The sequence below is a fragment of the Bradyrhizobium sp. genome (genome assembly GCF_036009065.1).
Taxonomy (GTDB): Bacteria; Pseudomonadota; Alphaproteobacteria; order Rhizobiales; family Xanthobacteraceae; genus Bradyrhizobium.
This window is the reverse complement of the sequence record NZ_DASYMN010000278.1, coordinates 1-52,869: the sequence shown is the minus strand read 5'-3', so window position 1 is coordinate 52,869 and position 52,869 is coordinate 1. Positions and strand designations below refer to the sequence as shown.

The 52,869-nt window shown below is 63.2% G+C and carries 54 protein-coding genes, 1 tRNA gene and 2 pseudogenes; 44 read left to right on the top strand and 13 right to left on the bottom strand.

Annotated features, from left to right (window positions below; translation table 11 throughout):
• The 3 genes and pseudogenes from VGP39_RS17160 to VGP39_RS17150 form a co-directional block, all read left to right on the top strand.
• Positions 1 to 529, top strand: a 529-nt coding sequence (locus tag VGP39_RS17160) for a DNA-directed RNA polymerase subunit alpha (protein WP_327569294.1), incomplete at its 5' end; no start/stop codon positions are given.
• Between the two features lie 178 nt (positions 530 to 707).
• On the top strand, positions 708 to 1,124 hold the full coding sequence (gene rplQ, locus VGP39_RS17155; protein WP_327569293.1) for a 50S ribosomal protein L17: 417 nt from the start codon (positions 708 to 710) through the stop codon (positions 1,122 to 1,124).
• A 228-nt stretch (positions 1,125 to 1,352) separates the two neighbouring features.
• Positions 1,353 to 2,146: pseudogene (locus tag VGP39_RS17150) on the top strand (SDR family NAD(P)-dependent oxidoreductase).
• 132 nt (positions 2,147 to 2,278) lie between these two features.
• On the opposite strand, the gene VGP39_RS17145 reads toward VGP39_RS17150, so the two are convergent.
• Positions 2,279 to 3,292 (bottom strand): zinc-binding alcohol dehydrogenase family protein, encoded by a 1,014-nt coding sequence (locus VGP39_RS17145; RefSeq protein WP_327569292.1) that lies wholly within the window; start codon positions 3,290 to 3,292, stop codon positions 2,279 to 2,281.
• A 152-nt stretch (positions 3,293 to 3,444) separates the two neighbouring features.
• On the opposite strand from VGP39_RS17145, the gene VGP39_RS17140 reads away from it, so the two are divergent.
• The 15 genes and pseudogenes from VGP39_RS17140 (at position 3,445) to VGP39_RS17070 (ending at position 18,720) form a co-directional block, all read left to right on the top strand.
• Positions 3,445 to 4,839, top strand: a complete 1,395-nt coding sequence (locus VGP39_RS17140; RefSeq protein ID WP_414644702.1) for a DegQ family serine endoprotease — start codon at positions 3,445 to 3,447, stop codon at positions 4,837 to 4,839.
• Positions 4,836 to 6,167 carry a replication-associated recombination protein A gene (locus VGP39_RS17135; protein ID WP_327569291.1) on the top strand — a complete coding sequence of 444 codons (1,332 nt, stop codon included), beginning with the start codon at positions 4,836 to 4,838 and terminating at the stop codon, positions 6,165 to 6,167. The genes VGP39_RS17140 and VGP39_RS17135 overlap by 4 nt, the downstream gene beginning before the upstream one ends.
• Positions 6,164 to 7,396 (top strand): RluA family pseudouridine synthase, encoded by a 1,233-nt coding sequence (locus VGP39_RS17130; RefSeq protein WP_327569290.1) that lies wholly within the window; start codon positions 6,164 to 6,166, stop codon positions 7,394 to 7,396. The genes VGP39_RS17135 and VGP39_RS17130 overlap by 4 nt, the downstream gene beginning before the upstream one ends.
• 56 nt (positions 7,397 to 7,452) lie before the next feature.
• Entirely contained in the window at positions 7,453 to 7,755 is a 303-nt protein-coding gene (locus tag VGP39_RS17125; RefSeq protein ID WP_327569289.1) for a hypothetical protein, read from the top strand.
• 104 nt (positions 7,756 to 7,859) lie between these two features.
• On the top strand, positions 7,860 to 8,654 hold the full coding sequence (locus VGP39_RS17120; RefSeq protein ID WP_327569288.1) for an ATP12 family chaperone protein: 795 nt from the start codon (positions 7,860 to 7,862) through the stop codon (positions 8,652 to 8,654).
• An 834-nt stretch (positions 8,655 to 9,488) separates the two neighbouring features.
• Positions 9,489 to 11,249: a flagellar hook-length control protein FliK gene (locus tag VGP39_RS17115; protein WP_327569287.1), complete on the top strand. Its 1,761-nt coding sequence runs from the start codon at positions 9,489 to 9,491 to the stop codon at positions 11,247 to 11,249.
• A complete protein-coding gene (locus tag VGP39_RS17110) occupies positions 11,246 to 11,512 on the top strand; it encodes an EscU/YscU/HrcU family type III secretion system export apparatus switch protein (protein ID WP_327569286.1) in 267 nt (88 codons plus the stop codon). The genes VGP39_RS17115 and VGP39_RS17110 overlap by 4 nt, the downstream gene beginning before the upstream one ends.
• 79 nt (positions 11,513 to 11,591) lie before the next feature.
• A complete protein-coding gene (blaOXA, locus tag VGP39_RS17105) occupies positions 11,592 to 12,407 on the top strand; it encodes a class D beta-lactamase (RefSeq protein ID WP_327569285.1) in 816 nt (271 codons plus the stop codon).
• A gap of 94 nt (positions 12,408 to 12,501) precedes the next feature.
• Positions 12,502 to 13,158 carry a carboxymuconolactone decarboxylase family protein gene (locus tag VGP39_RS17100; protein ID WP_327569284.1) on the top strand — a complete coding sequence of 219 codons (657 nt, stop codon included), beginning with the start codon at positions 12,502 to 12,504 and terminating at the stop codon, positions 13,156 to 13,158.
• A gap of 24 nt (positions 13,159 to 13,182) precedes the next feature.
• A complete protein-coding gene (locus VGP39_RS17095; RefSeq protein ID WP_327569283.1) occupies positions 13,183 to 13,767 on the top strand; it encodes an NnrU family protein in 585 nt (194 codons plus the stop codon).
• A 2-nt stretch (positions 13,768 to 13,769) separates the two neighbouring features.
• The gene (panB, locus tag VGP39_RS17090) at positions 13,770 to 14,594 is read left to right on the top strand and encodes a 3-methyl-2-oxobutanoate hydroxymethyltransferase (RefSeq protein ID WP_327569282.1); all 825 of its coding nucleotides are present in this window, start codon (positions 13,770 to 13,772) and stop codon (positions 14,592 to 14,594) included.
• Positions 14,595 to 14,748: 154 nt separating this feature from the next.
• Positions 14,749 to 15,402, top strand: a complete 654-nt coding sequence (locus VGP39_RS17085) for a tetratricopeptide repeat protein (RefSeq protein WP_327569281.1) — start codon at positions 14,749 to 14,751, stop codon at positions 15,400 to 15,402.
• A 36-nt stretch (positions 15,403 to 15,438) separates the two neighbouring features.
• Positions 15,439 to 16,008 carry a hypothetical protein gene (locus tag VGP39_RS17080; RefSeq protein WP_327569280.1) on the top strand — a complete coding sequence of 190 codons (570 nt, stop codon included), beginning with the start codon at positions 15,439 to 15,441 and terminating at the stop codon, positions 16,006 to 16,008.
• Between the two features lie 54 nt (positions 16,009 to 16,062).
• Positions 16,063 to 17,448 carry a ribosome biogenesis GTPase Der gene (gene der / locus VGP39_RS17075; RefSeq protein ID WP_327569279.1) on the top strand — a complete coding sequence of 462 codons (1,386 nt, stop codon included), beginning with the start codon at positions 16,063 to 16,065 and terminating at the stop codon, positions 17,446 to 17,448.
• A gap of 20 nt (positions 17,449 to 17,468) precedes the next feature.
• Positions 17,469 to 18,720: pseudogene (locus VGP39_RS17070) on the top strand (TCR/Tet family MFS transporter).
• A gap of 376 nt (positions 18,721 to 19,096) precedes the next feature.
• Here the strand turns inward: VGP39_RS17070 and VGP39_RS17065 are convergent.
• The 6 genes from VGP39_RS17065 to radA form a co-directional block, all read right to left on the bottom strand.
• The gene (locus VGP39_RS17065; protein WP_327569278.1) at positions 19,097 to 20,320 is read right to left on the bottom strand and encodes an ABC transporter substrate-binding protein; all 1,224 of its coding nucleotides are present in this window, start codon (positions 20,318 to 20,320) and stop codon (positions 19,097 to 19,099) included.
• 96 nt (positions 20,321 to 20,416) lie between these two features.
• Complete coding sequence (locus tag VGP39_RS17060; RefSeq protein ID WP_327569277.1) at positions 20,417 to 21,577, bottom strand: hypothetical protein; 1,161 nt, start codon at positions 21,575 to 21,577, stop codon at positions 20,417 to 20,419.
• Between the two features lie 87 nt (positions 21,578 to 21,664).
• Positions 21,665 to 22,405 (bottom strand): SDR family NAD(P)-dependent oxidoreductase, encoded by a 741-nt coding sequence (locus tag VGP39_RS17055; protein WP_327569276.1) that lies wholly within the window; start codon positions 22,403 to 22,405, stop codon positions 21,665 to 21,667.
• Between the two features lie 125 nt (positions 22,406 to 22,530).
• A complete protein-coding gene (gene purF / locus VGP39_RS17050) occupies positions 22,531 to 24,057 on the bottom strand; it encodes an amidophosphoribosyltransferase (protein ID WP_327569275.1) in 1,527 nt (508 codons plus the stop codon).
• Between the two features lie 24 nt (positions 24,058 to 24,081).
• Complete coding sequence (locus tag VGP39_RS17045) at positions 24,082 to 24,714, bottom strand: CvpA family protein (RefSeq protein ID WP_327569274.1); 633 nt, start codon at positions 24,712 to 24,714, stop codon at positions 24,082 to 24,084.
• Between the two features lie 158 nt (positions 24,715 to 24,872).
• Positions 24,873 to 26,327, bottom strand: coding sequence for a DNA repair protein RadA (radA, locus tag VGP39_RS17040; protein ID WP_327569273.1), 1,455 nt, complete (start codon positions 26,325 to 26,327; stop codon positions 24,873 to 24,875).
• Positions 26,328 to 26,828: 501 nt separating this feature from the next.
• Between radA and VGP39_RS17035 the strand changes: the two genes are divergently transcribed.
• On the top strand, positions 26,829 to 27,332 hold the full coding sequence (locus VGP39_RS17035) for a hypothetical protein (RefSeq protein ID WP_327569272.1): 504 nt from the start codon (positions 26,829 to 26,831) through the stop codon (positions 27,330 to 27,332).
• A gap of 68 nt (positions 27,333 to 27,400) precedes the next feature.
• Here the strand turns inward: VGP39_RS17035 and VGP39_RS17030 are convergent, their stop codons facing one another.
• Positions 27,401 to 28,129: a sulfite exporter TauE/SafE family protein gene (locus VGP39_RS17030; protein WP_327569271.1), complete on the bottom strand. Its 729-nt coding sequence runs from the start codon at positions 28,127 to 28,129 to the stop codon at positions 27,401 to 27,403.
• Between the two features lie 412 nt (positions 28,130 to 28,541).
• Here VGP39_RS17030 and VGP39_RS17025 point away from each other — a divergent pair, with 412 nt between their 5' ends.
• From VGP39_RS17025 to VGP39_RS16985, 9 genes are all read left to right on the top strand, one after another.
• The gene (locus tag VGP39_RS17025) at positions 28,542 to 29,168 is read left to right on the top strand and encodes a glutathione S-transferase (RefSeq protein WP_327569270.1); all 627 of its coding nucleotides are present in this window, start codon (positions 28,542 to 28,544) and stop codon (positions 29,166 to 29,168) included.
• Between the two features lie 300 nt (positions 29,169 to 29,468).
• Positions 29,469 to 30,779 (top strand): serine hydroxymethyltransferase, encoded by a 1,311-nt coding sequence (gene glyA / locus VGP39_RS17020; protein ID WP_327569269.1) that lies wholly within the window; start codon positions 29,469 to 29,471, stop codon positions 30,777 to 30,779.
• Positions 30,780 to 30,910: 131 nt separating this feature from the next.
• Positions 30,911 to 31,390: a transcriptional regulator NrdR gene (nrdR, locus tag VGP39_RS17015; RefSeq protein WP_327569268.1), complete on the top strand. Its 480-nt coding sequence runs from the start codon at positions 30,911 to 30,913 to the stop codon at positions 31,388 to 31,390.
• On the top strand, positions 31,387 to 32,553 hold the full coding sequence (gene ribD, locus VGP39_RS17010) for a bifunctional diaminohydroxyphosphoribosylaminopyrimidine deaminase/5-amino-6-(5-phosphoribosylamino)uracil reductase RibD (RefSeq protein ID WP_327569267.1): 1,167 nt from the start codon (positions 31,387 to 31,389) through the stop codon (positions 32,551 to 32,553). The genes nrdR and ribD overlap by 4 nt, the downstream gene beginning before the upstream one ends.
• Positions 32,554 to 32,655: 102 nt before the next feature.
• Positions 32,656 to 33,264 carry a riboflavin synthase gene (locus VGP39_RS17005; protein WP_327569266.1) on the top strand — a complete coding sequence of 203 codons (609 nt, stop codon included), beginning with the start codon at positions 32,656 to 32,658 and terminating at the stop codon, positions 33,262 to 33,264.
• A 177-nt stretch (positions 33,265 to 33,441) separates the two neighbouring features.
• Positions 33,442 to 33,972 (top strand): 6,7-dimethyl-8-ribityllumazine synthase, encoded by a 531-nt coding sequence (ribH, locus tag VGP39_RS17000; RefSeq protein WP_327569296.1) that lies wholly within the window; start codon positions 33,442 to 33,444, stop codon positions 33,970 to 33,972.
• Positions 33,965 to 34,462 carry a transcription antitermination factor NusB gene (nusB, locus tag VGP39_RS16995; RefSeq protein WP_327569265.1) on the top strand — a complete coding sequence of 166 codons (498 nt, stop codon included), beginning with the start codon at positions 33,965 to 33,967 and terminating at the stop codon, positions 34,460 to 34,462. The genes ribH and nusB overlap by 8 nt, the downstream gene beginning before the upstream one ends.
• Before the next feature lie 238 nt (positions 34,463 to 34,700).
• A complete protein-coding gene (thiL, locus tag VGP39_RS16990) occupies positions 34,701 to 35,675 on the top strand; it encodes a thiamine-phosphate kinase (RefSeq protein WP_327569264.1) in 975 nt (324 codons plus the stop codon).
• Between the two features lie 215 nt (positions 35,676 to 35,890).
• Positions 35,891 to 38,011, top strand: a complete 2,121-nt coding sequence (locus VGP39_RS16985; protein ID WP_327569263.1) for a sodium-translocating pyrophosphatase — start codon at positions 35,891 to 35,893, stop codon at positions 38,009 to 38,011.
• A 219-nt stretch (positions 38,012 to 38,230) separates the two neighbouring features.
• On the opposite strand, the gene VGP39_RS16980 is transcribed toward VGP39_RS16985, so the two are convergent.
• The gene (locus VGP39_RS16980) at positions 38,231 to 39,232 is read right to left on the bottom strand and encodes a tripartite tricarboxylate transporter substrate binding protein (protein ID WP_327569262.1); all 1,002 of its coding nucleotides are present in this window, start codon (positions 39,230 to 39,232) and stop codon (positions 38,231 to 38,233) included.
• A 236-nt stretch (positions 39,233 to 39,468) separates the two neighbouring features.
• Positions 39,469 to 39,939: an outer membrane protein assembly factor BamE gene (locus VGP39_RS16975; RefSeq protein ID WP_327569261.1), complete on the bottom strand. Its 471-nt coding sequence runs from the start codon at positions 39,937 to 39,939 to the stop codon at positions 39,469 to 39,471.
• A gap of 122 nt (positions 39,940 to 40,061) precedes the next feature.
• Between VGP39_RS16975 and VGP39_RS16970 the strand changes: the two genes are divergently transcribed.
• The 6 genes from VGP39_RS16970 (at position 40,062) to VGP39_RS16945 (ending at position 44,692) form a co-directional block, all read left to right on the top strand.
• Positions 40,062 to 40,631 (top strand): ubiquinol-cytochrome C chaperone family protein, encoded by a 570-nt coding sequence (locus tag VGP39_RS16970; RefSeq protein ID WP_327569260.1) that lies wholly within the window; start codon positions 40,062 to 40,064, stop codon positions 40,629 to 40,631.
• The gene (locus tag VGP39_RS16965) at positions 40,631 to 41,200 is read left to right on the top strand and encodes a YceD family protein (RefSeq protein ID WP_327569295.1); all 570 of its coding nucleotides are present in this window, start codon (positions 40,631 to 40,633) and stop codon (positions 41,198 to 41,200) included. Before VGP39_RS16970 ends, VGP39_RS16965 begins: the two co-directional genes overlap by 1 nt.
• Positions 41,201 to 41,478: 278 nt before the next feature.
• Entirely contained in the window at positions 41,479 to 42,540 is a 1,062-nt protein-coding gene (gene plsX / locus VGP39_RS16960; RefSeq protein ID WP_327569259.1) for a phosphate acyltransferase PlsX, read from the top strand.
• Positions 42,537 to 43,514, top strand: coding sequence for a beta-ketoacyl-ACP synthase III (locus tag VGP39_RS16955; protein ID WP_327569258.1), 978 nt, complete (start codon positions 42,537 to 42,539; stop codon positions 43,512 to 43,514). The genes plsX and VGP39_RS16955 overlap by 4 nt, the downstream gene beginning before the upstream one ends.
• 242 nt (positions 43,515 to 43,756) lie before the next feature.
• Positions 43,757 to 44,092 (top strand): integration host factor subunit alpha, encoded by a 336-nt coding sequence (locus tag VGP39_RS16950; protein ID WP_327569257.1) that lies wholly within the window; start codon positions 43,757 to 43,759, stop codon positions 44,090 to 44,092.
• A 39-nt stretch (positions 44,093 to 44,131) separates the two neighbouring features.
• A complete protein-coding gene (locus tag VGP39_RS16945) occupies positions 44,132 to 44,692 on the top strand; it encodes a MerR family transcriptional regulator (protein ID WP_327569256.1) in 561 nt (186 codons plus the stop codon).
• 141 nt (positions 44,693 to 44,833) lie between these two features.
• Here the strand turns inward: VGP39_RS16945 and VGP39_RS16940 are convergent, their stop codons facing one another.
• The gene (locus tag VGP39_RS16940) at positions 44,834 to 45,106 is read right to left on the bottom strand and encodes a hypothetical protein (RefSeq protein WP_327569255.1); all 273 of its coding nucleotides are present in this window, start codon (positions 45,104 to 45,106) and stop codon (positions 44,834 to 44,836) included.
• 330 nt (positions 45,107 to 45,436) lie between these two features.
• On the opposite strand from VGP39_RS16940, the gene VGP39_RS16935 reads away from it, so the two are divergent.
• Both VGP39_RS16935 and VGP39_RS16930 read left to right on the top strand, forming a co-directional pair.
• Positions 45,437 to 45,514: transfer RNA gene (locus VGP39_RS16935), tRNA-Pro, on the top strand.
• Positions 45,515 to 45,858: 344 nt separating this feature from the next.
• Positions 45,859 to 46,026 carry a hypothetical protein gene (locus VGP39_RS16930; protein ID WP_327569254.1) on the top strand — a complete coding sequence of 56 codons (168 nt, stop codon included), beginning with the start codon at positions 45,859 to 45,861 and terminating at the stop codon, positions 46,024 to 46,026.
• Positions 46,027 to 46,139: 113 nt separating this feature from the next.
• On the opposite strand, the gene VGP39_RS16925 is transcribed toward VGP39_RS16930, so the two are convergent.
• A complete protein-coding gene (locus VGP39_RS16925; RefSeq protein ID WP_327569253.1) occupies positions 46,140 to 46,487 on the bottom strand; it encodes a KTSC domain-containing protein in 348 nt (115 codons plus the stop codon).
• Between the two features lie 160 nt (positions 46,488 to 46,647).
• Between VGP39_RS16925 and VGP39_RS16920 the strand changes: the two genes are divergently transcribed.
• The 4 genes from VGP39_RS16920 to VGP39_RS16905 all read left to right on the top strand — a co-directional run bounded on the left by VGP39_RS16920 (position 46,648) and on the right by VGP39_RS16905 (position 48,435).
• The gene (locus VGP39_RS16920; protein WP_327569252.1) at positions 46,648 to 47,022 is read left to right on the top strand and encodes a hypothetical protein; all 375 of its coding nucleotides are present in this window, start codon (positions 46,648 to 46,650) and stop codon (positions 47,020 to 47,022) included.
• A 184-nt stretch (positions 47,023 to 47,206) separates the two neighbouring features.
• Entirely contained in the window at positions 47,207 to 47,422 is a 216-nt protein-coding gene (locus VGP39_RS16915) for a hypothetical protein (RefSeq protein ID WP_327569251.1), read from the top strand.
• A gap of 192 nt (positions 47,423 to 47,614) precedes the next feature.
• On the top strand, positions 47,615 to 47,779 hold the full coding sequence (locus VGP39_RS16910) for a hypothetical protein (RefSeq protein WP_327569250.1): 165 nt from the start codon (positions 47,615 to 47,617) through the stop codon (positions 47,777 to 47,779).
• 143 nt (positions 47,780 to 47,922) lie between these two features.
• Positions 47,923 to 48,435, top strand: coding sequence for a hypothetical protein (locus tag VGP39_RS16905; protein ID WP_327569249.1), 513 nt, complete (start codon positions 47,923 to 47,925; stop codon positions 48,433 to 48,435).
• A gap of 60 nt (positions 48,436 to 48,495) precedes the next feature.
• On the opposite strand, the gene VGP39_RS16900 is transcribed toward VGP39_RS16905, so the two are convergent.
• Complete coding sequence (locus VGP39_RS16900) at positions 48,496 to 48,834, bottom strand: hypothetical protein (RefSeq protein ID WP_327569248.1); 339 nt, start codon at positions 48,832 to 48,834, stop codon at positions 48,496 to 48,498.
• Positions 48,835 to 49,147: 313 nt separating this feature from the next.
• On the opposite strand from VGP39_RS16900, the gene VGP39_RS16895 reads away from it, so the two are divergent.
• The 4 genes from VGP39_RS16895 to VGP39_RS16880 are packed head-to-tail and all read left to right on the top strand — an operon-like array spanning position 49,148 to position 52,719.
• Entirely contained in the window at positions 49,148 to 50,023 is an 876-nt protein-coding gene (locus VGP39_RS16895) for a branched-chain amino acid ABC transporter permease (RefSeq protein ID WP_327569247.1), read from the top strand.
• 5 nt (positions 50,024 to 50,028) lie between these two features.
• Positions 50,029 to 51,180 carry a branched-chain amino acid ABC transporter permease gene (locus VGP39_RS16890; protein WP_327569246.1) on the top strand — a complete coding sequence of 384 codons (1,152 nt, stop codon included), beginning with the start codon at positions 50,029 to 50,031 and terminating at the stop codon, positions 51,178 to 51,180.
• Positions 51,177 to 51,935 (top strand): ABC transporter ATP-binding protein, encoded by a 759-nt coding sequence (locus VGP39_RS16885; RefSeq protein ID WP_327569245.1) that lies wholly within the window; start codon positions 51,177 to 51,179, stop codon positions 51,933 to 51,935. The genes VGP39_RS16890 and VGP39_RS16885 overlap by 4 nt, the downstream gene beginning before the upstream one ends.
• A 4-nt stretch (positions 51,936 to 51,939) precedes the next feature.
• Positions 51,940 to 52,719: an ABC transporter ATP-binding protein gene (locus VGP39_RS16880; protein WP_327569244.1), complete on the top strand. Its 780-nt coding sequence runs from the start codon at positions 51,940 to 51,942 to the stop codon at positions 52,717 to 52,719.
• Positions 52,720 to 52,869 lie beyond the last annotated feature (150 nt).

Below are 52,869 nucleotides of genomic sequence, written 5' to 3'. Positions count from 1 at the left end.
GGACGCGCCGATCGGCCTGATCCCGGTGGACAGCCTGTTCTCGCCGGTGCGCAAGGTGTCCTACAAGGTCGAGAACACCCGCGAGGGCCAGATCCTCGACTACGACAAGCTCACCATGACCATCGAGACCAACGGCGCGATTTCGCCGGATGACGCGGTGGCCTATGCCGCGCGCATCCTGCAGGATCAGCTCAACGTGTTCGTGAATTTCGAAGAGCCGCGCAAGGAAGTCGTTTCCGAGGTCATTCCCGATCTCGCCTTCAACCCGGCCTTCCTCAAGAAGGTCGACGAGCTGGAATTGTCGGTGCGCTCTGCGAACTGCCTGAAGAACGACAACATCGTCTATATCGGCGATCTCGTGCAGAAGTCGGAAGCGGAAATGCTGCGCACCCCGAACTTCGGCCGCAAGTCGCTCAACGAAATCAAGGAAGTGCTGGCCCAGATGGGTCTGCATCTCGGCATGGAAGTGCCGGGCTGGCCGCCGGAGAATATCGACGAACTGGCCAAGCGGTTTGAGGACCATTACTGAGCGAAACGTCTTCATGGTTCGAGACGCGGACTTTGTCCGCTCCTCACCATGAGGCCTCATCCTGAGGACCGGCCGCAGGCCGCGTCTCGAAGGATCACTGCAGGGCGAACGCAGGAAGCCCACCTGAGCACCGTGTCCGACGAGCCGTCGCGACAGAACAAGGTTTGAGGAACAAGACATGCGTCACGGCAAGGTTCATCGGAAGCTCAACCGCACCGCCGAGCACCGCAAGGCGATGTTCGCCAATATGTGCGCGGCACTGATCAAGCACGAGCAGATCGTCACCACGCTGCCCAAGGCCAAGGAATTGCGCCCGATCGTGGAAAAACTGGTGACGCTCGGCAAGAAGGGCGGCCTTGCGATGCGCCGCCAGGCCATCAGCGAGATGCGCGACCAGGATCAGGTGCGCAAGCTGTTCGACGCGCTGGCGACCCGCTATAGGGACCGCCAGGGCGGTTACACCCGCATCATCAAGGCCGGCTTCCGCTACGGCGATAACGCGCCGATGGCGGTGATCGAATTCGTCGACCGCGACGTCGATGCCAAGGGCCTGGATTCGGGCCCGGATCTGTCTAAGCCCGCGGAAGCGGCGTAAGCCATTTGGGTTGGTTTCAAAAAAGCGGCGCCTGGGCGCCGCTTTTTTCGTCATTGCGAGGAGCGCAGCGACGAAGCAATCCAGTCTGCGTCAAGAACTGGATTGCTTCGCCTCGCTCGCAATGACAAGTGGCGCAAGCGCCACCTGTTTATTGAGCAGCTGCCATCCGGCGATTGCGGTGCCGCCCGTTGCACCCGATATCTCCGTGATCGAGGATGGAGACATCGCATGAAAATCGATCTTTCGGGAAAGACGGCGCTGGTCACGGGATCGACGTCCGGAATCGGGTACGCGGTCGCCAAGGGCCTCGCCGCGGCGGGCGCAAGCGTGGTCGTTAACGGGCGGACGGCGGCCAAGGTCGACGCCGCGGTTGCCACGCTTGCCAAGGCCGTGCCCCAGAGCAAGCTGCGCGGCATCGCCGCGGATGTCTCGACGGCGGCGGGATGCGACGCGCTGGTCGCGGCGCTGCCGGATGTCGACATCCTCATCAACAATGCCGGCATCTTCGAGCCCAAGGATTTTTTCGGCATCCCGGACGAGGACTGGACGCGCTTCTTCGAGGTCAACGTGATGTCCGGCGTGCGGCTGTCGCGCGCTTACTTGCAGGGAATGCTGAAGCGCAACTGGGCCGCGTCGTTTTCATCTCGTCGGAATCGGCGCTTAATATTCCGAAGGAAATGATCCACTACGGCGTCACCAAGACCGCGCAGCTCGCGGTGTCCCGGGGCCTCGCCGAGATGACCCGCGGCACCGCCGTGACCGTGAATTCCGTGCTGCCGGGACCGACGATGTCCGAAGGCGTCGAAAGCTTTGTGAAGGATCTCGCCAGGCAAAACGGCCAGTCGGTGGAGGAAGCGGCCTCGCAATTCGTCAAGCAGTTTCGTCCGACCTCGCTGCTGCAGCGTTTGGCCAGCGTCGAGGAAATCGCCAATATGGTGGTCTATGTCAGTTCGAAGGAAGCCTCGGCGACCAACGGCGCGGCGCTTCGTGCCGAGGGCGGCATCGTGCAGACGATCGCATAAAAAAGATTTCGTAGGGTGGGCAAAGCCATCGGGTCGCGCGAACGCGCCCCCGATGGCGTGCCCACCATTCAACATCCAACCGCGTCAGATGGTGGGCACGGCGCAAGAGCGCCTTTGCCCACCCTACGGCTTCTACCATCCCTCCAGCACGATCTTGCCGCGCGACTTGCCGGATTCGATCAGCGCGTGCGCGCGCTTGAGGTTGGCGGCGTTGATAGCGCCAAAAGTCTGGTCGAGCGTGGTGCGAAGCACGCACTTGTCGATCAGGTCGGCGACATCGCTCAGCAGATGGTGCTGCGCGATCATGTCGGCAGTTTGGAACGATGATCGGGTGAACATCGACTCCCAGTGGATGGAAACGGCCTTGCCCTTGAACACGGCGACGTTGAACTCCGGTGGATCGTCGATCAGTCCGAACTTTCCCTGCGGCGCGATGAGGTCCGCCAGCGCCTTGTAGTGCTGGTCCGTGGCGGTGAGGCCAGCGATCAGCGCGACCGGCGGAAATTTCAGTTGCTCGATCTGCTCCTTCATCGCCCCGGCATGGTCGATCACGGCGTGCGCGCCGAGATCGAGGCACCATGTCTGCGACTCCGGCCGGGATGCCGTGGCAACGACGGTCAGCCCCGTCAGCCGCCGCGCGAGCTGGATCAGGATCGACCCCACTCCGCCGGCCCCGCCGACGATCAGCAGCGTGCGTGGATCGGCGCTCTTGCCCGGCTGCACGGCGAGGCGGTCGAACAGCAATTCCCAGGCGGTGATCGAGGTCAGCGGAAGTGCCGCGGCCTGCGTGAACGACAGCGTCTTCGGCTTGGCGCCGACGATGCGCTCGTCGACAAGATGGAATTCCGAATTGGTGCCCTGGCGCTGGATCGAGCCGGCATAAAACACTTCGTCGCCGGGCTTGAACAAGGTGACGTCAGGCCCGATGGCATCGACCACGCCGGCGGCGTCATAGCCGAGAATCTTGGTCTCGCCTTCCGGCGGCGCGGCGCGCTTGCGCACCTTGGTGTCGACGGGGTTGACCGACACCGCCTTGACTGCGACGCGGAGTTCGCGCGCGCGCGGTTCCGGCTTCGCGGCCTCGAAATCAACCAGCGATTCCGCGTCCTCGATAGGCAGGGATTTCTTGTAACCGACGGCCTTCATTTGGCGTTTCTCCCGCATGCAGCGGCCAGCCGCCGCTCAAGGATCACTAGGCGCCATTTTACGGCGGAATTGCAAGGTTTTGAGGACGCCGTCACTTCTATTCGAACGGTGAAAAGCCTATATTCATTCGATCGATTTCCGGGATTCTATTCATGAGCTTTCTTCGTATTTGGGCGGCGATCCTTGTCATGATGGCTGCGATGGGTCAGGCCGTGGCGCAGGACCGCCGGGTGCCGGCCTCTCCGGCTGATGTGAAACTGTCCTACGCGCCGATCGTGCAGCGCGTGCAGCCGGCGGTGGTCAACGTCTATGCCGCCAAAACGGTGCAAAACCGCAATCCGCTGCTCGACGATCCCATTTTCCGCCGCTTCTTCGGGGTGCCCGGCCAGCAGCCGGAGCAGATGCTGCGCTCGCTCGGCTCCGGCGTGATGGTCGATCCGTCGGGTCTGGTCGTCACCAACAACCACGTCATCGAAGGCGCCGATCAGGTCAAGGTATCGCTGTCGGACAAGCGCGAATTCGAGGCCGAGATCGTGCTGAAGGACAGCCGCACCGATCTGGCGGTGCTGCGCCTGAAAGATACAAAAGAGAAATTCACGACGCTGGATTTTGCCAATTCCGACGAACTGCTGGTCGGTGATATCGTGCTGGCGATCGGCAACCCGTTCGGCGTCGGCCAAACGGTGACGCACGGCATCATCTCGGCGCTGGCGCGCACGCAAGTAGGCATCACCGACTACCAGTTCTTCATCCAGACCGACGCCGCGATCAATCCGGGCAATTCCGGCGGCGCGCTGGTGGACATGACCGGGCGGCTGGCCGGCGTCAACACCGCGATTTTCTCGCGCTCGGGCGGCTCGCAGGGCATCGGCTTTGCGATTCCCGCCAACATGGTGCGCGTCGTCGTGGCGTCCGCCAAGAGCGGCGGCAAGGCGGTGAAGCGGCCCTGGCTCGGCGCGCGGCTGCAGGCGGTGACGCCGGAGATCGCCGAGACGCTCGGGCTGCGGCTGCCGACCGGCGCGCTGGTGGCCAATGTCGCCGCCAGCAGTCCCGCCGCGCGCGCCGGCCTGAAACTGTCCGACCTGATCGTGGCGATCGACGGCCAGGTTGTCGACGATCCCAACGCGTTCGATTATCGCTTCGCGACCCGCCCGCTCGGCGGGTCCGCGCAAATTGACGTGCAGCGTGGCGGCAAAACGGTGAAACTCAACATCCCGCTGGAGACCGCGCCCGATACCGGGCGCGACGAGATCGTGATCAAAACGCGTTCGCCGTTCCAGGGCGCCAAGGTCGCCAACATTTCGCCCGCAGTCGCCGAGGAATTACGTCTCGATGCGAATACCGAAGGCGTCGTGGTGACCGATCTAGCTGACAATGCCACGGCCGCCAGCGTCGGATTCCAGAAGGGCGACATTATCCTCGCCGTCAACAACCAGAAGATTGCAAAGACCAGCGATCTCGAGAAGGCCACGCGCGAATCCGCCCGGCTCTGGCGCATCACCGTGGTGCGCGGCGGCCAGCAGATCAACGTCACATTAGGCGGATGAGCCCGAAACGCCCACGCCAGGCCGAAAACCTGTTCGCGGCCGCTGGCCTCGAGAACGATGCGCCGCATCCGCTTCCCGACCGGCTGCGTCCTCGCGCCCTGTCCGATGTCGTGGGGCAAGATCATATCCTCGGGCCCGACGGCGCGCTGACGCGCATGCTGGCGACGCGAACGCTGGGTTCGCTGATCTTCTGGGGCCCGCCCGGCACCGGCAAAACCACCGTGGCGCGACTGCTGGCGGATGCCACCGAGCTGCATTTCGAGCAGATTTCCGCGGTGTTTTCCGGCGTCGCCGACCTGAAGAAAGTCTTCGACGCCGCGCGCGCGCGCCGCGAGATGGGCAAGGGCACCCTGCTGTTCGTCGACGAGGTGCACCGCTTCAACCGCGCGCAGCAGGATTCGTTTCTGCCCGTGATGGAAGACGGCACCGTGGTGCTGGTCGGCGCCACCACCGAAAACCCGTCATTCGAACTCAACGCCGCGCTGCTGTCGCGGGCCCGGGTTCTGGTGTTTCACTCGCTCGACGCGGACGCGATCGAAAAACTGTTCGTGCATGCGGAGAAGATCGAGGGCAAGAAACTGCCGCTCGACGATGAAGCGCGCGCCGTGCTGGTGCGGATGGCCGATGGCGATGGCCGTGCCGCGTTGACGCTGGCCGAAGAAGGCTGGCGCGCCGCGCGCGAAGGCGAGAGCTTCGATGCCGTCAAGCTGCAGGAGATCCTGCAGCGCCGCGCGCCGATCTACGACAAGTCCGCGGACGGTCATTACAACCTGATCTCGGCGCTGCATAAATCGGTGCGCGGCTCCGACCCGGATGCGGCGCTGTATTACCTGGCGCGTATGATGGATGCCGGCGAGGACCCGCTGTTTCTGGCGCGGCGCGTGGTCCGCATGGCGGTCGAGGACATCGGGCTCGCCGATCCGCAGGCGCTGGTGATCTGCAATGCCGCCAAGGACGCCTATGATTTCCTGGGGAGCCCCGAGGGCGAACTCGCCATCGCGCAGGCGGTGATCTATCTCGCCACCGCGCCGAAATCCAATGCGGCCTACAAGGCATTTGGCGCCGCGATGCGCACGGCGAAGGAGGGCGGTTCGCTGCTGCCGCCAAAACACATCCTGAATTCGCCGACCAAATTGATGAAGTCGGAAGGCTACGGCAGCGGCTACGAATACGATCACGACGCACCGGAAGCCTTTTCCGGACAGGACTACTTCCCGGAAGCATTGGGCCGCCAGACCTTTTACGATCCGCCCGACCGCGGTTTTGAGCGCGAGATTCGCAAGCGGCTGGATTACTGGGCGAAATTGAGAAGCGGAAAGACATCATGAGCCGGCGCGTCAAACGACCCCTTGCGAAACGCGCCGCCGGTGATCGCCCCAAGGGCGCAAAACCATATCGGGACGGTTCGAAAGAGGCCCGCCGTCGCCCTGAGGTGCGAGCTAAGCGAGCCTCGAAGGGCGGTGCCGAGCACTCATCCTTCGATGCGCGGCTTCGCGCGCCTCAGGATGACGGCAGCAGAAGCGGTATCCCCGCGGCAAAGGAACGCGCTGAGCCGCCGCCGTTGCCCACAAAGGTCCAGACCGTCGCCGTGACGGCGGACGAAGCCAACATGCGCGTCGATCGTTTTTTGGAGGCGCGGTTTCCCGGCCTGTCGTTCTCCCATATCCAGCGCATCGTCCGCAAAGGCGAGCTGCGCGTCAACGGCAAGCGCGCCGACAGCAAGGATCGACTAGAGGAAGGACAAAGCGTCCGCATTCCGCCATTAAAACTCGATGCGCCGAAGGCCGCGGCAAGTTTTTCCGAAGCCTCGAAGAAAACCCACGACGCGCTGAAGGACATGATCCTGTTCGAGGACGACGACGTGATGGTGCTGAACAAGCCCGCGGGATTGGCCGTGCAGGGCGGTTCGGGCATCACGCGGCATGTCGACCAGATGCTGGAGACCATGCGCGATGCCAAGGGGCAACGTCCGCGGCTGGTGCATCGGCTCGACCGGGAGACCTCGGGCTGCCTGCTGGTTGCCAAGACCCGCTTTGCCGCGACGGCGCTGACCGGCTCGTTCCGTCATCGCTCGGCGCGAAAGATCTACTGGGCGCTGGTTGCCGGCGTGCCGAAGCCGAAGCAGGGCCGCATCTCGACCTATCTTGCCAAGGAAGAGAACGAGGACGATTCGATCATGCGCGTGGCCGCCCATGGCGACGAAGGCGCCAGCCACGCCGTGACCTATTACGCGGTGGTCGAGACCTCCGCGGCGAAGCTTGCCTGGGTGTCGCTGAAACCGGTGACCGGGCGCACCCATCAATTGCGCGCGCATATGGCCCATATCGACCATGCCATCGTCGGCGATCCCAAATATTTCAACAAGGAGAACTGGCAGTTGCCGGGTGGGTTGCAGAACCGGCTGCATCTGTTGGCACGGCGCATCGTGATCCCGCATCCGCGCGGCGGCTTCATCGACGCCACTGCGCCGCTGCCGCCGCATATGCTGCAATCCTGGAACCTGCTGGGTCTGGAAGCGGACCGCTTCGATCCGATCGAGAACGCGCCTGAAGAATAATTTAGCTTGCGGTTTTCGCCTCGCATGACGACATGTCATCGATGATACGGAAACCGATGGTTACGCTTTATGTCGGCGCGGTTATCGTGGCGCTCGTTGTCTTGAACGCGGGTCAAGCGCAAATGCTGCCGCCGGGTGCGTCGCAATTCAGCCCGCCGCCGCCACCGCCCTTGCCGCCGCCGAAAATTGAAGTGCCGGTGGTGCCGCAGATGGATGCGCCGCCCTCGCAGCCGACCGTGCTGCCGCCCGGACGGGGCTCCTTCGGCGACCGCATCAACAGCTGTCTGGACGAAGGCGCCGCGGCGGGGCTTGGACCCGATGAGCGCACCGCATATTCGCGGAGCTGCGCCAATCAGTGATCATAAAGCCGCCATTGCGGTTTGCATGTGAGAGGCTTTATCTGCGCCAATCCTTATCGTACTGTCTGGAGCATATTATCCAGATGAGAACAGACGGAAGCTGCATGCGCGAACTATTCGATGAAGTCGCCGGCCATTCGCCGCTTGATCCGGAGGAGGCGGTCCGGCGCACCACGCGCGGACCTCAGCGCAAGCGCTTTTACGCGCAGGCCGGCATTTCCGAGACGCCCAAGGGTTTTGGCGTTACGCTCGATGGCAAGCCGGTCCGCACTCCGTCAAAGCGGCTGGTGACTGCGCCGACCCACGAGATTGCCGAGGCCATCGCCGCGGAATGGGATGCGCAGAAGGAGATCATCGATCTTGCGACGATGCCGCTGACGCGGCTGGCGAACACCGTGATCGATGCGGTCGCAAGCCGCGTCGAGGCCGTCGCCGATGATATCGCAAGATACTTTCACTCCGACTTGCTGTTCTACCGCGCCGGCCATCCCGACGCTTTGGTGGCGCTGGAAGCCGAGCATTGGGATCCCGTGATGTTCTGGGCCGCAGATGCGCTCGGCGCCCGTTTCATTCTCACGGAGGGCATCGTGTATGTGCGCCAGCCCGATCAGGCCGTCGCCGCGGCGCGGGCGGCGCTGCCGGCCGATCCCTGGTCGATCGCCGCGCTTCACATGGTAACGACGCTGACGGGCTCCGCGCTGCTGGCGCTCGCGCTGATACGCGGCGCGCTCGATGAGGATCAGGTCTGGGCGGCCGCCCATGTCGATGAAGACTGGAATATCCAGCACTGGGGCGTCGACGAGGAAGTCGCAGGACGCCGCCTCGCGCGGTACCTGGATTTCAGGGCGGCGTCCGGCGTGCTCGCGAGCTTGAGCCGCGCATCTTCCCCATCATCCTGAGCGCTCCCTGCGCGCGGGTCTTGAAGGATGGCGGCGAAGTTTTTGCCGGTGTTCGTCAGCAGCGGTAGTTATGGTGCCGGCATTCGCCGAGACCGCGAAAATATCTTGCGGAACCCAAGAATTCCTATTGATTAATTCCTAGATCGCTGTATATATTCCATGTCCTGTCCGATGAGGGCGCTTTCTAGAAGCGATCCTTAAGGACGGAGCGAAAGCTGGCCGGACCGGGGCGCCCCGGAACGGCTGACAGGCCTGGTGGCCAGGTGGAGCGCCGGGAGGCGCAGCGCCTGCCTTGGGCGCGCGCGGTTCACCTTGCCGCGCGAGGTGGGTACGTTACTCCCGCCTCAAGGGTGCCCGCTGGTGCCCTGGCGCCTCCCGCCGCTCCACCCCCTCGCTTGGGTTCGCGAGGGATTGGCAAAGCTCGGACGCATCGCGCCGCGAGAATGCGAAAGCTTGGCTGTTTGAATCGTCGAATCGAAATTTGAAGCGAGGCAGCTCTTAACCTCGCCCCGCTCTTTCGCGGGGAGAGGTCGACGCGCATCGTCAGATGCGCGGCGGGTGAGGGGCCAGGCACTGAGCTGCCAAATCGAAGGCCTATCGGGTCGGAAGGTCTGCGACTCAACAAGCACGACCCGAGAGTCCGTCGATTGGATTTACCGCGGTGCCTCGCCCCTCACCCGAAGCCTTCGCTGCGCTTCGGCTTCGAGCTCTCCCCGCGAAAGAGCGGGGAGAGGTTAAGAAATCGCGCTGCGCTGCGTCCGGGGCACGGAGCACTTCCAGTTAACAAATGGTTTACGACGCTTGCGTAGTCTGCGCCCGAGCCGAGGCCGCAGCATGCCGATTTCCATCAATCCGATCTTTCCGGTGATTGCCGCCGAGGGTGCGGCGCCCGATGTCGTGCTGCAGCCCGGCACCGTGATCGACGCGCAGGTGCTGAAAATTCTGGCCAACGATCTGGTACGGATTGCGATTGCCAATCTGTCGATCGAGGTGCTTTCGGAAATCCCGCTTCAGGTCGGGCAAACCCTGCAGCTTGCGGTGTCGCAGACGCCAGGCGGCATCAAGCTTGCCGTGGTCGGGCAGGGCCTCGCGCAGAGCAGTGCAGGCATGCCAGCACCGGTGATCGACGCTGTGGTGTCGCCTGACATCGCCTCGCCGAAGCCGGGCAGCCTCGCGCCGGATGCTCCGGCCGCCGCCGCGGCGAAACCAGTTGCGGGCGCGGCATCGCCAAAAAATCCGCTAACGCCGCTGCAGGCGCTTGCGGTATCCGCGGCGGCGCAGACCGCGGCCACACGGCAGAAAAGTCTGGCGCCGTTGTTTGCAAATCTCGGGGCTGTCGGGGTTTCCGACGCGATTCCGGCAAAACTGCACCAGGCGGTCGCGCCGTTGCTGGCGTTGCGGCCGAACCTCGATCAAAACCTCACCGGCAACGGCGTTAAAGCCGCTTTCAAAAGCTCCGGCCTCTTTCTGGAGTCATCGCTTGCGTCCGATTATGTAGCGCCGTCGCCAAGGGTCGGCGTGCCCGATCTGAAGGCGGCGCTGCTGGTGCTTCGCCAAACGCTGCTGTCGCTTGGCAGTCCACCGGAAAGCGTATCGGCGCCGGCTACGCAGCTGCCGCAACGGCCTGCACGAGTGTCTGTCTCTGCGGCCGGTTCTACGCCGCAGCCGCAGACCGCCGCGTCGCCGGCACTTGCGCCATCGTTGACATCGGAAATCGACGTGGAGGAAGTTTTTTTGCCGCAGGCGCGTCTGCCGGTCGCGGACGATTTCCCGGAATCGAACCGCAGCAGCCGCCTCTTTACCGCAGCACCGATGTCGCCGAATGCCGACGCTGGAACGCGCGCCGCGACGACGGGTGCAGTATTGCACCACCTGCAGGAGGCGCTTCGGGCCATCCCGCAAAAAAGCGGCACCGCAGCGAAGCTGGTGCTCAATGCCGATGCTCCGCTCGACCCGCTGCCATCGGCAAATGTATCGCCGCGCACGCCGCGCAGCGATGACGTGGTGACGGCGCGCACCACTACGCCGCCGCCGCCGTTTCGCGGTGCCCTGCCGGCGGCGCAGCCTGTCGTGCCGGCGTCTCTCGCACCCGATGTGCCGCTGGCAGCGACGGTGCAGCAGTTGCTTGACGACACCGACGCCGCCATTGCGCGCCAGACATTGCTGCAGGTGGCATCGTTGCCGGATCGCACCGACATTGCCGGTCCGCGCACCGATCCTGCCACGCCACGATGGAATTTCGAGATCCCGTTCGCGACACCGGCTGGGACGGCCATTGCGCAATTCGAGATTTCGCGCGACGGGATAGCGCGCGCGAGCGATACCGCAAAGCGGGTGTGGCGGGCGCGGTTCTCGCTCGATGTCGAGCCTGCCGGCCCCGTTCATGCGCTGATATCGCTGTCGGGCGACACGACCTCGGTGCGGATGTGGGCGGAGCGGCCGGCCACGGCGACACAGCTGCGCGCGGGCGCCACGGAGCTCAGCCGGGCCCTGAGCCGCGCCGAACTGCGGCCCGGCGATATCGTGATCCGCGACGGCGCGCCGACGCAACCGACACCGGCGCCGGCCGGGCATTTTCTGGATCGTGCGCTATGAGCGTGGAGACCAGCAGCCAGCTCGCGGTCGCGCTGCACTACGACAAGTCAGGTGCGCCGCGCGTCGTCGCCAAGGGCCGGGGCAGCCTCGGTGAGAAGATCATCGAAGTCGCCAAAGCCCATGACATTCCGATCGAGGAGAACGAGGTGCTGGCGGGCGCGCTCTCCAACGTCGAACTCGGCGACGAAATTCCGGCCGAACTCTACAAGGCCGTTGCCGAAGTGCTGATTTTCGTGCTGCGATTGTCGGGCCAAATCCGCTAGAATTCCCCTTGTCGGCGTCATTGTTTTACCACGATGCCCCGCGCATCGTTGCGGCCGTTCTAATCGCACCGGTGCCGCCTTGATCAATCGCCGTCTCATTCTCGGTCTCATTACCGCCGCGGGAATCGCGCCGCGCGCGGTCGCTCACGTCGCGCCGCAGCGCAGCGAAATCCGCGACGATCTCGCCAAGCGTTTTACGGACGCAGGCACGGTCGGCACCTTCGTCGGCTACAAGACCGACGGCTATCTGATCATCGCCAGCGACAAGGACCGCTCGGGGGAAGCGTTGCTGCCTGCGTCGACGTTCAAGATTCCGAATTCGCTGATCGCGCTCGAAACCGGCGTAGTCGGCGATCCCGACAACGACGTGTTCAAGTGGGACGGCGTCAAGCGCAGCATCGAGGCGTGGAATCAGGACCACACTTTGCGCTCGGCGATCGCGGCTTCCGCGGTGCCGGTGTATCAGGAAATCGCGCGCCGCATCGGCACGGAGCGCATGCAGAAATATGTCGACCTGTTCGAATACGGCAACCGCAATATCGGCGGTGGCATCGATCAGTTCTGGCTGACCGGCGAGATGCGCATCGATCCGATCCAGCAGATCGATTTCGTCGACCGGTTGCGCCGCGGCGTGCTGCCGGTCTCCAGGCGCAGTCAGGATCTGGTCCGAGATATCCTGCCGGTGACCAAACTCGGCGATGCGGCAATCCGCGCAAAATCCGGCCTGCTTGGCGCCGAACTCGGCAAGCCGTCGCTCGGCTGGCTGGTCGGCTGGGCCGAGAAGGGCAGCGCGCAGACCGTGTTCGCGCTCAATATGGATATTCGCGAGCCACGCCATGTCGCCGATCGCATGAAGCTAACGCAACAGTGCCTGGCCGATATCGGCGGGATTTGATCGGCATTGCCGATACGCCGTCATACGGCTGGCGCGGGCTGCGCGGCTGGATTAGCATTTCCTGCGCTTATAAAAAACGCAAGGAGGAAATCCCATGAATTCAGCTTCAGTCTGGATGTCGTCCCTGGTCGCTGCCGCGGCCGGAGGCTGGTTCGCCGCTACGATGTTCGCCGCGCCCGCGACCAGCAAAGAGCCTCGGTTTCCGCAACTGACCATGGATCAGCTCAACGAGGCGCAGAAGCCGCTTGGCGAACAGATAATGAAGGTGTCGAGCGTCGGCCTCGGTGGACCTTACAATCCGATGATCCGCAGCCCGGTGCTGGGCCAGCGGCTGTACGACCTGTTTTATTATCTGCGCTGGCAGACCTCGGTCCCGACCAAACTCAACGAGTTCGCGATCCTGATCATCGGACGGCAATGGCGTTCGCAGGTCGAATGGTATGCGCATGCGCCGCTGGCGGCGAAGGCCGGGCTGTCGCCGGAGGTCATTGCCGAGCTGAAGGCCGGCAAGCGGCCGTCCGGTATGGCCGAGGATGAAGCCGTTGTGTACGATTTCGTCGCTGAGCTTACGACCACGCAAAAAGTTTCGGACGAGACTTTTGCGCGCGCGAAGAAGGTCTTCAACGATCAGCAGATCGTGGATCTGACGGCGGTCGCAGGCAACTATGTCATGGTTGCAATGTTGCTGGCAATGGCGGAAGAAACGGTGCCGCCCGGCAAGGAGCCGCCATTCAGGGCCGGCGAAAAGTAGGCCGGCATTTTGCGAGGATGGTTCATGGGACTTCTGGTGATGATCCTCGGTCTGGTGCTGTTTCTCGGCGTTCATGCGCTGACCACCCGGCGCGAGGTGCGCGCGCAGATCATCGCGACGTCAGGCGAGGGTGGCTACAAGATCGGATATTCGCTGGTTTCGGCTGCGGGCCTCGCGCTGATCATCTGGGGTTTTGCCCGTTATCGCGCGACCGGCTGGATCGACCTCTGGTATCCGCCCGTTGCCCTCAAGCACATCGCGGTGGCGCTGATGCTGCCCGCGGTGATCCTGGTGGTGGCGTCCTACATTCGCGGCCGCATCTATACCACGCTGAAGCATCCGATGCTGGCCGGCGTCAAACTGTGGGCAGCCGCGCATCTCGTCGCCAACGGCGACCTCGGCTCGATCATCCTGTTCGGCTCGTTCCTTGGATGGGCGGTGTTCGACCGCATCTCGCTGAAACGACGCAGTGACGCCGGCGCGCCGCCGATTCCGGTGGGCGGCCCGGCCAATGATATGATCGCCATCGCGGTCGGCATCGTCGCGTATCTTGCGCTTGCCTTCGCGTTTCATCCCGTCGTGATCGGCGTTCCCGTGGTCGGAGTTTAGACATGTCGGTGCAGTCAACCATCAAGCGCAAGACCGCGCCGGACATTCGCGCGCGCAAGGGCGGCGAGCCGATCGTGATGCTGACCTCGTATCATGCGCACACCGCAGCGCTGGTCGACCGCTACTGTGACGTCATTCTGGTCGGGGACTCGCTTGGCAACGTGATGCACGGTTTCGAGACCACCGTCCCCGTGACGCTCGACATGATGATCCTGCAGGGTCATGCCGTGATGCGCGGCTCGACGCACGCGCTCGTCGTGGTGGACATGCCTTTCGGCTCCTACGAGGCTTCAAAGGAGCAGGCGTTTCACTCCGCGGTCCGGATCCTGAAGGAAACCCATTGCGGCGCGGTCAAACTTGAAGGCGGCGCTCGGATGGCGGAAACCATCGCGTTCTTGTCCGAGCGCGGTGTTCCGGTAATGGGACACATCGGCCTGACGCCGCAGTCGATCAACACGCTCGGCTCGTTTCGCGCCCAGGGCCGCGACGAGAGCACTTGGCAGCCCATCGAAAATGACGCGCGCGCGGTTGCGGATGCCGGCGCGTTCTCGATGGTGATCGAGGCGGTGGCGGAGCCGTTGGCGCGAAAGATCACCGAGTCCGTGGCAATTCCGACCATCGGGATCGGGGCAAGTGCGGCCTGCGACGGCCAGGTGTTGGTGCTCGAGGACATGCTGGGCCTCTCGCCGCGCACGCCGAAATTCGTCCGCCGCTATGGCAATCTGGGCTCCATGATCGAGGCCGCGATCGAGGGCTATGCCGCCGACGTGCGCTCGCGTGCATTCCCGGGACCGGAGCATGTCTACGGCATGAAGACCAAGAGCTGAGTGGGCAGGGGGCCAGCATCGTTAACGCTTTGAGGCGGCGGGTTTTGCCTTGCCGCCGCCATATCGTTAGGCTATCGCCGCCGCGATATCGAAATTGGGCAAGCGGCACGGGTAAGCGGTCGGCGTGGCCAATCGGGGAACGGGATAGCTTTAAGTGTCTGAATTATTTAATGAAGTCGACGAGGAGGTGCGTCGCGAACAGCTCAAGAAGCTGTGGGATCGGTATTCGATCTTTATCATCGCCGGCGCGATTCTGATCGTCGCCGCGGTGGGCGGCTGGCGCGGCTATCAGTATCTGGAAGCCAAGAAGGCCGCCGAGGCGGGTGCCGCGTTCGATGCGGCGGCGGAGCTTTCCGAGCAGAACAAGCACGCCGAGGCCGAAGCGGCTTTCACGAAGCTCGCCGCTACCGCACCATACGGCTATCGCATGTTGTCGCGGCTGCGCGCCGCTGCCGAGGTCGCGACGCGCGATCCGCAAGGTGCGGCAAAGCTCTACGACGACATTGCTGCCGATCGCAGCGTCGCCGCGCCGGATCAGGATCTCGCCAGGATTCGCGCGGCCGGCCTGCTGCTCGATACCACCGGCTACAACAACATGCTGCAGCGTCTGGAGCCTGCCACGGCGCCGGGCGCGACCTATCGTCATACCGCGCGCGAATTGCTTGCGCTGTCCGCCTGGCGCGCCAACGATGCCACGGCGACGCGGCAGTGGCTCGACATGATCGCCAACGACGGCGGGACGCCGGCGAGTTTGCGCTCGCGCGCCGAAGCGCTGCAAGCCCTGCTTCCGCCGGTCGCCAAAAGCTGACACTAGAGCTGAAAAGAGTTGAGCGAGAAACCGTCCATGCGCCGCCCGCAACGTCTCATTGCCGCCTTCGTCGCCATCGCGCTGTCGGGCGCGCTGGCCGGCTGCAGTTCGGGCTTGAGCAATTGGGACCCGACCGATCTGCTCGATTTTCTCGATACAAAGAAGAAACTGCCGGGCGAACGCAAGCCGGTCTTCCCCGACGGCGTGCCGGGCCTCGAGCAGGGCGTGCCGAAGAATTTGTACAAGGGTTCGGCTCAGGAACAGATCGATCAGCAAAACGCCCAGGCCGCCGCCGCGGCTGCGCAAGCTGTCGAAGGGCCGAAATCGAAAACCAAATCGAAGGGCAAGGGCAAGCAGCCCGCCAGCGCCGCGCCCGCGCAGGATGCCGCGCAAGCGCCGGCACCGGATGGCGAAGCCGCGCCCGAGGAAGAGGGCTCTACCGCCGCGGCGCCGCCGGCTCCCAAGTCCAAGAAAATCGTGCGCCGGCGCACCACCGCGCCGCCACCGGACCAGCCTGCGCAGCAGGCGGTGCAACCCGCGGCCCAGCCGCAACAATCTGCTTCGCCATTCCCGGCGCCGATGCCCAGCGGCACATTCCAGCGCTGAGATCGCGCTATCATCGCATTGACAGGCGCTTCGTAACGGGCGCACGGATCGCTTATGTCCTTCACCATCGCCATCATCGGCCGGCCCAATGTCGGCAAGTCGACGCTGTTCAATCGGCTGGTCGGCCAAAAGCTCGCGCTGGTCGATGACGAGCCCGGGGTTACGCGCGACCGGCGCGAAGGCCACGCGCGGCTCGGCGATCTCGAATTCACCATCATCGATACCGCGGGCCTTGATGAAGGTGCGAGGGGCTCGCTGACCGCGCGGATGCAGGAGCAGACCGAAGCCGCGATCGCGCTGGCCGACGCGCTGATGTTCGTGATCGATGCGCGCGCCGGGCTTACGCCGAACGACCGTTCGTTCGCCGATTTCGCGCGTCGCGCCAACAAGCCGGTGGTGCTGGTGGCGAACAAAAGCGAAGGCAAGCACGGCGAGGCCGGCGCGATGGAATCCTACGCACTGGGCCTCGGCGAGCCGATCCAGATTTCCGCCGAGCATGGCGAGGGCCTCAGCGATCTCTACGATTCGCTGCGCGTGCTGATGCCGGAGCCGGTGCAGGAAGAGCAAGAGTACGACGACGATGACATCATCGGCTCCGACGAGGATGTGTCGAAGCGCCCGATTCGGGTCGCCATCGTCGGTCGTCCTAACGCCGGCAAATCCACGCTGATCAATCATCTGCTGGGCGAGGAGCGGCTGCTGACATCGGCCGAAGCCGGCACCACCCGCGATTCCATCTCGGTCGAGATCAACTGGCAGGGCCGGGATTTTCGGGTGTTCGACACCGCGGGTCTGCGGCGGCGCTCGCGGATCGAGCAGAAGCTGGAAAAGCTTTCGGTCGCCGACGCATTGCGCGCCGTCCGCTTCGCCGAAGTGGTGGTGCTGGTGATGGACGCGCAGAACAAATTCGAGGAGCAGGACCTGCGCATTGCCGACCTGATCGAGCGCGAGGGCCGCGCGCTGGTGATCGCGGTCAACAAATGGGATTTGATGGGGCGGCAATCCAGCCTGATCGCGGCGCTGCGCAGCGACGCCGATCATCTGCTGCCGCAGGTCAGGGGCATGCCGATCGTCGCGGTGTCCGGCCTGATGGGCGAGGGCATCGACCGCCTGATGACCGCGATCGAGGAAGCCTATGCGGTGTGGAACCGGCGGGTGCCGACCGCGGCGCTCAATCGTTGGTTCGAACAGGCCGTTGATGCCAATCCGCCGCCGGCGGTGTCGGGCCGCCGGCTGAAGCTGAATTACATCACGCAGACCAAGGCGCGCCCGCCAAGTTTCGTGGTGTTCTGCTCGCGCGCCGATGCGGTGCCGGAATCCTATTTGCGTTATCTCGTCAACAGCCTGCGCGGCTTCTTCGAACTGCCGGGCACGCCGGTGCGGATCACCTTGCGCGAGAAGGCCAATCCGTTCGCCCACAAGCGCAAGCGGCCATCGTGAGCGAAGAGCCGGCGAATGTCATCGAAGCGCCGCTGATAAACCCGCCGCGCGGCGCCGCGGTGGCGTTCATCTTCGTCACCATCCTGCTCGACATGTTCGCGCTCGGCCTGATCATGCCGGTGTTGCCCAAGCTGGTCGAAAGCTTCGTCGATAACGATACCGCAACTGCTGCGCGAATTTTTGGCCTGTTCGGCACTGCCTGGGCGCTGATGCAGTTCTTCTTCTCGCCGATTCTGGGCGGGTTGTCGGACCGGTTCGGCAGGCGCCCGGTGGTGCTGCTGTCGAATCTCGGCCTCGCACTCGATTATGTCTTAATGGCGCTGGCGCCTTCGTTGATCTGGCTGTTCGTAGGCAGAGTAATTTCCGGTATCACTTCGGCAAGCGTCTCGACGGCGTTCGCCTACCTGGCGGACGTCACGCCACCGGAGCGGCGCGCCGCGGTGTTCGGCAAGGTCGGCGTTGCCTTCGGCGCGGGCTTTATTCTGGGACCGGCGCTCCGGCGGCCTGCTCGGTGGCATGGATCCGCGGCTGCCGTTCTGGGTGGCTGCGGGTTTGAGCTTTGCCAACACGCTGTATGGCGTGCTGATCCTGCCGGAATCGCTGCCGAAGAACCGGCGCTCACCGTTTCGCTGGCGCAGCGCCAATCCGATAGGCGCGCTGAAACTGCTGCGATCCAACCGGGTGCTTGCGGGTCTTTCGGTAGTGACTTTCATCGGCCAGGTGGCGCATGTGGTGTTGCCCTCTACGTTCGTGCTTTACGCAACCTATCGCTATGGCTGGGATGAGAAGACGGTCGGCCTGACACTGGCGATGGTCGGCATTTGTGCAATGGTGGTGCAGGGTGCTGCGATCGGGCCGATCGTCAAGCGTTTCGGCGAACGACGGGCGTTGCTGCTGGGACTCGGATGCGGTGCCGTCGGCTTTCTCATTTTTGGTGCGGCTCCGACCGGGCCGCTGTTCTGGCTTGGCATTCCGGTGCTGGCCTTATGGGGTATCGCCAATGCCGCCACGCAGGGGCTGATGAGCCGGCTTGTTTCGCCGGATCAGCAGGGCGCGCTGCAGGGCGCGACCACCAGCGTCCAGAGCGTGTCCCAGCTGGTCGGGCCGTTTCTGTTTACGCTGACGTTTGCGTATTTCATCGGCGGCGATGCGCCGTTGAAACTGCCGGGTGCGCCGTTCCTGCTGGCCTCGGTATTGTTGCTGCTGGCATTGGTGATCGCGGCGCGCGTATTGGCGGCAATGCGTCAAACCGGAGCCGAAGGTTTATCCTAATCTAGCGTTCGGCGCCGCCCAGCGTCCGGCGGGCAAGCTGGTCCTTGTATTTTTCCAGCAGCCCGGCCGCAACGCCGTCACTTCCTTGCGAACGGCTTCGGCCTCTTCATCCGAGATTCGGATGCTTCAAGGTAAACACCCACGCGATCGACGACGGCCTGCATCGAGAGCTCCAGGTTTTAACCGAAACTCGCACGGCAAAAGAAAGTTCCCCGTTCGGTTGAACGGCGGGACAATGTGGTTTCGTCATGGCCGGGTTTGTCCCGGCCATCCACGTCTTTGCGTTTTCAAGAAAGGAAGACGTCGATGCCCGGCACAATGGCATGTGCTCGGGCCGGCGAAGCCGACCCGAGTGCCGGGCATGACAATCGGCGGCTCACTTCTTGATCAGCGGGCAATCGCTCATCTCAAGCGGCTTGGCGGCATCTTCGGCTGAGATGTCGGCGATCTTCTTGTAGTAATCCCACGGATATTTGGACTCTTCCGGCTTCTTGACCTCGAACAGATAGGCCGGAATCAGCCGGCGGCCGTCAGCGCGGATCATCGACTTGCCGAACAGCGGGTCCTCGGCCGGGATTTCCTTCATCTTGGCCACGACCTTGGCGCCATCGTGCGGATTGCCGCCCATCGCATCGAGCGTCTTGAGATAATGCAGCACGGCGGCATAAACGCCGGCGACCGTCATCGATGGCATGGTCTTTTTCGGCGACTGCTCGATGAATCGTTTCGACCAGGCGCGGGTGTTGTCGTTCATATCCCAGTAGAAGGATTCGGTGAAGGTCAGGCCTTGGGCGACCTTCAGCCCGAGACCATGAACGTCGGTGATGAACAGCAGCAGCGCAGCGAGCTTCTGGCCCGCGGAGACGATGCCGAACTCGGATGCCTGTTTGATCGCATTGGTGGTGTCGCCGCCGGCGTTGGCAAGCCCGACCACCTTGGCTTTCGACGCCTGCGCCTGCAGCAGGAAGGAGGAGAAATCCGATGTGTTGAGCGGATGTTTGACGCCACCGAGCACCTTGCCTCCATTCGCCGTGACGACCCCGCTGGTGTCGCGCTCGAGCGCCGCGCCGAAGGCGTAGTCCGCGGTGAGGAAATACCACGTGTCGCCACCGGCCTTGGTCAGTGCCTTGCCGGTGCCATTGGCCAGCATGTAGGTGTCGTAGGAGATCGAAATCGTGTTCGGCGTGCAGGCTTTGCCGGTGAGGTCGGCACTTGCGCCGCCGGAATTCAGCAGCACGCTGTTTTTCTCCTTGACCAGATTGCTGACCGCCAGCGCGACGCCGGAGTTCGGCGTGTCGGTGATCATGTCGACCTTTTCGACATCGATCCATTGCCGCGCGATATTGACGCCGATGTCCGGCTTGTTCTGGTGGTCGCCGGAGAGCAGGTCGATTTTCCAGCCTTTGGCTTCGAGGCCGGAATCGGCAATCGCCATTTTCGCCGCCAGCACCGAGTTCGGTCCGCCGATGTCGGCGTAGAGGCTCGACATGTCGTTGAGCACGCCGATCCTGGCAGTCTTGTCCTGAGCCAGCGCGGGGGTGGCAAGTCCAAGACTGGCGAGCGCAACAATTGCGCCGCGCCGTGCGATGGTTGTTCTCATGGAAATTCCCTTTTTGTATTCTCGTCAGAGTGCCTGTGGCCATCCTTCGAGGCGCAAGAGCGCGGGCCTCTGGGATGATGATCGAGCTTGCGAAACTTATTTCAACGCATCCGAGGTCAGCTTGAATTTCTGGATGCGTTTTCCGGTATCGACCTCGGCGGTATAGACGTTGCCTTTAGTATCGATCGCCATAGCGTGAATCCAGTGGAACTGGCCGGCGTTGCGGCCGCTGCGGCCGAAGCTGCCGACCACGCTGCCGTCGTCGCGCTTCAGGATTCGGATTTCGTTGTTCTCGCCGTCGGCGCTGAGCAGATAGCTCTGCTTCGGATCGGGCCAGACCGCGACGTCCCACACCGCGCCGTTGCCGAGCGTATTCTTCTCATAGAACCACTCGGTCACGAAGCTGCCATCCTTCTTGAACACCTGCATGCGGTTGTTGATGCGGTCGCACACATAGACGAACCCGTCATTGCTGACCTTGACGCAATGCACGGGGTTGCCGAACTGCTGCGACACCGGCGCTTTCGGATCGTAGGCGGCCTGCTTGTCGTCGTTGGGCTTGTTGCCGTAGGCGCCCCAATGCCGCTTGTAGGCTCCGGTGGTGGCATCGAACACGATGACGCGGCGGTTGCCATAACCGTCGGCGATATAGATTTCGTTGGCGGCATTGTCGACGGCGGTCTCGGCGGGTTTGCCGAGTTGCGTCGTGTCGTTGCTGCCTTTGGTCGGCGCGATCTTGCCGATCTGCATCACGAACTTGCCGTCCGCGCTGAATTTCATCACCACGTTGTCGTTGTCGGCATTGCCGGTGAGCCAGACGAACCCCTTGTCGTCGACTTCGATGCCATGTTCGCGGCCGACCCATTCATAGCCTTCACCCGGGCCGCCCCACGAGCGCAGCAGATTGCCGTCGGCATCGAATTCCAGCACCGGCGGCGCCGAGACGCAGCATTTCGAGCGCGGCGGCGTCAGCGCAGCACCCTTCTCGTCGTCGGTCAGCGAGCGCGGCCGATGAACGACCCAGATGTTCCCCTTTGAATCGGCGGTGATGCCGCCGACCTGGCCGATGATCCAGTTGTTCGGCAGCGGTTTCGGCCAGGCGGCATCGACCGCGAAGGCGGGGACCTCTCCGGCTCGCACGGGTTGCGGAAGCGCCGCCATGACAACCAACGCGGTAGCCGCGGCGAGGGCAAGAATGGTCTTGGAAAGGCGTGCGGCGGCACGGTTCGAGTGACCGCGATCTGGCATCGGTGTCATGGCATCCTCCCGAAACTTCTTTAACGCGGATTTTCCGCTTGGCAGGGAGTGAATAGCGCAGAGCTGCGGGAGTCAATCGCAGACGCGCTACGCGGGGCAGCGAAAGCTCATCAAGCTGCGTGTTTTGTAGTCGTACAACTTGCCGGTTTCGTTCCAGCCGGGCGCGCACATCGGTGCGATCAATTCCGCGGCCTGCTCCGGCGTGTCCAGCGTGAGTGGATCCTCGCCGGGAAAGACGGTCGCGCGCATCCGGGTCCGGATGGGCCCGGGATTGAACAGGTTGATCCGGATCGGCGTCGAGGCGGTTTCGTTGGCCCAAGCGCGCACCAGTGTTTCCAGTGCCGCCTTCGAGGCCGCGTAGGGTCCGAGATAAGCGGAGGCCTTGCTCGCCGCGCCCGAGGTGATGAACACCGCGCGGCCCGCGTCGGATTGCTTCAGCAGCGGCTCCATGCAGCGGATCAATTGAAAGTTCGCGGTGACATTGACGGCCATCACGTCGTTCCACGGTTTCAGTTCGATGTGGCCGAGCGGCGACGAGGGACCGGCGACACCTGCATTGCCGACGAGAATGTCGAGCTTGCCGTGACGCTCGTGCAGCGCCGCGCCGAGCCTTGCGATGCCGTCGAAGTCGGTGAGGTTGAGCGGCACCAGCGTGGCGCTGCCGCCGTGCTTGCGGATGTCGTCGTCGAGTTCTTCGAGGCCGGCTTGCGTTCGCGCTAGCGCAACGACATGCGCGCCGGCCTTGGCCAGCGCCCGCGCGGTGGCGTAGCCGATGCCGCGCGACGCGCCGGTGACGAGAGCGATGCGGGAGGCGAGGGGAAAGGACATGAAAACACTCCGTCATGCCCGGGCTTGTCCCGGGCATCCACGTCTTTGCGCAAGGTTTTATAGACGTGTATGGCCGGGACAAGCCCGGCCATGACGAACTTTAGCGATGGTGGCTCTCGCTGCGCTCAGCTCGCTTCCGCCAGCAACGACAATTGCCGCGGCTGCGGTTCGACCTGGGTCTGGTCGGTGAGGTGGGTAGGATAGACGCCGGTGAAGCAATGATCGGAGAATTTCGGATTGGCGGGATCGCGGCCGGGCTCGCCCATGGCGCGGTACATGCCGTCGATCGACAGGAACGCCAGTGAATCCGCGCCGATGATGTCGCGCATCTGCTCGAGCGTGTGGGTTGCTGCCAGCAGTCCGCCATGGTCCGGCAGGTCGATGCCGTAATAGTCGGGATGAATGATCGGCGGCGAGGCGAGGCGGAAGTGAACCTCACGGGCGCCGGCATCGCGCATCATGCGCACGATCTTCTTGGAGGTGGTGCCGCGCACCAGCGAATCGTCGATCAGGATGATGCGCTTGCCCTCGATCGCGGCACGGTTGGCCGAATGCTTCATGCGCACGCCGAGTTCGCGCACGCTCTGGGTCGGCTGGATGAAGGTGCGGCCGACATAGTGATTTCTGATGATGCCGAGTTCGAAGGGCACGCCGGAATGCTGGCTGTAGCCGACGGCGGCGGGCACCCCGGAATCCGGCACCGGCACCACGACGTCGACCTCGGCATGGCTTTCGCGCGCGAGCTGCGCGCCGAAGGCTTTACGGACTTCGTAGACCGATCGTCCGCCGACGATGGAATCCGGCCGCGAAAAGTAGATGTATTCGAAGATGCAAGGCCGCGGCGGTTTCGGCGGAAACGGCTTGTGGCTCTGCGCGCCGCGCTCGTCGAATACGATGATCTCGCCGGGCTCGACGTCCCGCACGTATTTGGCTCCGATGATGTCGAGCGCGCAGGTTTCCGATGCGAGGATCGGGCAGCCGTCGAGTTCGCCCAATACCAGCGGGCGGATGCCGAGCGGATCGCGCGCGCCGATCAGCTTCTTGTTGGTCAGCGACACCAGCGAGTAGGCGCCCTCGATGGCGCGCAAGGCCTCGATGAAGCGGTCGATAAAGCGGTTGCGTTTGGACTGCGCGACCAGGTGCAGGATCACTTCGGTATCGGTGGTGGATTGCATCATGGCGCCGTTGCGCACCAGTTCGCGGCGCAAGCTCAGCCCGTTGGTGAGGTTGCCGTTGTGGCCGACCGCAAAACCGCCGGCGTTGAGTTCGGCGAACAACGGCTGCACGTTGCGCAGGATGGTTCCGCCGGTCGTGGAGTAGCGGGTGTGCCCGACGGCCGCATTGCCGGGGAGACGCTCGATCACCTCGCGGCGGGAAAAGGTGTCGCCGACGAGGCCGAGCCGGCGTTCGGAATGAAACCTCGAACCGTCGAAGGAGACGATGCCGGCGGCCTCCTGGCCGCGGTGCTGCAAGGCGTGCAGGCCGAGGGCTGTGATGGCGGCGGCGTCGGGATGACCGAAAATGCCGAACACCCCGCATTCCTCGCGCAGCGTATCGCCGTCCAGATCAGAATCCTGTAAGTGCGGATCGGCAAGCTTGAGGTCCAGATGCAGTTGTCCGGCGTCGTCGCAAGGGCTCTGTATCTCGTCCATCGCGCCTCTCTTTTTGCCGAGGAATCAGCGTCCCGCCGGCTTGCCATCGATCAGCTTCTTGAGCTGATCGCGGGCAGGTTTGGTGTAGCCATCACCGGCGCCCGGCGTAGCCGGCTCGGTGTCAGTGGTTTCTTCATCCGGCTTATTCTTCTTGAATCTCTTTAAAATGGTGTTCTCGGGGTCATCCGGCAAGAGCGCCATCAGCCAATCGCCGGTTCCCTGCAGCACCACGCGCGACTTCGCGCCGTTAACCCAGTCCGGCCGCTGCTTGTCCGGAACCAGCCAGCTGAAAAACAGGAACGCGACCACCATGATCAAAAGGCCGCGCGCGAGGCCAAACAGGAACCCCAGGGTGCGGTCAAGCGCGCCTATCCGGGAGTCGAGGATCATGTCGGAGATCCGCACCGTGACAATCGACACCACGATCAGCGTGCCGATGAACACGCCGGCAACTACCACCACGCTGGCGACGGTGTCGTTGTTAAAATAGGTTTTGGCGGTCGGCAGCAGTTTTGAAAACGCATACAGCGTGACCAGGGCCGCGGCACCCCAGGCTGCGATCGACAGGATCTCCCGCATGAAGCCGCGGACCATCGCGAGCAGGCCGGAGATCAGCATCACCCCGAGCAGGACAAGATCGAGTATCGTTATCGGCATCGGCTGGTCAGGTCCGCTCGTAAGTCCTAGGAACCGCGAATCGGCGTGTCGGTGCCGCCTTAAATGACGGTTAGATGGCATGTGCCGCAAGGCCGGAAATCGTGCCATCCCGGCCGCGCGGGTTGTATAGCGGCGGCAACGGGCAAGGTCACGCCGCTTTAGCCATTTTCGCGACGGAATCGCGCCGGTGTGGCATTTTTCTCAAGGTTTGCGCCCTCCCGGTTTCCCTGGGCGCTGCCGCGCGCGGCAATGTCTGCGACCAGGCTTGTCAGGCTTGCGACGGTATTGAGGGACAGCCCCGCGTCGCCGACGGCGTCGCCGCGGGCCGATTCCGGCAGCACCGCGCGTCCGAACCCGAGTTTCGCTGCTTCCTTTAGCCGGGCCGAGGTCTGCGCCACCGGCCGCACCGCGCCGGACAGCGAAATCTCGCCGAAATACACCGCATCCACCGGCAGCGGCGCGTTCGCCAGCGACGACACCAGCGCCGCCGCGGCGGCAAGATCGGCCGCGGGTTCCTGAATACGCAGGCCCCCGGCAACGTTGAGATAGACGTCGTGACCCGACAGTTTTACCCCGCAATGGGCCTCCAGCACCGCCAGCACCATCGACAGCCGGCTCGGGTCCCAGCCGACCACGGCGCGGCGCGGGATGCCGAGCGAGGTCGGCGCCACCAGCGCCTGCAGTTCCACCAGCACCGGCCTTGTGCCCTCGATGCCTGCGAATACCGCGGTGCCCGGACTGCCGAGATCGCGCTCGGACAGGAACAGTTCGGACGGGTTGGAGACCTCGCGAAGGCCCAAGCCTGTCATCTCGAACACGCCGATCTCGTCGGTGGGGCCGAAGCGGTTCTTCACCGCCCGCAGAATGCGGAACTGCTGCGAGCCTTCGCCCTCGAACGACAGAACGGCGTCGACCATGTGCTCGACCACGCGCGGTCCCGCGATCTGGCCGTCCTTGGTGACATGCCCGACCAGTATGATCGCGGCGCCGGATTTTTTCGCAAAACGGATCAGCGCCTGCGCCGAGGCGCGCACCTGCGTCACCGTGCCCGGCGCGGATTCCACCGTGTCGGTCCACATGGTCTGGATCGAATCGATCACGATCAGGCGCGGCACCGCGCCCTCGGACAAAGTGGAGACGATATCCTCGACCGAGGTTTCGGCGGCGAGCTGCACCGGCGCGTCGGCAAGGCCGAGGCGCTCGGCGCGCAGCCGCACCTGCGCCACGGCTTCTTCGCCGGAGATGTAGACCGCGCGATGACCGGAACGGGCGAGGAGGGAGGTCGCCTGCGTCAGCAATGTGGATTTGCCGATGCCGGGATCGCCGCCGACCAGCAGCACCGAACCGCGCACAAAACCGCCGCCGATGACGCGATCAAGTTCGGCCATGCCGGAGGACAGCCGAGGCGCTTCATGGCTTTTGCCGGTCAGCGTTTCCAGCGCGAACAGCCGGCCCTTGCGGCGGGAACGGATACTGACCGGCATGGTGGTCGCGCCGGTCGTGTCTTCTTCCGCGAGCGTATTCCACTCGCCGCAGGCCTCGCACTTGCCGGCCCATCGGTTATAGGCCGCACCGCAGTTCTGGCAGACAAAGGAGAGGGCGGATTTGGCCATGGGTGAGTGAGTCGCTATCGGGAACAGGCCGCGTTCCATAGCATGGAAACCCCGCAGCGAGCGCGATACCGTCCCTGGCCAACCGGAACATGTTGGCGTCGGCGAACCGCGCGGTACCGCCCTGCCGTTTCATTCCGGTTGAAAGGTGTGATAGACTCGCTTTTTTTAACAGTGAGATTTCCCATGCGCATTCTTCTCGCGGTCATGCTCACCGCCGTTTTCGTTAATCCGCCTTCCCGCAGGCCGGGCCTGCGCCACTGGCGCAAACCCCGCCGCCCGCGGGTTCTAACAAGCTGACCAAGCTGTTTTGCAAGCCGCTTTGCGAGAAGGCCGCGCTGGGAAAACTTGCCGGCAGTGAAACCGATGAATTCAATGCCTGTGCAGATGCGCTCCTCTGCCTTGACCCCTATCCACCGGTCGCAGTCAATCCGCTGGATCGTATGCAAGCTCGCGACCCACTCGATATTTTCAAGCCTGGGCGGGGCACCAGCGGCTAAACCGATGGAACCGTTTGACCCAGCCTCGTTCACGACCGCGCAATTGCTCTGGCCGGCCGTTCTGGCTGCCTTGGGCGCTTTTCTGGTTGCCATCGTTGCCGCGTATGTCAGTGGCGATTTCGGCAAGGCGTTTATGCTTTATCTGGGCGTAGGCCTGCCGATCGCATTGGTCGGTTATGCAACCGGTTTTCTCACCGGCATCAGTCGAAACAGCGGCGCGATCGGCAGCCTGCTGCCGGCGGTGCTGGCGCTGATTGGCGGCCTTAGCGTGTACGCCTTCGGAAGCGACAACAAGTACCGCTTCGTGATCGGGTATTGCGTCTGTCTGCTCATCGTTAGTCTGTTTTATGGAACACAGCGCGGCGCATTCGACCGGGAGTTTTTCCGCGAGGCGCGGCTCAAGAGCCTGTTCGAGATGGAGCGGCGGCTACAGAACTATCGCTCGTACCGGAAGTTGCCGGAAAAATCTGCCGACTGGCTCCTTCTCGGCGAATCGGCCGGCAAGTAGCAGGCAAGCTAAGACGCCGCCGCAAAAGCAATCGGGCTCGGCCATTTCCGGAGGGCGGGCGAAGAGTTTTACGTGGAGTAGGCCGCGTTCCACAGCATGGAAAGCCCGGCCGCGAGCATGATCCCGTCCATCACCAGCCGGAACACGTCCGGATCGAGCCGCAGCACGAAGCGCCGGGCGATGAAGGCGCCGAACATCAGCGAGGATCCTGCGATCAGGCCCTTCAGGGCGATGTCCGCAGTGAGCGCGCCGAAGTGCTGGAAGGTCACCGATTTGCTCAAGTAAAGCCCGAGCGAACTCGCAGCTTCGGTGGCGAGGAAGGCGCCCTTGGTCAGGCCATAGAACACAAACAGCGGCACGCTCAGCGGCCCGGTCGAGACCACGATGCCGGTGAGATAGCCGATCAGCGCGCCGCCAAGGGCCAGGTGCCACAGCGACAGCTTGAAATCATAGCGCGCCAGCCAATGCCGCACCGGCACCATCGCGATCAGGAAAAGGCCGATCGACATATCGACGGCGTGGGATGGCAGCACCAGCAGCGTTCGCGCGCCGAGCGCCGCCGCGGGAATGCCCGTGATGGAATACGCAGCACACGCGCGCCAGTCGACGTCGCGCCACCACGCCAGAATCCGCGACAGGTTGGCCATCACGGCCGCGACCGCCATGATCGGCACGGCTTCCTTCGGCCCGTATTGATAGACCAGCACCGGCATCAGCATGATCGACGAGCCGGTGCCGACAATGCCGCTGATGGTGCCGGCAAGAAGCCCGACCGCGAGGACGAAAAGCAAGTTCAAGAGTTGACGACTCCGCGGCCGTGGTTCGGGAGACTATAGGCGCATGGCAAGGCCAAGGAGAAAGAGTTCGCCATGGCCGCGCTTGACCCGGCCATTCATCCTTCTTCAAAGACGCATAGAAGAAGACGTGGATACCCGCGACAAGGGCGGGCATGACGAGTTCGTGATAAGCATCAGCCGCCCGCATCGACCCTCTCGACACATAAACCCCCATATAAGGATGACGGCTGAATGTGTGGCAGCACCGTCATTGCGAGGAGCCAGCGGGTCCGGCCCTTGGCCGGCCCGATGATAAACTCCGCGACGAAGCAATCCAGCTATTGCTTCGCCGCCTCTGGATTGCTTCGCCTCGCTCGCAATGACGCAAACATTCATAGTCACCTCGCGTTTCTCCGGCTTACACAGTAGTCCCATGCTCACCCTGCACCACCTCAACGACTCCCGCTCGCAGCATATCCTGTGGCTGCTGGAGGAACTCGGCACGCCGTATCAGCTAAAACGCTATCAGCGCGACGCCAAGACGCGGCTGGCGCCGCCGGAGCTGGAGGCGGTGCATCCCTTGGGCAAGTCGCCGGTGATCGTCGACGGCGATGTGAAAATCGCGGAGTCCGGCGCCGTGGTCGATTACATCATCCGCCGCTACGGCAACGGTGCGATGATGCCCGCGCCGGGCACCGCCGACTACGAGACCTACTGCGAGTGGCTGCATTATTCGGAAGGCTCGGCGATGCTGCCGCTGATGCTGCATCTGTATGTCTCGCGGCTTGGCGACGCCGGCAAGCCGCTGCATCCGCGCATCGACAGCGAGATGGCGAGGCATCTGGGTTATCTCGACCGCGCGCTGGAGGGACGCGAGTTCTTCGTCGGCGACGCGCTGTCCGGCGCGGATATCCAGATGAGCTTTGTCGGCGACATGGCGAACGTGTTCGACCGGTTGCAGCCGTATCCGAATTTGAGCGCCTGGGTTAAGCGCATGCATGCGCGGCCGGCGTTCCAGCGCTCGATCGAAAAGGGCGGGACCTACCGGTTTGCGAGATAGGGGCATCGTGTCCCGGACCCGGAGCGGCATTCTTCATGCCGCTCCGCAGAGCCCGGACCGTTGCGGATGCTGCCTTCATTACGGCCGCGGCTCTGCAGCGCACCACGCCGCGCTGCGTCCGGGAACGGAACCAACCCTGCCGACCCCGGCATCCCCCCATATCTTGCATAAATACCGAACGAGAGCGCAAGCGCTTGGCCTGTTCGCCCCGATATGCTAATTGGCGGAGGCCGCTTTCGACCGCCAACCATGACCGCCCGTTAGCCCCTAAGAGCCTGCGGCGGTGGAGATATTTCGGCCATGAATCCTCCCGCCACCTCGTCCAAAACCGCTTCCGCGCCCGACTCGTTCTTCACCGCGGCGCTCAGTGAAGCCGATCCCGATATCGCCGCCGCCATCCGCGGCGAACTCGGCCGCCAACGTCATGAGGTCGAGCTGATCGCGTCGGAAAACATCGTCAGCCGCGCGGTGCTGGAAGCGCAGGGCTCGGTGCTCACCAACAAATATGCCGAAGGTTATCCCGGCAACCGCTATTACGGCGGCTGCGAATGGGTCGACGTGGTGGAAACGCTGGCGATCGAACGCGCCAAGAAGCTGTTCGGGGCTGACTTCGCCAACGTGCAGCCCAACTCCGGCAGCCAGATGAACCAGGCGGTGTTTTTGGCTCTGCTGCAGCCCGGCGACACTTTTATGGGCCTCGACCTCGCCGCCGGCGGACATCTCACCCATGGCTCGCCGGTCAACATGTCCGGCAAGTGGTTCAAGGCCTCGCATTACACGGTGCGGCGCGAGGACCAGATCATCGACATGGACGCGGTGGCGAACCAGGCCGAGCAGGTGCGGCCGAAACTGATCATCGCCGGCGGATCGGCCTATTCGCGGCCGTGGGATTTCAAGCGTTTTCGCGAAATCGCCGACAGCGTCGGCGCCTATTTCATGGTGGACATGGCGCATTTCGCAGGCCTCGTGGCCGCCGGCGTGCATGCCTCGCCGGTGCCGCATGCCCATGTCACCACCACGACCACGCACAAGTCTTTGCGCGGGCCGCGCGGCGGCCTGATCCTGTGGAACGACGAGGCGCTGACCAAGAAATTCAACTCGGCGATTTTTCCCGGCCTGCAGGGCGGCCCGTTGATGCATGTGATCGCAGCGAAGGCGGTGGCGTTTGCGGAGGCGCTGCGCCCGGACTTCAAGGTCTATGCCCGCAATGTGGTCGAGAATGCCAAGGCGCTGGCCGAAAGCCTGCGCGCGCAGGGTTTTGATATTGTCTCCGGCGGCACCGACAACCATCTGATGCTGGTCGATCTCAGGCCCAAGGGCCTCAAGGGCAACGTCTCGGAAAAGGCCTTGGTGCGTGCGGCCATCACCTGCAACAAGAATGGCATTCCGTTCGATCCGGAGACGCCGTTCGTTACCTCAGGCCTTCGTCTCGGCACGCCGGCGGCGACCACGCGGGGCTTCGGTGTCGCGGAGTTCAAGCAGGTCGGGATGCTGATCTCCGAAGTGCTCAACGCCATCGCGCAATCGCAGGACGGCAAGGCGTCGATGGTGGAAGCCGCGATCAAGGAACGGGTCAAGGCGCTCACCGACCGCTTTCCGATTTACGGATGAGCACGTCATTGCGAGCGCAGCGAAGCAATCCAGGGCAAAGCGCGAAGCTGGATTGCTTCGTCGCGGAGTTTATCATCGGGCCGGCCAAGGGCCGGACCGGTTGGCTCCTCGCAATGACGGGGAGATAGGTCATGCGCTGCCCAAGCTGCAACAGCCTCGATACGCAGGTAAAGGACTCGCGCCCGACCGAGGATTCCGCGGTGATCCGGCGGCGGCGGGTCTGCATGGCCTGCAATTTCCGCTTCACCACTTTCGAGCGGGTGCAGCTGCGCGAACTCACGGTGATCAAGCGCAATGGACGGCGGGTGCCGTTTGACCGCGACAAGCTGGTGCGCTCGCTGCAGATTTCCTTGCGCAAGCGTCCGGTCGATCCTGAAAGGGTCGAGAAGATGGTGTCGGGAATCGTGCGCGAGCTTGAAAGCGGCGGCGAGGCGGAGATTTCGTCGGAAACCATCGGCGAAATCGTGATGGAGCATCTGCGCCAGCTCGACGACGTCGCCTATGTGCGGTTCGCCTCGGTGTATCGCAATTTTCGCGAGGCCAAGGATTTTGAGACGGTACTGGGCGAGCTCTCCGGCGACGACGACCGCCCGGCGTTGATACGCAAATGATCTTCCGTATTCTGGAGGATCAATACGCGGAAAAATCCAAAGCATCGAAAGCTGCCGACCAGCGCTTCATGGCGCTGGCGCTGACGCTGGGCCGGCGCGGGCAAGGCCGCACCTGGCCCAATCCCGCGGTCGGCGCGGTAATCGTCAAGGATGGCGTCATTATGGGGCGCGGCTGGACCCGACCCGGCGGGCGGCCGCATGCCGAAGTCGAGGCGCTGAGGCGCGCCGGCGATGCCACACGCGGGGCTACGCTGTATGTGACGCTGGAGCCGTGCTCGCACCACGGCAAGTCGCCGCCCTGCGCCGATGCGGTGATATCAGCCGGCATCGCGCGGGTGGTGTCGGCGATCGAGGATCCCAATCCGGAAGTGGCGGGCCAAGGACACGCGCGGCTGCGCGGGGCTGGTATTGTCGTCGATGTGGGCTTGAGCGCTGCGGAGGCCGCGCGCGACCACGCCGGGCATTTCCGCCGCATCCGCGACAGGCGCCCGCATGTGATTCTCAAGCTGGCGGCCTCGTCCGATGACAAGATCGCCGCCGCGGGCCGCAAGCCGGTGGCGATATCAGGGGAGGCCGCGCGGTCCCGCGTGCATCTGCTGCGCGCGCAATGCGACGCCATTGTTGTGGGCATCGGCACCGTATTGGCGGATGATCCGCTGCTCACCACCCGCTTGCCGGGCATGGAGGCGCAATCGCCGGTGCGCGTGGTGTTGGACCGCAGCTTGCGCATTTCCGGTTCGAGCCGGCTCGTGCATTCGGCGCGGGAAACGCCGCTGTGGGTGATGACCTCGAACCTTGCAGAGGCGCCCGCCGCCATGAAGCTCGGGGCAGCCGGCGCGCAGGTGATCCGCGTCGCCGCCACCTCAGCGCCGCCGGGGCTCGATCTGCAAGCCGTGCTGCATGCGCTGGCGGAGAAAGGCATCACGCGGCTGCTGGTGGAGGGCGGCTCGCAGGTGGCGTCGTCGTTCGTCGCGGCAGACCTTGTCGACGAGATGTGGTTGCTGCGCGGTCCCGAGCCAATCGGCGCCGACGGCATTCCGGCGCTGGACGCATTGCCGGTTTCGGCCATCACCCAGTCGCCGCAGTTCAAAGTTCGTGCTAGCGAGATGCTACAGAACGACACTTTGGTAATCTATGAAAGAGACCCGAGTCATGCCGTTTAAGTTCGTCATGCCCTGGCTTGTCCCGGGCATCCACGTCCTGGCTCCAAAGCAAGACGTGGATGGCCGGGACAAGCCCGGCCATGACGGTGAGTAGAGAATCTCATGTTCACCGGGATTGTCACCGATATCGGCGAGATCGTCGCTCTGACATCGACGGCGCAGGGCCAGCTGCACCGCTTGCGCATTGCCTGCCGCTACGATCGGGCGACGATTGCGGACGGCGCGTCGATCGCCTGCAACGGCGTTTGCCTGACGGTGGTTGGATCGGGGGTGGCGCAGGGCAGAACCTGGTTCGACGTCGATGCCGCCGCCGAGACGCTGGCCATGACCACGGCGAAACATTGGCGCGCCGGGACCAGGCTCAACCTCGAGCGCGCGCTGAAAATCGGCGATGAACTCGGCGGCCACATAGTGGCCGGGCACGCCGACGGCATCGCCGACATCGTTGCGCGCAACGATCTGCCCGACATGGCGCAGTTCGAACTGCGCACCACGCGCGAGTTGGCCCGCTTCATCGCCGCAAAAGGCTCGGTGACGCTGGATGGCGTGTCGCTGACGGTGAATACGGTGGATGATGTCAGGTTTTCGGTGCTGATCATTCCGCACACGCTCAGCGTAACCACGCTCTGGGAGTGGCGCGCGGGCAGCGAGGTCAATCTCGAAGTCGACTTGATGGCGCGCTATGCCGCGCGGTTGAGCGAAATGAGGTAAGGGTTTCCGTCATTGCGAGCGTAAGCGAAGCAATCCAGAGCCACAAAGAAAGTCTGGATTGCTTCGTCGCATGGGCTCCTCGCAATGACGGGGAAGCATTCGGGCTTGGCTTCAAGGGCTGTGGCGACTACAACGCTCTCGCACAGTTCTGACTTACCAGAAATGACCGGAATTCTCATGGCAGACGCACGGCGCGCAGCACTGAAAGACCAGACCGATATCTCCGGCGCCCGTATTCTGATCGTCGAGGCGCGCTTCTATGACGATATTCAGGATGCGTTGCTGGAAGGTGCATTGGCCGAGATCAAGAAAGCCAAGGCCACGCATGAAATCATCACTGTACCCGGTGCGCTTGAGATTCCGGCGGCGGTCGTGATGGCGCTGGATTCCGCTGAGGATAGCGGCAACGACTTCGACGCGGTCATCGCGCTTGGCTGCGTCATTAGGGGCGACACCATTCATTTCGAGATCGTGTCGATGGAATCTTCGCGTGCGCTGATGCAGATTTCCGTCGATCGTGCTTTTCCGCTTGGCAACGGCATCATCACCGTCAACACCGAAGAGCAGGCTTGGGCTCGCGCGCGCAAAAGCGAGCTCGACAAGGGGGGCGATGCCGCGCGTGCTGCGCTTGCGATGCTGCGCATCAAGCGTCGCTATCCCAGCGTCGGGCTGAACGATCTTATGCGGGGCTTCGAAGATGATGAGTGAGCCGCATAAGAAAGCGCCCGAAAAAAAAGCCAACCGCCGTGGTGCGGCACGGCTGGCGGCGGTGCAGGCGCTGTACCAGATGGACATCGCCGGCGCCGGCATCAACGACATTTTTGCCGAGTTCGAAAGCCACTGGCTCGGCGGCGAGGTCGAGGGCGACAAGTATCTTCCTGCCGAAGCCGCGTTTTTCCGTGATGTGGTCTCCGGCGTGGTGCGCGACCAAGCAAAGCTCGATCCGTTGATCGACGATGCGCTGTCAAAAGGCTGGCCGCTGAAGCGGATCGACGCCATTTTGCGCGCGGTGCTGCGCGCCGGCTCCTATGAACTGGAGCATCGCAAGGACGTGCCCGCGCGCGTCGTCGTCTCGGAATATGTCGACGTCGCGCATGCCTTTGTCGATGGCGACGAAACCGGGATGGTCAACGCGGTGCTCGACCAGATCGCCCGCCAGTTTCGCGGCGACGAGTTTTCCCGTGCTCCGTCATCCTGAGGAGCCGCGCCCTTGCGCGGCGTCTCGAAGGATGGCCGCGGGCGCGCGTGGCGCATCCTTCGAGACGCGCGCCCAAGAGGGCGCGCTCCTCAGAGTTTGTGAATCTATTCGAATTTCGACGTTTCTGCGGGTCCTAAGTCTTTGATTTGACTCATGTCGGAAAACGCAAAAATCAATAGATTCACAAGCTCTCAGGATGACGGAAGAGAGTGGGGCGAGCGCGTGAACAGAGATCGTCATGCCCTCCGGTGAAGATTCCCTGATCACGCGCTATTTCAGGCCGCTCGCCACCGACCCCGGCGCGTTCGACCTGACCGATGACGCCGCGATTCTGAAATCGTCAGCCGAAGATCTTGTCGTCACGACCGACGCCATCGTCGCAGGCGTGCATTTCCTGCCCGCCGATCCCTCTGACACCATCGCGCGCAAGGCGCTGCGGGTAAATCTCTCCGACCTTGCGGCGAAGGGCGCCGAGCCTGCGGGCTTTGTGCTGACGCTGGCGCTGCGCGAAGCCGATGACGCCTGGCTTACGGCGTTCGCGCGCGGACTCGGCGAGGACGCAACGCAATTCGGCTGCCCGCTGCTCGGCGGCGACACCGTCTCCACGCCGGGCCCCGTGATGATCTCGATCACCGCCTTCGGCCGCGTGCCTCCGGGCAGGATGGTCCGGCGCAACGGCGCAAAGGGCGGCGACCGCGTGGTGGTGTCAGGCACGATCGGCGACGCAGCGCTGGGTCTCCACCTCCTCAAAGGCGGCACGGCAGCCGCTCTGGGGGGCGATGAACGAGAGACGCTGATTGGACGCTATCGCGTGCCGCAGCCGCGTGTCGCCTTGGCGCGAGCGGTTCGCGGCCATGCCAGCGCCGCGATGGACGTGTCCGACGGCCTCGCCGGCGATCTTGCCAAGCTCTGCGCGGCATCTGAAGTCTCCGCCGCCATCGATGCTCAAAGCATCCCGTTGTCCGGTCCGGCCCGGACATTGTTGAGCAGGTGTGCCGTCGGCATCGAATCCATCGTCTCCGGCGGCGACGATTACGAAATTCTCTGCACAGTTCCGGAGAATCGCTTCGAGGCGTTCGCGCAAGCCGCATCGCTGGCCGGGGTGCCCGTGACTTCGATCGGGACAATCATCGCAGGGCTCGCGATTCCGAGGTTTATCGACGGGCAGGGGGCCGAAATCGCTCTGCCGCGCCTGTCTTACAGCCATTTCTGAGGCTTTTCGGCAAACCCGGCGGCGCGGCCAATTGCCTCCAAAAACAAAAGAAAATCGACCGTTTAGGCCGCCCACGGCGTTGCGCAGGGGATGCGATTTTGGCATGGTCCCGCCGATTTGAGGCCGCCCTTTTGGGCAGGGCAGGCCTCCTTTTTGTGCGCCCGCCGCACCTGCGGCGACGGCGTGGGGTTAGATCCAGATCTGAGGCAAATTCAATGACAGCATTATGGGTGATTGTGCTCTGCGGAGTGCTTTCCATCGTTTACGCCGCGTGGGCGACTTCATCAGTCCTGAAAGCCGATGCCGGCAATGCGCGGATGCAGGAGATCGCGGCCGCGGTGCGCGAGGGCGCGCAGGCCTATCTGAAGCGCCAGTACATGACCATCGGCATGGTCGGCGTCGTGATCTTCGTGCTGCTGGCCTGGTTCCTCGGCATGCTGGTGGCGGTCGGCTTCCTGATCGGCGCGGTGCTGTCGGGCGCCGCCGGCTTCATCGGCATGAACGTGTCGGTGCGCGCCAACGTCCGGACCGCGCAGGCGGCGACCACGTCGCTGGCCGGCGGACTTGAGCTTGCCTTCAAGGCCGGCGCCATCACCGGCATGCTGGTGGCGGGTCTCGCATTGCTCGGCGTCACCATCTACTTCACCATCCTGACCCACGGCCTCGGCTTCGCGGCCAACAGCCGGACCGTGGTCGATGCGCTGGTGGCGCTCGGCTTCGGCGCCTCGCTGATCTCGATCTTCGCCCGTCTCGGCGGCGGCATCTTTACCAAGGGCGCCGACGTCGGCGGCGACTTGGTCGGCAAGGTCGAAGCCGGTATCCCCGAGGACGATCCGCGCAACCCGGCGACCATCGCCGACAACGTCGGCGACAATGTCGGCGACTGCGCCGGCATGGCGGCCGACCTGTTCGAGACCTATGCGGTGACCGCGGTCGCCACCATGGTGCTGGCCGCGATCTTCTTTGCGACCTCGCCGCTGCTGGTCAATATGATGACGCTGCCGCTCGCGATCGGCGGCGTCTGCATCCTGACCTCGATCGCCGGCACCTTCTTCGTAAAACTCGGCGCCAGCCAGTCGATCATGGGCGCGCTGTACAAGGGCTTGATCGCCACCGGCATCCTGTCGCTGATCGGTGTCGCGCTGGTCATCTACTGGCTGATCGGATTCGGTCCGCTGGCCGGCGTGAAGTACACCGGCATGGCGCTGTTCGAATGCGGCGTCGTCGGCCTTGTCGTTACCGCGCTGATCATCTGGATCACCGAATACTACACCGGCACCGACTATCGTCCGGTGAAGTCGATCGCGGCCTCCTCAGTCACCGGCCACGGCACCAACGTGATCCAGGGCCTGGCGATCTCGATGGAATCGACCGCGGGTCCGGCGCTCGTCATCATCGCCGGCATCCTCGTCACCTACAGCCTTGCCGGGCTGTTCGGCATCGCCATTGCGACCGCCACCATGCTGGCGCTGGCCGGCATGATCGTCGCGCTGGACGCCTTCGGCCCGGTCACCGACAATGCCGGCGGCATTGCCGAAATGGCCGGACTCCCCAAGGAAGTCCGCAAAGCCACCGACGCGCTGGACGCGGTCGGCAACACCACCAAGGCGGTCACCAAGGGCTACGCGATCGGCTCGGCCGGCCTCGGCGCGCTGGTGCTGTTCGCGGCCTACAACGAAGATTTGAAATTCTTCATCGCCAACGCCGCGAAGTACCCGTACTTCCAAGGCGTGCTGCCGGACTTCTCGCTGAACAACCCCTACGTCGTGGTCGGCCTGCTGTTCGGCGGCCTGCTGCCGTATCTGTTCGGCGCGATGGGTATGACTGCGGTGGGACGTGCAGCCGGCGCGATCGTCGAGGAGGTGCGGCGTCAGTTCCGCGAAAAGCCGGGCATCATGCAGGGCACCGACAAGCCGGATTACGGCCGGGCGGTCGACCTTCTGACCAAGGCGGCGATCAAGGAAATGATCATCCCGTCGCTGCTGCCGGTGCTGTCGCCGATCTTCGTCTATTTTGCGATCTACGCAATCGCAGGCGGCGGTGCGGCCGGCAAGTCGGCGGCGTTCTCCGCCGTCGGCGCGATGCTGCTGGGCGTGATCGTGACGGGCCTGTTCGTCGCGATCTCGATGACCTCGGGCGGCGGCGCCTGGGATAATGCCAAGAAGTACATCGAGGACGGCCACTACGGCGGCAAGGGCTCCGACGCCCACAAGGCCGCGGTGACCGGCGACACCGTCGGCGATCCCTACAAGGATACGGCCGGCCCCGCGGTCAACCCGATGATCAAGATCACCAACATCGTGGCGCTGCTGCTGCTGGCGATTTTGGCGCACTGATCTGGCGACGTCTGAATCGAAACAAAAGCCCCGCGCCCGGAGCCGCGGGGCTTTTTCTTTGAGAAGTTGCTGCGTTCCCCGGGTGCTGCGCAGCGCGCCGCCTCTTCGCGGCGTGGTGCGCTGCTAAGCCCGGGTCGTCACGAGCGCTGTCTTCTTGACGGTCCCGGCTCTGCGGAGCGGCATGAAGAATGCCGCACCGCGTCCGGGACACAAGACGCCTCAATTCACATCCATCTGCAGGCCTTCCTGCTTGATGATGCCCGCGAATTTTGCGGTCTCCGCTGCGACGAAGTCGGAAAACTGTTGCGGCGAGCCGTAGTCCGACCGCGCACCCATATTGGCGATGTTCTTCTTGATATCGTCGCGCTCCAGCATCGCTTTGATCTGCGTATTCAGCGCATCGACGATCGGCGCCGGCGCGCTTTTTGGCAGGAACACACCGAACCAGGACGAGACGTCGAATTTGGCGAGCTCCGGCGCGCCTTCGCGCATGGTGGGAATTTCCGGCGCCGAGGCGCTCCGCTCCGGCGTGGTCACGGCCAGCGCGTTGAGCTTGCCGTCCTGCACCTGCGGCAGCGACGGATAGAGATTATCCGACAGGATCTGGATGTCGCCGGCAAGCCCGGCCTGCAGCGCCGGTCCGGCGCCGCGAAACGGCACGTGCACCATTTTGAGCCCGGTGAGTTGCAGGAACCAGGCGAAGGTGAGGTGCGGACTCTGCCCGATGCCGGAGGAGCCATAGGTGAGCTTGTCCGGATTGGCCTTGATGTAGGCGATCAGCTCGGGAATCGACTTGATCCCGGTCGAAGGGTGCGCCGAGACGATGTTCGGGATCCGGATCAGGTTGCTGACCGGCTGCAGCTGGTCGGCCTTGTAGGTCATGTTGCGGTAGATGCTGTAGGCGATCGCATTGGGTCCGGGATTGCCGATCAGGACGGTGTGGCCGTCGCCCTTCTGGCGCACCACCTCCGCTGTGCCGATGGTGCCGCCGGCGCCCGACCTGTTTTCCACCACCGCCGGCTGGCCCCAGTTCGCCTGCAGATGCGCCGCCAGCAGCCGCCCCATCACGTCGGTGCTGCCGCCGGGCGCGGCCGGCACGATGATGCGGACGGTCTCGGTGGGCCGCCAGTCGGCAGCGTCGCTGGAACGCGGCAACAGGGCCGCCGTGGAAAGTCCTGCTGCTGCGGTCAGCACGCGGCGGCGGGAAAGCTGGTGAGTCACGGTATTTTCTCCCTGTTTGGAATTTCTTGTTGCGGGAGAGGTTAGGGAATGCGTTGTCGATGGGCAAGCGGACGCCTTGGCGCAGGCGCGGTACGTTCCCCGGATGCTGCGCAACGCGCCGCTCTTCGCGGCGTGGTGCGCCGCTGATCCGGGGCCCAGCTTGCGACTCTAAGGAAGGGGGATCCCGGCTCTGCGGAGCGGCATGAAGGATGCCGCACCGCGTCCGGGACACGGGGCTACCGGAAGCTGAGCAGCTTGAACAGCGGCGCGAGGTAGCTGAGTTCCTGGCCCGAGGTCGGCGTGGTCCGGCTGATGAAGTCGAAGATCTTGCCGTCCTGCAATCCGTAATTGGCGAGGCGCTGCACCTGGCGGTTCTTGTCGAAATAGATCGCGATCACCCGCTGGTCCACCACCTGCTGGTTCATGAACTGCACCTTCCGTTCGGCGCGTTGCGAGATGTAATAAAACACCTCGCCGTTGAGCGTCGCCACCGTGGACGGCGTCCCCATCACGATCAGCACCTGATCCTGGCTGGCGCCGATCGGAATTTGCTCGAGCGCGCCGGGTGGCAGGATATACCCCTTCTGAAACTGCTCGCCGGTGCAGGCGCCGAGCACCGCGCAGATCAATGCGGCGGCCGCGGCCGACCGCAGGGAGCGCCAGCGCGCCACGCGGCCGCGGGGTTGGTTCTGGCTCGAAACTGTCATTGCGGGGCCGGCCCCATCCTCTTGCATCGGGCGAGGCGTTGACGTACCGGGCAGCATTGAGGATTGCAACATGCGCGAGCGCCCAACAGGCAAACCTCTGGGGCTCGCTTGCGGAACCCACAATGCTTTGGCCGTTCAATCACTTCAGCAAACCCCACGCGCCCCCGCGCCGCACCATCGAAGCCATCTATGGCATGATCGTGGCGCAAGCGCGAGAACCCTTGTTTTATGCTGGCCTGGGCGTGCCGGACACGGTTAACGGTCGTTTCGACATGGTGCTGCTGCATTTGTGGATGGTGCTGCGGCGGCTGCGGCCGGTCGCTGACGGCGCGCACCTGTCGCAGGCGCTGTTCGACCATTTCTGCGGCGACATGGACGCCAATTTGCGCGAACTGGGCGTCGGCGATCTCGCCGTGCCCAAGCGCATGCAGAAATTCGGCGAGGCGTTTTACGGACGTAGCGCGGCCTACGATGCCGCGCTGGAAGCGGGCGCCGAGCCGTTGGCGCAGGCGCTGCGCAAAAATATCCTGGACGGGCGCGGCATCGAAAATGCGCGGCAGCTCGCGGCCTATGCCAATGCGGTGATCGGGGCGTTGGCCGGGCTCGATGACACGACTTTCGGCAACGGGGCGTGGCAGTTTCCATCGCCCGCGCCGTTTGCGTCGTTGCGACCAGTAAAGGGACCGGCATGATGGATAGCGAAAATCCCTGGAGCGTTCCAGTCGTGGTCGCGCAGATCCCCGAAACCGGATTGCATCGGGACATTGCTGCGAGTTCGAACCAGCGCAGCGCGCTCGCCGCGCTGGGCGGCTTGCGCGAGGTCATGTCGGTGAATGCCTCGCTCGATCTCGCGCTGATGCGTGAGGGACGCGTGCATGTCACGGGTCGCGTCAAGGCGCGGGTCGGACAGACCTGCGTGGTCACGCTCGATCCGATCGAGAACGAGATCGATGAGGCGATCGATCTTGTTTTCTCGCCCCCGGAGCAGGTCCCTGCGCTGGCGGACCTCGTCGATGACGCCGCGGAAAGCGACGCAGAGATTGCCGATCCGCCGGAGCCGATCGTGGATGGGTCAATCGATCTTGGACGGCTCGCGACCGACGCACTGTTCCTGGGAGTAGATCCCCATCCGCGCAAGCCCGGCGCGGTTTTCGACCTGCCGGTGACCCCCGACGATCCGGAGGATCATCCGTTCGCCGCGCTCAAGGCATTGAAGCCCGCCGCCGATTTGTCGGACTCCAAGAAAGCAAAAGGGGATTGAGCGGAACCAGCCGGGCAAGGCGAGTGCTGAACTGGCTCTGGAATTGGCTCTAATTGACTGAATTTGCTGTTTTTCTTCGTAACAGCGATGCCGGAGCAGCGCGGGTGGCCTGCACAAAACGGCGCGGCCGGGATGTTGTATCGGGCCTGAGAAACGCTATTGTCGCCGCCCGGCCGGAGTGCAGCGCTGCGCTTCGCCCATCGCTGGTGCTTGCAGCGATTCTTTCGTGCGCGGCCGAGCGCTTCAAGGCCGCTAGAGATCAGGTTCCCGGGACGTTCATGCCTCAAAAGGTTCGAATCGCGCTTGACGCCATGGGTGGCGATATCGGCGCATCGGTCGTCATTCCCGGCGCCGCGATTTCGTTGACCCGGCATCCCGACACCGAATTCCTGCTGTTCGGCGACCGCGCGCTGATCGAGCCGCAACTCGCAAAACACCCGGCGGTGAAGGCGGCGTCCCGGGTCATTCATACCGACGTCGCCGTCGGCATGAACGACAAGCCGAGCCAAGCGTTGCGCCGCGGCCGCAAGACGTCGTCGATGTGGCTGGCGATCGACGCCGTCAAGAAAGGCGAGGCCGACGTCGCGGTGTCCGCCGGCAATACCGGGGCGCTGATGGCGATGGCGCGGTTTTGCCTGCGCATGCTGGCTGGCATCGACCGTCCCGCGCTGGCGGCGGTGTGGCCGACCACGCGCGGCGATTCGGTGGTGCTGGACCTCGGCGCGACCATAGGCGGTGATGCCCACCATCTGATGGCGCTTGCGGTGATGGGCAGCGCCATGGCGAGCGCGCTGTTCGACCTGGAACGGCCCACCGTCGGTTTGCTCAACATCGGCGTCGAGGAAATGAAGGGCGGCGAAGAAATCCGCGCGGCGGCGGAGTTGCTGCGGAGCGCGGATCTGCCGCAGCTGGACTTCATCGGCTTCGTCGAAGGCGACGGCATCGGCAAGGGCGCCGCCGACGTCATCGTCACCGAAGGTTTTAGCGGCAATATCGCGCTGAAGGCGGCCGAGGGCACCGCGCGTCAGCTTTCCGAATACCTGCGCAGCGCGATGGCGCGCACCTGGCGCTCGCGCATCGGCTACCTGTTCGCCAAGGGCGCCTTCAAGGCGCTGCGCGACAAGATGGACCCCAATAAATCCAACGGCGCGGTGTTTCTGGGACTGAATGGCATTGTCGTGAAGAGCCACGGCGGCACCAACGCGGACGGTTTTGCCTACGCGATCGATGTTGGCTATGACATGGTCCGCTACGATCTCCTGACCAAGATCAATCAAATGCTCAACCGCGACGGCAGCGCGCTTGGTCCTGCGCCGGCCGCGCAGGAGGCTGTCTCGTGACTGCGAACCGTTCGGTCGTGCTCGGCTGCGGCGCTTATCTGCCGAAGCGGATCCTGACCAATGCCGAACTGGCGGCGAAGGTGGATACCTCGGACGAGTGGATCGTCCAACGCACCGGCATCCGGCAGCGCCATATCGCCGCGGAAGGCGAGTTCACCTCGCATCTGGCGCTCCACGCGGCGCGGGCGGCGTTGGCGGACGCTGGGGTCGATGCGCAGTCGGTCGATCTGATCGTGCTGGCCACCTCGACGCCGGACAACACGTTTCCGGCTACCGCGGTCTCGGTGCAAAGCGCGCTCGGCATCAGCCACGGCGCCGCGTTCGACCTGCAGGCGGTGTGTTCGGGATTCATCTTCGCGCTGGCGACCGCCGACAATTTCCTGCGCAGCGGCGCGTTCAAGCGCGCACTGGTGATCGGCGCGGAGACATTCTCGCGGATTCTGGACTGGAACGACCGCGGCACCTGCGTGCTGTTCGGCGACGGCGCGGGCGCAGTGGTGCTAGACGCGCAGCAACAGCCGGGCAAGTCGTCCGACCGCGGCGTGCTGTCGACGCATCTGCGCTCGGATGGCCGGCACAAGTCGAAATTGTATGTCGATGGCGGCCCTTCCTCGACCCAGACGGTGGGCCATCTGCGGATGGAAGGCCGCGAGGTGTTCAAGCACGCCGTGGGCATGATCACCGACGTGATCGTCGATGCGTTCGAGGCCAACGGAGTCACCGCCGATGACCTCGACTGGTTCATTCCGCACCAGGCCAACAAACGAATCATCGATGCTTCGGCGCACAAGTTGCATATTGCGCCGCAGAAGGTGGTGCTGACGGTCGATCTTCACGGCAACACGTCGGCGGCGTCGATCCCGCTGGCGCTGGCGGTCGCGGTCGCCGACGGGCGGGTGAAGAAGGGCGACCTGGTGCTGCTGGAGGCCATGGGCGGCGGCTTCACCTGGGGTTCGGCGCTGCTGCGCTGGTAAGCGCAGCGTTAGTTGTAGGGTGGGCAAAGCGAAGCGTGCCCACCATAGCGTTGTATCAGTGGGCACGGCGCAAACGCGCCTTTGCCTACCCTACGAAACTGGATTGCTTCGCTTCGCTCGCAATGACGGCTAAGCGTTTTGCGCTCTTCTTTCATGCCAATGCATGATGAGCGCTGTTGACCGTGGGTCTTTAAGCTCTTAATTTCAGGGATCAATTGTTCGCCGTGAGTTTGGGGCAGGCGATGAGCGCGACCGGAAAGACAGTGACACGCGTCGATCTGTGCGAAGCCGTCTACCAGAAGGTGGGGCTGTCGCGTACGGAGTCGTCCGCCTTCGTCGAACTGGTGCTGAAAGAGATCACCGATTGCCTGGAGAAAGGCGAGACCGTGAAACTGTCCTCGTTCGGCTCGTTCATGGTGCGCAAGAAAGGCCAGCGCATCGGCCGCAACCCGAAGACCGGCACCGAGGTGCCGATCTCGCCGCGCCGCGTAATGGTGTTCAAGCCGTCGGCCATTCTGAAGCAGCGCATCAACAGCAATGGCAGCAGCAGTCCGGGCGCCGAAGGCAAAGACCACTAGTTCTGCGTTCAACGCAAGATTGAAAGAGGAGCTTGGCCCTTGGACAAGGCGCCGGACGCGTTCCGCACCATCAGCGAGGTCGCCGACGACCTCGACATCCCCCAGCACGTGCTGCGCTTCTGGGAGACGCGGTTCACCCAGATCAAGCCGATGAAGCGCAGCGGCGGCCGGCGCTATTACCGCCCCGACGATGTCGATCTGCTCAAGGGGATCCGCCGGCTGCTGTACGGCGAGGGCTACACCATTCGCGGCGTGCAGCGCATCCTCAGGGAGCATGGCGTCAAGTCGGTGCAGGGGCTGGTGGATGGGTCGTCCGCGATGCCTTCGTTCGGCGCGGCCGGCGATGATGCGATGCGCGGGCAGCTCGACGCCGATGACGAGGAAGTCGTCATCGATACCGGCGATGATGAGGATGAGGCGGTCACGGAGGAGCCGCCGTCGAATGTACGGGCCAACGTGGCCGCTGCGCCGAGAGCAACGCCCCCGAATAATGCCGTGAGCGCCACTGCACGCAAACCCGATACCGCCCGGCTGGAGGCTGCGCTGCAGGACCTGCTTGCCTGCCGGCAATTGCTCGACGGCGCACTGAAGGAGGGCTGAGCGCGTCTGCTTCGCCGGACTGTCGGCTTCAGATGTTGAGCCGAATTGGAATGCAGCGGTAGGTGCGAGAGGATTTGAACCTCCCGCGTTGCGGCGCTGCGGCGCATCTTGTGGAAGCGGTCTCACCTTGATGGATGAGCCTTAATCCAGTATTCCAAGTTTCTTGCCTATCAGTGGTGACCACATCGCAGCCAGCACCACTATTGTGAAAGCAATCACGCCGCCGTCTTTCACGAACGGCAATATCAGCAACGCGACCAAGGTAATCACAGCGACGAACGCCCGGTAGCTGCTCCAAAGCTTGGTCAGCCTGGGGGCGTGCCTGATAGGTCCCTCAGTCCAGCCTGGAGACTCTTTGGCGGACGGCCGAGCAACATCGTTCGCCTGCTTGGGCGTCAATGCACCGTCGCTCATGACATCAACCTTGGGTAGTTGTTTTCACCCAGTCAAAGCGTAAACTACGTTCGGCACGGCCCCGGGATGCTGTCACTGTCAAAGAGCCGTAAGCCATCAGCCATTATGCTCAACATGCGCTCTTTTTTCCAAGAGTCAAATGCCGCGCAAGTCACTGATTACATTGATTTAATATTTCTCTATCTGAGATTGTATAGCGAAAAGCATGAATCATGCGATCAACCTTAAATTGTTAGCTTGGTTGGATTGCTCGCCACTCGCGGTGCTCGCCGGTGGCGGTTCTTGCGCCAAGCGTTGCGAGAAGCTACAGGAACAAGGCCGTCACGGCATCGGAGCGTAGCGCAGCCCGGTTAGCGCACTAGTCTGGGAGACTAGGGGTCGGAGGTTCAAATCCTCTCGCTCCGACCAAATAAACCCGAAATACATCGATGGTTCTGCCGGGTATTGGCCGCTGAAATGCCGGCTCGCGTCTTTGCCAGGCAGTCTCACCTCGAATTGGTTCCAGCTCGCCGATGGGTTAGTTTGACGTCTGCGTGCTCGAGAAATGCCCGCGCAGGCGTCCATCCCGCCCCCGCCCGATCTGCATCTGCTTCCGCGAACCCGTTTGTCATGGCGCAACATGCGGCAGAGCATTGTTCCCCGGGTATTCCACAAGCCGGGCATCGGAGTGCCGTACGGTTTCCGACACAGGAACGAATTGAAAAAAGCCGCATTATCCGGTCTGAAAAAATCGGAGGTGTGTCATGAAGCCAATGCCCGACGCCGACGAAAACCGCCGCCTTGCAGGCATTCAAAACGGGAAGGCCGACAAGCTCCCGGACGGCGCCGCAAGGGACTCGCATTTGAAAAAGGCGCGCGACCACGAGTTGAGTGCGCACTCCAAAGACTGGCGCGACTCGAACCTGCACGCGCCGAAGTAGCGGCTCGCAGCGAACTAGTAGTGGGTAACGAGCACCGCGGTGCCCAGCACGAGCGCGACGCTGATGGCGATTATCACAAGAAAGAATTTGCCCATCGGGATGGATGCCCGCGGTTAAGGTTTCGAAGCCTGAGGCGGAAGACAATCATAGCGCCCACTCGACGCTACGCGTGCAATTTTCGACTTGTAATATTGCCCCATCGAAGGCGCGTTCAGGAACGCGTCCAGCATCGCTTGCGGCATGTCGCAATGCTGGACATAGACCGGGTTCAGCTGGACGATCATGGACCGGTTCGCCGCGTCGTAGCAGACCCGATTGACAAGGCTGCCTCGGGTAATGTCGTGGCAAACGAAAGGTTTCAGGTCTACGGCTCCGCGATGCTCGACCTCGACGGTTTCAGCGTCGGTCCAGGAGGCGCCGGCCAGGCCGATCAGGAGTATTTGCAGCGATCGGGATATCATCTGACGTCAATTCTTGGGCTGTTTTTCAATAGGTCGCCCCGGGAGCCTTCGACTGAACTCTGAGCAAAGCGGCGAATTGTCGCGAAAATTGTATCGGCAAGAATCTCGCTCCATGGTACTTTCTCACTTTATTTATTTGCATCGAATTTCGGAGGGCAAAATGGCTATCACATTTCTCCGCTTTAAAGAGTATTTGGACAAGATTGATGCGCAGGGGTTTTCGAGCGCCGGCGACTCCGGCCATGGGTTTTTTTGGCAGATAGACTACAATTCATTCATCACAGGCACCGTTCCAAACAAGCAATGTGAAGGAAAGCCTGTGCCGCTCATCGACCCGAACAACAAGCTCGACACGGCGTTTTTTCAGATATTGCAGGGCCAATGGTGCGCAAAGCCGCAGATGCCGAAAACTGGTCCGTTCGTCACCGACGCAAATTACAAGATCACGCTGAATGACGGCACGGAGATTTCCGGACAAAAGATATTGGACGATATCAAGGAGTGGCTGCGTGCCGGCGCCCCGGAAAACGGCTGATCTTCAACAGGAAATCCGGCATGCATGGTGGTGCAATCCCGCTCGTTGTGTGCCTCGCAATGTCTTGCACGTTGAGTCTTGCAAAGGCGGGTAAACGGTGCGACGCGCCGGAGGACGAGAGCAAGCTGATTGCAGCGTCGGCCGAGCAAGAGCTTCCCACGGGGGTCGTCAAATTCAAAGCGGCATGGCAGGCAACGGCAAACTGAAGGTGGATACGACACGGCCGCAGCGTTCGGTGACCGTTGCAATGACCGGCCTGCATGTCGTGGTGCGCCCGGAGGGGCATCCGGAAATGGTCTGGGCGACCTTTGAATATGATCGAAATGCGCCCTCGGCAATCGGGATCCCCACCACCGGCTCGACATGTCGCAATCCAACAGCGCCGCCGCCAAACGATTGATAACAGATGACGGCCGGCCATATCTGCTTTTTGCAGCGGCGCCGCTAATGCAAAACCTGTTTCGATCGCAGTCAAGCATGCGGATAATCAGGTTGTTGAGGCGACTCCTAAAACTTCCATTTCTCCTTGCTCGCCAGCGCTGGATAAGACCTGACCAAAATTGTCGAGACCGTTGCTGCAATCAACAAGAGCGTGAAGGGAAAGATCACGGACGAGGCGAGGAAAACCTACAGCCTGATCGGGGCCGTCTGGATGGATGAACCGCGCAACCCCAACGACAACCGCGGCTTCAGGGAGAATCGGATTTTTGAGGACCTCGAACTCGCAGGCGAAAACCGGCTATCGAACACGTCGTAGCCGCTCCCTGCGGTCCCGGTTTTGATGCGGCAGACATGGTGCGAAGTCGGCGCCGCGTTGCAAGGCCATTTTCCGAGGCCGTCTTTGCCGGACCCCATGCGTCCCTTCGGGAACTTTCACCGCGCCGTGCCGTTGGAACCTGGATGAAAGTCCTGTCCGACCAACCCAAGACGAACGTCCTGCGGCGTATCGGGTCCCAGCCGGTCGCGCTGGCTGCGGGTGCGCTCGTGCTTGTGGTGCTGGGGGCAAGTTCCGTCGGCCTGTGGCGGGCCTATACCGGCAACTCGCCCGAACAGGAACGCACCACCTCGCTTCGCCTGATGCAGGCCCGCGCTACGCAAGCTTCCGAGCAGCTGGTCGAGAAAACCAGGAGCCTGGAAGCCTCCCAGCAGGAATCGATCGACCAGCTGCAGGCCGTGCAGGATCAGTTGCAGGTCCTAAAACGCCTTGTCACGGCTCAGCAGGCCGACGCAAAGCGGCTGGCCGAACAGGTTGGAGGTCTGACCGGCGCCATCGATACGCTGCGGCAGTCTTTCGCCAGCGCCCAGTCCTCCGAACCTGCTGATCCGCCGGTAGCCCGAAAAAAATCGATTCGGTCAGAACCGCGGGGGAAAGGGCGCCGCGCCGGCGTTCAGCGCAAACGCGCAAGATCGTGAATCCTGACGATGGCACGCGTTCACGACAGATCATGACCCGCATCAACGCCTGCGCCGCGCTCAACGCGGCAGCTTTGGAATCTTCTCCGCAAAGCCGTTGAAGCAGGTCAGCCGCTCGTCCTCTTCCTTGATGAAACGGCAATCCATCACGCCTTTGGCGGCAGGCGCCTTGGGCTTCGGATTGGGCGGAAAGATCGCGTCGTAGCAATTCAATCGCTCTTTTGTCGCATCGTCGATTTCCAGGCATGCCTGCAACTTCGCGGCGATCGATAGCGGTTTCTGTTTGGCCGGCGCGGCTTTCGACTTGGTCTGCGCCGGCTTGGCCGCCGCCGGCGGCTTGTCCTGGGCAAGCGCGGATGCGGAATAAAGCATCGCAAATATCAGGATCATTGCTCTCATTGTCGTTGCTCTCCCGTCGTTGACCGCGATCGGTCACATGCATGCGAGCCCGCTTATTGACAGGAGAATAAATCAAACACACCGCTATTAGAAAGCGTCTACAACCTCATTTCGCGTGATTTCCCCCTGTTGCGGGCGTTCTTCGAGGCAATCCGTGCTTGGTTGACAGGGAACGGTGCTTTGGGCTCAATAACCGCCGGACAATGCAACGATTTTCGGCCCGAACCGGGCTGAGGCGCGAAACACCGCGCAACGACTGAAGGATGCGGCAAAGGCGGTCTTAAGAACCGCCGCGCATCGGGGGAGGGTGGCAATGCTGGACTTCGTTCAGCAATTGGTCAGCGGGATTGCGCTCGGCTGCGTCTACGGCCTGATCGCGCTCGGCTTTGTGCTGGTCTACAAGGCGACCGAGGTCGTCAACTTCGCCCAGGGCGATTTGATGATGCTGGGCGGATTCTTCGCGTTCACCTTCATCGGCATTCTCGGCCTCAATTACTGGATCGGTTTTGCCGGCGCGGTGGCGGCGATGGCGCTGTTCGGCATGCTTGCCGAACGGCTGGTGGTGCGCCCCATCCTCGGCTATCCGCAGTTCTCCATCATCATGGCGACCATCGGGCTCGGCTATTTCCTGCGCTCCATCGTCGGCATGGTCTGGGGTACCGACGACTTCACGATCGAAACGCCGTTCAGCCAGGGCGTATTGCGGATCGGCTCGCTGGTGCTGGCCTATGACAAGCTCTCGGTGATTGCCGCGACCATCATCCTGTGCGCCTTGCTCTACGTCTTCTTCAACAAGACGACGCTGGGCACCGCGATGCGCGCCAGCTCCGAGAACATGCTGGCGGCCTATTACATGGGCATTCCGGTCAAGCGCGTGGTGTCGATCGTATGGGCGATCTCGGCGGCGGTCGCGACCTGTGCCGGCGTGCTTTTGGCGCCGATCACCTTCATTCATTCCAATGTCGGCCTCGTGCTCGGGCTGAAGGCGTTTCCGGCCGCCGTGCTCGGCGGCTTCGGCTCGATTCCCGGTGCCGTGGTGGGCGGCGTGCTGATCGGCGTGATCGAGAGCATGGCCGGCTTCTATTTGCCTCAGGGCTGGAAGGATGTCGCGCCCTACATCGTGCTGCTGGTGGTGCTGCTGCTCAAGCCCGAAGGCCTGTTCGGCCTTCATATGCGCAAGAAGGTCTGAGCGCCATGCGGTTCATGTTCAAGACCGACTATGAGGATGACATAAAACTGTTTCCGCACAGCGGCTATGTCTGGTCCTATGGCTGCCTGCTCGTGGTTCTGGCGATCGCGCCGTTCGTTCTGTCCAGTTATATTATGAGTCAGCTGGTGTTCGTCTGCATCTACGCCACCGTCGGCGTCGGGCTGTTGATCCTCACCGGCTTCACCGGGCAGGCGTCGCTGGGCCATGCCGCCTTTCTCGCCATCGGCGCTTATACCACCGCCTATCTGCAGCAGTTCGGCGTGCCGTTTCCGGTATATTTCCTGGCCGCCGGTCTCCTGACCGGGATTGTCGGCGCGATGGTCGGATTCCCGGCGCTGCGGCTGCAGGGCATCTACCTTGTGATCGCGACCATTTCCTTTGCCTTCATTGTCGAGGAAATCCTGGCGCGGTGGGAGAGCGTCACCCACGGCAATGAGGGCATGCGGGTCAAGACGATCCAGCTGCTCGGCACCGCGGTGCCGCGCGACAGCCCGGCGTTTTACTTCCTCTGTCTCGGCGTGCTGATCCTGACCATCATAGGCTCCCTCAACCTGCTGCGCTCGCCGACCGGCCGCGCCTTCGTTGCGATCCGCGACAGCGAGACCGCGGCGCGAAGCATGGGGGTCAACGTCTCGCTCTACAAGGTCAAGTCGTTCGCCATCAGCGCGGGGATTACCGGGTTCGCCGGCTGCCTGTTCGCCCACAAGCTGTCCTTCATCAGCCCGGAAATGTTCACGCTGCAGCTCTCGATCGAGTTCATCATCGTGATCATCATCGGCGGCGCGTTCAGCCTGCACGGCGCCGTGCTGGGCGCGATCTTCATCGTCATGGTCGATCCGTTCCTGACCTTTCTGAAGGACGATATTCCCGGCGTCATCGCCGGTGTCGCAACGACGTTCGGCGCCGGCGCCGGCAAGGCCGCTCAGATCAGGGACAGTGTCGCCGCGTTCGCCTCCGCCAACGGCCTGAAGGGCGCGATCTACGGCATCATCATCATCCTGTTCGTGCTGTTCGAGCCGCTCGGCCTCTACGGGCGCTGGTTGAAGATAAAGCTGTTTTTCCAGCTGTTCCCGCTCTACAAGCGCGCCACCTTCAAGCGGCAGAAGATCTACGTGAAATCGGAGCGCAACCGATGAGCTATTTCCGCGCCGAGAATATCTCGCTGCATTTCGGCGGCCTCAAGGCCGTGGACTCCGTCAGCTTCGCCGTGGAGAAGGGCGAGATTCTCTCGATCATCGGCCCCAACGGCGCCGGAAAAAGTTCGATCTTCAACCTGATCTCGCGCATCTACAGCCCGACCTCGGGACGGATCTATTTCGAGGATCAGGACATTACCGAACAACCCGCGTTCGGCATCGCCAAGCTCGGCATCGCGCGCACCTTCCAGAACATCGAACTGTTCGAGAACGCCACCGTGCTCTCCAACCTTCTGGTCGGACGGCATCGGCATTCCACCACGCGGCTCTGGCAGGAGCTATTGTTCCTGCCGAGCGTGCGCGAAACCGAGAAGGCGCATCGCCGCAGTGTCGAGCAGGTCATCGAATTCCTCGACCTTGCCGCCTATCGCGACAAGCTGATCTCGGGGCTGCCGTACGGCGTTCGCAAGGTAATCGAGCTTGCCCGCGCGCTGTGCACGGAGCCGAAGCTGATCCTGCTCGACGAGCCGTCAAGCGGGCTGAACGTCGAGGAGACCGGCGACATGTCGTTCTGGATCCGCGACATGAAGACTGAACTCGGCGTCACCGTGCTGATGGTCGAACACGACATGACGCTGGTCAATCGCGTGTCCGACCGCGTCATCGCGCTGAACTACGGCCGCGTGCTGGCGATGGGCTCGCCCGCCGAGGTTCAGGTCCATCCCGACGTCGTCGCCGCGTATCTTGGGGCCTGATGTCATGAGCGCGCCCGACGTCATCCTGAAGCTCAGCAACATCGAGAGCTATTACGGGCCGATCATGGCCATCCGGGGCATCAGCCTCGAGGTTCCCCGCGGCAAGATCGTCACGTTGCTGGGCGCCAACGGCGCCGGCAAGACCACGGTGCTCAAGACCATTTCGGGCATTATCGATCCGCAAAAAGGCTCGATCGAATTTTTGGGCAGACCGATCCAGCGCATGGAAGCCGACCGGATCGTGCGGGCGGGCCTCAGCCATGTGCCGGAGGGACGCGAGGTGTTTCCTTTCCTAAGCGTGCGCGAGAACCTGATGATGGGCGCCTATCCGCGCAGGGATCGCGACGCGGTCGCGGACGATCTTGAGCGGGTGTACGGCTATTTTCCGCGGCTGAAGGAGCGGGTCGATCAGCGCGCCGGTCAGCTGTCGGGCGGCGAGCAGCAGATGCTCGCGATCGGGCGGGCGCTGATGAACCGCCCCACGCTGCTGCTGCTCGACGAGCCGTCGCTCGGCCTGTCGCCAATCCTGGTAAGAGAGATTTTCACCATCATCCGCCGCGTCAATGAAGAGCAGGGCATGTCGATCCTGCTGGTGGAGCAGAATGCCAAGGTCGCGCTGGAGACCGCGCATTACGGTTATGTGCTGGAAATCGGCCGCGTCGTCATGAACGACAATTGCGAACGGCTGATGCATTCCAAGGACATCCAGGAGTTCTACCTGGGCGCAAAGGAAGCAGGCGCGCGGGGCGAACGGCGCTGGAAAAAGAAGAAGACTTGGCGATAAAATGCCCGCTGCGCCGGCTGAGCCATGCCAGGCCGACGCGCTTCTTACCTTTCGGGGCGGGAGAGGGTGAAGAAGGAGAGCACTTTTGACCTCTTGTTTCGGGAGAGGGGTAGAAACAGACCGGCTCAAGCCGGCGTCTATAGGCGGACC

Excerpts from the sequence above, each read along its gene's own strand:
- VGP39_RS17120 (WP_327569288.1), top strand. The coding sequence starts at position 7,860 with ATGCGCGAACTATTCGATGAAGTCGCCGGCCATTCGCCGCTTGATCCG.
- VGP39_RS17045 (WP_327569274.1), bottom strand. The coding sequence starts at position 24,714 with ATGCCGATAACGATACTCGATCTTGTCCTGCTCGGGGTGATGCTGATC.
- radA (WP_327569273.1), bottom strand. The coding sequence starts at position 26,327 with ATGGCCAAATCCGCCCTCTCCTTTGTCTGCCAGAACTGCGGTGCGGCC.
- VGP39_RS17060 (WP_327569277.1), bottom strand. The coding sequence starts at position 21,577 with ATGACACCGATGCCAGATCGCGGTCACTCGAACCGTGCCGCCGCACGC.
- VGP39_RS16900 (WP_327569248.1), bottom strand. The coding sequence starts at position 48,834 with ATGAGAGCAATGATCCTGATATTTGCGATGCTTTATTCCGCATCCGCG.
- VGP39_RS17035 (WP_327569272.1), top strand. The coding sequence starts at position 26,829 with ATGGAACCGTTTGACCCAGCCTCGTTCACGACCGCGCAATTGCTCTGG.
- VGP39_RS16925 (WP_327569253.1), bottom strand. The coding sequence starts at position 46,487 with ATGATATCCCGATCGCTGCAAATACTCCTGATCGGCCTGGCCGGCGCC.
- VGP39_RS17110 (WP_327569286.1), top strand. The coding sequence starts at position 11,246 with ATGAGCGTGGAGACCAGCAGCCAGCTCGCGGTCGCGCTGCACTACGAC.
- rplQ (WP_327569293.1), top strand. The coding sequence starts at position 708 with ATGCGTCACGGCAAGGTTCATCGGAAGCTCAACCGCACCGCCGAGCAC.
- nrdR (WP_327569268.1), top strand. The coding sequence starts at position 30,911 with ATGCGCTGCCCAAGCTGCAACAGCCTCGATACGCAGGTAAAGGACTCG.
- plsX (WP_327569259.1), top strand. The coding sequence starts at position 41,479 with ATGCCTCAAAAGGTTCGAATCGCGCTTGACGCCATGGGTGGCGATATC.
- VGP39_RS17100 (WP_327569284.1), top strand. The coding sequence starts at position 12,502 with ATGAATTCAGCTTCAGTCTGGATGTCGTCCCTGGTCGCTGCCGCGGCC.
- VGP39_RS17135 (WP_327569291.1), top strand. The coding sequence starts at position 4,836 with ATGAGCCCGAAACGCCCACGCCAGGCCGAAAACCTGTTCGCGGCCGCT.
- ribD (WP_327569267.1), top strand. The coding sequence starts at position 31,387 with ATGATCTTCCGTATTCTGGAGGATCAATACGCGGAAAAATCCAAAGCA.
- VGP39_RS17025 (WP_327569270.1), top strand. The coding sequence starts at position 28,542 with ATGCTCACCCTGCACCACCTCAACGACTCCCGCTCGCAGCATATCCTG.
- VGP39_RS17065 (WP_327569278.1), bottom strand. The coding sequence starts at position 20,320 with ATGAGAACAACCATCGCACGGCGCGGCGCAATTGTTGCGCTCGCCAGT.
- VGP39_RS16965 (WP_327569295.1), top strand. The coding sequence starts at position 40,631 with ATGGATAGCGAAAATCCCTGGAGCGTTCCAGTCGTGGTCGCGCAGATC.
- VGP39_RS16885 (WP_327569245.1), top strand. The coding sequence starts at position 51,177 with ATGAGCTATTTCCGCGCCGAGAATATCTCGCTGCATTTCGGCGGCCTC.
- VGP39_RS16895 (WP_327569247.1), top strand. The coding sequence starts at position 49,148 with ATGCTGGACTTCGTTCAGCAATTGGTCAGCGGGATTGCGCTCGGCTGC.
- VGP39_RS16880 (WP_327569244.1), top strand. The coding sequence starts at position 51,940 with ATGAGCGCGCCCGACGTCATCCTGAAGCTCAGCAACATCGAGAGCTAT.
- VGP39_RS17005 (WP_327569266.1), top strand. The coding sequence starts at position 32,656 with ATGTTCACCGGGATTGTCACCGATATCGGCGAGATCGTCGCTCTGACA.
- der (WP_327569279.1), top strand. The coding sequence starts at position 16,063 with ATGTCCTTCACCATCGCCATCATCGGCCGGCCCAATGTCGGCAAGTCG.
- VGP39_RS17125 (WP_327569289.1), top strand. The coding sequence starts at position 7,453 with ATGGTTACGCTTTATGTCGGCGCGGTTATCGTGGCGCTCGTTGTCTTG.
- VGP39_RS16890 (WP_327569246.1), top strand. The coding sequence starts at position 50,029 with ATGCGGTTCATGTTCAAGACCGACTATGAGGATGACATAAAACTGTTT.
- VGP39_RS16950 (WP_327569257.1), top strand. The coding sequence starts at position 43,757 with ATGAGCGCGACCGGAAAGACAGTGACACGCGTCGATCTGTGCGAAGCC.
- glyA (WP_327569269.1), top strand. The coding sequence starts at position 29,469 with ATGAATCCTCCCGCCACCTCGTCCAAAACCGCTTCCGCGCCCGACTCG.
- VGP39_RS17140 (WP_414644702.1), top strand. The coding sequence starts at position 3,445 with ATGAGCTTTCTTCGTATTTGGGCGGCGATCCTTGTCATGATGGCTGCG.
- VGP39_RS17115 (WP_327569287.1), top strand. The coding sequence starts at position 9,489 with ATGCCGATTTCCATCAATCCGATCTTTCCGGTGATTGCCGCCGAGGGT.
- VGP39_RS16985 (WP_327569263.1), top strand. The coding sequence starts at position 35,891 with ATGACAGCATTATGGGTGATTGTGCTCTGCGGAGTGCTTTCCATCGTT.
- panB (WP_327569282.1), top strand. The coding sequence starts at position 13,770 with ATGTCGGTGCAGTCAACCATCAAGCGCAAGACCGCGCCGGACATTCGC.
- VGP39_RS16905 (WP_327569249.1), top strand. The coding sequence starts at position 47,923 with ATGAAAGTCCTGTCCGACCAACCCAAGACGAACGTCCTGCGGCGTATC.
- VGP39_RS17095 (WP_327569283.1), top strand. The coding sequence starts at position 13,183 with ATGGGACTTCTGGTGATGATCCTCGGTCTGGTGCTGTTTCTCGGCGTT.
- VGP39_RS16970 (WP_327569260.1), top strand. The coding sequence starts at position 40,062 with ATGCTTTGGCCGTTCAATCACTTCAGCAAACCCCACGCGCCCCCGCGC.
- ribH (WP_327569296.1), top strand. The coding sequence starts at position 33,442 with ATGGCAGACGCACGGCGCGCAGCACTGAAAGACCAGACCGATATCTCC.
- purF (WP_327569275.1), bottom strand. The coding sequence starts at position 24,057 with ATGGACGAGATACAGAGCCCTTGCGACGACGCCGGACAACTGCATCTG.
- VGP39_RS16975 (WP_327569261.1), bottom strand. The coding sequence starts at position 39,939 with ATGACAGTTTCGAGCCAGAACCAACCCCGCGGCCGCGTGGCGCGCTGG.
- VGP39_RS16930 (WP_327569254.1), top strand. The coding sequence starts at position 45,859 with ATGCCCGACGCCGACGAAAACCGCCGCCTTGCAGGCATTCAAAACGGG.
- VGP39_RS16920 (WP_327569252.1), top strand. The coding sequence starts at position 46,648 with ATGGCTATCACATTTCTCCGCTTTAAAGAGTATTTGGACAAGATTGAT.
- VGP39_RS17145 (WP_327569292.1), bottom strand. The coding sequence starts at position 3,292 with ATGAAGGCCGTCGGTTACAAGAAATCCCTGCCTATCGAGGACGCGGAA.
- VGP39_RS17080 (WP_327569280.1), top strand. The coding sequence starts at position 15,439 with ATGCGCCGCCCGCAACGTCTCATTGCCGCCTTCGTCGCCATCGCGCTG.
- nusB (WP_327569265.1), top strand. The coding sequence starts at position 33,965 with ATGAGTGAGCCGCATAAGAAAGCGCCCGAAAAAAAAGCCAACCGCCGT.
- VGP39_RS17055 (WP_327569276.1), bottom strand. The coding sequence starts at position 22,405 with ATGTCCTTTCCCCTCGCCTCCCGCATCGCTCTCGTCACCGGCGCGTCG.
- VGP39_RS16940 (WP_327569255.1), bottom strand. The coding sequence starts at position 45,106 with ATGAGCGACGGTGCATTGACGCCCAAGCAGGCGAACGATGTTGCTCGG.
- VGP39_RS17130 (WP_327569290.1), top strand. The coding sequence starts at position 6,164 with ATGAGCCGGCGCGTCAAACGACCCCTTGCGAAACGCGCCGCCGGTGAT.
- thiL (WP_327569264.1), top strand. The coding sequence starts at position 34,701 with ATGCCCTCCGGTGAAGATTCCCTGATCACGCGCTATTTCAGGCCGCTC.
- VGP39_RS16915 (WP_327569251.1), top strand. The coding sequence starts at position 47,207 with ATGGCAGGCAACGGCAAACTGAAGGTGGATACGACACGGCCGCAGCGT.